This is a genomic window from Paraburkholderia sp. EG287B (assembly GCF_040965595.1).
Classification (GTDB): domain Bacteria; phylum Pseudomonadota; class Gammaproteobacteria; order Burkholderiales; family Burkholderiaceae; genus Paraburkholderia.
This window is the reverse complement of record NZ_JBFRCG010000017.1, coordinates 1-55,365: the sequence shown is the minus strand read 5'-3', so window position 1 is coordinate 55,365 and position 55,365 is coordinate 1. Positions and strand designations below refer to the sequence as shown.

The 55,365-nt window shown below is 64.0% G+C and carries 55 protein-coding genes and 1 tRNA gene (1 of these 56 only partly in view); 37 read left to right on the top strand and 19 right to left on the bottom strand.

The window, feature by feature from the left end:
• The 6 genes from AB4Y40_RS29445 to AB4Y40_RS29420 form a co-directional block, all read right to left on the bottom strand.
• Window positions 1–100, bottom strand: partial view of a glycosyltransferase family 4 protein gene (locus AB4Y40_RS29445; protein ID WP_368690847.1) — the 5' portion only. 932 nt of this gene lie to the left of the window's left edge; 100 of the gene's 1,032 nt are visible here — the first part of the coding sequence; its start codon is at window positions 98–100; its stop codon lies beyond the left edge, outside the window.
• A 70-nt stretch (window positions 101–170) separates the two neighbouring features.
• Window positions 171–1,130: a UDP-2,3-diacylglucosamine diphosphatase gene (locus AB4Y40_RS29440; RefSeq protein ID WP_368690846.1), complete on the bottom strand. Its 960-nt coding sequence runs from the start codon at window positions 1,128–1,130 to the stop codon at window positions 171–173.
• 143 nt (window positions 1,131–1,273) lie between these two features.
• On the bottom strand, window positions 1,274–1,858 hold the full coding sequence (locus AB4Y40_RS29435; protein ID WP_368690845.1) for an RDD family protein: 585 nt from the start codon (window positions 1,856–1,858) through the stop codon (window positions 1,274–1,276).
• A gap of 83 nt (window positions 1,859–1,941) precedes the next feature.
• Window positions 1,942–2,769 (bottom strand): DUF3106 domain-containing protein, encoded by an 828-nt coding sequence (locus tag AB4Y40_RS29430; RefSeq protein ID WP_368690844.1) that lies wholly within the window; start codon window positions 2,767–2,769, stop codon window positions 1,942–1,944.
• 26 nt (window positions 2,770–2,795) lie between these two features.
• Window positions 2,796–3,224, bottom strand: a complete 429-nt coding sequence (locus AB4Y40_RS29425; protein ID WP_028205693.1) for a DUF3619 family protein — start codon at window positions 3,222–3,224, stop codon at window positions 2,796–2,798.
• Complete coding sequence (locus AB4Y40_RS29420; RefSeq protein WP_133182074.1) at window positions 3,221–3,784, bottom strand: RNA polymerase sigma factor; 564 nt, start codon at window positions 3,782–3,784, stop codon at window positions 3,221–3,223. Before AB4Y40_RS29420 ends, AB4Y40_RS29425 begins: the two co-directional genes overlap by 4 nt.
• A gap of 398 nt (window positions 3,785–4,182) precedes the next feature.
• On the opposite strand from AB4Y40_RS29420, the gene AB4Y40_RS29415 reads away from it, so the two are divergent.
• The 6 genes from AB4Y40_RS29415 (at window position 4,183) to AB4Y40_RS29390 (ending at window position 11,295) form a co-directional block, all read left to right on the top strand.
• Window positions 4,183–5,958: an acetolactate synthase 3 catalytic subunit gene (locus AB4Y40_RS29415; RefSeq protein ID WP_368690986.1), complete on the top strand. Its 1,776-nt coding sequence runs from the start codon at window positions 4,183–4,185 to the stop codon at window positions 5,956–5,958.
• 127 nt (window positions 5,959–6,085) lie between these two features.
• Window positions 6,086–6,577, top strand: coding sequence for an acetolactate synthase small subunit (gene ilvN / locus AB4Y40_RS29410; protein WP_027795483.1), 492 nt, complete (start codon window positions 6,086–6,088; stop codon window positions 6,575–6,577).
• Window positions 6,578–6,693: 116 nt separating this feature from the next.
• Window positions 6,694–7,710 carry a ketol-acid reductoisomerase gene (gene ilvC, locus AB4Y40_RS29405; RefSeq protein ID WP_028205689.1) on the top strand — a complete coding sequence of 339 codons (1,017 nt, stop codon included), beginning with the start codon at window positions 6,694–6,696 and terminating at the stop codon, window positions 7,708–7,710.
• 148 nt (window positions 7,711–7,858) lie between these two features.
• Complete coding sequence (locus AB4Y40_RS29400) at window positions 7,859–8,512, top strand: phosphatidylserine decarboxylase (protein WP_028205688.1); 654 nt, start codon at window positions 7,859–7,861, stop codon at window positions 8,510–8,512.
• Between the two features lie 12 nt (window positions 8,513–8,524).
• Complete coding sequence (pssA, locus tag AB4Y40_RS29395; RefSeq protein WP_042271776.1) at window positions 8,525–9,400, top strand: CDP-diacylglycerol--serine O-phosphatidyltransferase; 876 nt, start codon at window positions 8,525–8,527, stop codon at window positions 9,398–9,400.
• Window positions 9,401–9,741: 341 nt separating this feature from the next.
• Entirely contained in the window at window positions 9,742–11,295 is a 1,554-nt protein-coding gene (locus AB4Y40_RS29390) for a 2-isopropylmalate synthase (protein WP_133182076.1), read from the top strand.
• Window positions 11,296–11,410: 115 nt separating this feature from the next.
• On the opposite strand, the gene AB4Y40_RS29385 is transcribed toward AB4Y40_RS29390, so the two are convergent.
• Window positions 11,411–11,926 carry a hypothetical protein gene (locus AB4Y40_RS29385; protein WP_368690985.1) on the bottom strand — a complete coding sequence of 172 codons (516 nt, stop codon included), beginning with the start codon at window positions 11,924–11,926 and terminating at the stop codon, window positions 11,411–11,413.
• Between the two features lie 230 nt (window positions 11,927–12,156).
• Here AB4Y40_RS29385 and AB4Y40_RS29380 point away from each other — a divergent pair, with 230 nt between their 5' ends.
• The 28 genes from AB4Y40_RS29380 to AB4Y40_RS29245 all read left to right on the top strand — a co-directional run bounded on the left by AB4Y40_RS29380 (window position 12,157) and on the right by AB4Y40_RS29245 (window position 39,477).
• On the top strand, window positions 12,157–13,449 hold the full coding sequence (locus tag AB4Y40_RS29380) for a branched-chain amino acid ABC transporter substrate-binding protein (RefSeq protein ID WP_368690843.1): 1,293 nt from the start codon (window positions 12,157–12,159) through the stop codon (window positions 13,447–13,449).
• Between the two features lie 154 nt (window positions 13,450–13,603).
• A complete protein-coding gene (rpsO, locus tag AB4Y40_RS29375) occupies window positions 13,604–13,873 on the top strand; it encodes a 30S ribosomal protein S15 (protein WP_133182080.1) in 270 nt (89 codons plus the stop codon).
• Between the two features lie 365 nt (window positions 13,874–14,238).
• Complete coding sequence (gene pnp, locus AB4Y40_RS29370) at window positions 14,239–16,386, top strand: polyribonucleotide nucleotidyltransferase (RefSeq protein ID WP_201693548.1); 2,148 nt, start codon at window positions 14,239–14,241, stop codon at window positions 16,384–16,386.
• A 145-nt stretch (window positions 16,387–16,531) separates the two neighbouring features.
• A complete protein-coding gene (locus tag AB4Y40_RS29365; protein WP_368690842.1) occupies window positions 16,532–17,548 on the top strand; it encodes an NAD(P)H-quinone oxidoreductase in 1,017 nt (338 codons plus the stop codon).
• A 152-nt stretch (window positions 17,549–17,700) separates the two neighbouring features.
• Window positions 17,701–18,483, top strand: coding sequence for a triose-phosphate isomerase (gene tpiA, locus AB4Y40_RS29360; protein WP_368690841.1), 783 nt, complete (start codon window positions 17,701–17,703; stop codon window positions 18,481–18,483).
• Between the two features lie 101 nt (window positions 18,484–18,584).
• The gene (gene secG / locus AB4Y40_RS29355; RefSeq protein WP_133182086.1) at window positions 18,585–18,989 is read left to right on the top strand and encodes a preprotein translocase subunit SecG; all 405 of its coding nucleotides are present in this window, start codon (window positions 18,585–18,587) and stop codon (window positions 18,987–18,989) included.
• 110 nt (window positions 18,990–19,099) lie between these two features.
• A tRNA-Leu gene (locus AB4Y40_RS29350) sits at window positions 19,100–19,184 on the top strand.
• Between the two features lie 164 nt (window positions 19,185–19,348).
• Complete coding sequence (locus AB4Y40_RS29345) at window positions 19,349–19,708, top strand: NADH-quinone oxidoreductase subunit A (protein ID WP_028205678.1); 360 nt, start codon at window positions 19,349–19,351, stop codon at window positions 19,706–19,708.
• Between the two features lie 72 nt (window positions 19,709–19,780).
• Entirely contained in the window at window positions 19,781–20,260 is a 480-nt protein-coding gene (locus AB4Y40_RS29340; protein ID WP_027819582.1) for an NADH-quinone oxidoreductase subunit B family protein, read from the top strand.
• 22 nt (window positions 20,261–20,282) lie between these two features.
• Window positions 20,283–20,888 (top strand): NADH-quinone oxidoreductase subunit C, encoded by a 606-nt coding sequence (locus tag AB4Y40_RS29335; protein WP_069265281.1) that lies wholly within the window; start codon window positions 20,283–20,285, stop codon window positions 20,886–20,888.
• Window positions 20,889–20,897: 9 nt separating this feature from the next.
• Window positions 20,898–22,151, top strand: a complete 1,254-nt coding sequence (locus tag AB4Y40_RS29330) for an NADH-quinone oxidoreductase subunit D (RefSeq protein WP_133182092.1) — start codon at window positions 20,898–20,900, stop codon at window positions 22,149–22,151.
• 129 nt (window positions 22,152–22,280) lie between these two features.
• On the top strand, window positions 22,281–22,766 hold the full coding sequence (gene nuoE, locus AB4Y40_RS29325; protein WP_368690840.1) for an NADH-quinone oxidoreductase subunit NuoE: 486 nt from the start codon (window positions 22,281–22,283) through the stop codon (window positions 22,764–22,766).
• A complete protein-coding gene (nuoF, locus tag AB4Y40_RS29320) occupies window positions 22,763–24,091 on the top strand; it encodes an NADH-quinone oxidoreductase subunit NuoF (protein ID WP_266230547.1) in 1,329 nt (442 codons plus the stop codon). Before nuoE ends, nuoF begins: the two co-directional genes overlap by 4 nt.
• Window positions 24,092–24,204: 113 nt before the next feature.
• On the top strand, window positions 24,205–26,538 hold the full coding sequence (gene nuoG, locus AB4Y40_RS29315) for an NADH-quinone oxidoreductase subunit NuoG (protein WP_368690839.1): 2,334 nt from the start codon (window positions 24,205–24,207) through the stop codon (window positions 26,536–26,538).
• Window positions 26,539–27,603 carry an NADH-quinone oxidoreductase subunit NuoH gene (gene nuoH, locus AB4Y40_RS29310; protein WP_042271744.1) on the top strand — a complete coding sequence of 355 codons (1,065 nt, stop codon included), beginning with the start codon at window positions 26,539–26,541 and terminating at the stop codon, window positions 27,601–27,603.
• Window positions 27,604–27,618: 15 nt separating this feature from the next.
• Window positions 27,619–28,107: an NADH-quinone oxidoreductase subunit NuoI gene (nuoI, locus tag AB4Y40_RS29305; protein ID WP_254357569.1), complete on the top strand. Its 489-nt coding sequence runs from the start codon at window positions 27,619–27,621 to the stop codon at window positions 28,105–28,107.
• A gap of 175 nt (window positions 28,108–28,282) precedes the next feature.
• A complete protein-coding gene (locus AB4Y40_RS29300; protein ID WP_342921050.1) occupies window positions 28,283–28,978 on the top strand; it encodes an NADH-quinone oxidoreductase subunit J in 696 nt (231 codons plus the stop codon).
• Between the two features lie 17 nt (window positions 28,979–28,995).
• Window positions 28,996–29,301, top strand: a complete 306-nt coding sequence (nuoK, locus tag AB4Y40_RS29295; RefSeq protein WP_006052894.1) for an NADH-quinone oxidoreductase subunit NuoK — start codon at window positions 28,996–28,998, stop codon at window positions 29,299–29,301.
• A gap of 14 nt (window positions 29,302–29,315) precedes the next feature.
• Window positions 29,316–31,379, top strand: coding sequence for an NADH-quinone oxidoreductase subunit L (nuoL, locus tag AB4Y40_RS29290; RefSeq protein WP_368690838.1), 2,064 nt, complete (start codon window positions 29,316–29,318; stop codon window positions 31,377–31,379).
• A gap of 23 nt (window positions 31,380–31,402) precedes the next feature.
• Complete coding sequence (locus AB4Y40_RS29285) at window positions 31,403–32,902, top strand: NADH-quinone oxidoreductase subunit M (RefSeq protein WP_368690837.1); 1,500 nt, start codon at window positions 31,403–31,405, stop codon at window positions 32,900–32,902.
• A gap of 25 nt (window positions 32,903–32,927) precedes the next feature.
• On the top strand, window positions 32,928–34,400 hold the full coding sequence (gene nuoN, locus AB4Y40_RS29280) for an NADH-quinone oxidoreductase subunit NuoN (RefSeq protein WP_368690836.1): 1,473 nt from the start codon (window positions 32,928–32,930) through the stop codon (window positions 34,398–34,400).
• A complete protein-coding gene (locus AB4Y40_RS29275; RefSeq protein WP_368690835.1) occupies window positions 34,400–34,702 on the top strand; it encodes a DUF2818 family protein in 303 nt (100 codons plus the stop codon). The genes nuoN and AB4Y40_RS29275 overlap by 1 nt, the downstream gene beginning before the upstream one ends.
• Before the next feature lie 126 nt (window positions 34,703–34,828).
• Window positions 34,829–35,419, top strand: coding sequence for an NUDIX domain-containing protein (locus tag AB4Y40_RS29270; protein ID WP_028205665.1), 591 nt, complete (start codon window positions 34,829–34,831; stop codon window positions 35,417–35,419).
• Between the two features lie 233 nt (window positions 35,420–35,652).
• Window positions 35,653–36,087 carry a DUF1178 family protein gene (locus AB4Y40_RS29265; protein WP_028205664.1) on the top strand — a complete coding sequence of 145 codons (435 nt, stop codon included), beginning with the start codon at window positions 35,653–35,655 and terminating at the stop codon, window positions 36,085–36,087.
• Between the two features lie 67 nt (window positions 36,088–36,154).
• Complete coding sequence (locus tag AB4Y40_RS29260) at window positions 36,155–37,363, top strand: acyl-CoA dehydrogenase family protein (protein WP_368690834.1); 1,209 nt, start codon at window positions 36,155–36,157, stop codon at window positions 37,361–37,363.
• Between the two features lie 11 nt (window positions 37,364–37,374).
• Window positions 37,375–38,502 carry an acyl-CoA dehydrogenase family protein gene (locus AB4Y40_RS29255; RefSeq protein WP_368690833.1) on the top strand — a complete coding sequence of 376 codons (1,128 nt, stop codon included), beginning with the start codon at window positions 37,375–37,377 and terminating at the stop codon, window positions 38,500–38,502.
• Window positions 38,503–38,551: 49 nt separating this feature from the next.
• Complete coding sequence (locus AB4Y40_RS29250) at window positions 38,552–39,010, top strand: MaoC family dehydratase (RefSeq protein WP_028205661.1); 459 nt, start codon at window positions 38,552–38,554, stop codon at window positions 39,008–39,010.
• Window positions 39,011–39,024: 14 nt separating this feature from the next.
• Window positions 39,025–39,477 (top strand): MaoC family dehydratase, encoded by a 453-nt coding sequence (locus AB4Y40_RS29245; protein WP_368690984.1) that lies wholly within the window; start codon window positions 39,025–39,027, stop codon window positions 39,475–39,477.
• An 83-nt stretch (window positions 39,478–39,560) separates the two neighbouring features.
• On the opposite strand, the gene AB4Y40_RS29240 is transcribed toward AB4Y40_RS29245, so the two are convergent.
• From AB4Y40_RS29240 to AB4Y40_RS29215, 6 genes are all read right to left on the bottom strand, one after another.
• Window positions 39,561–40,262: a glutathione binding-like protein gene (locus AB4Y40_RS29240; RefSeq protein WP_069265265.1), complete on the bottom strand. Its 702-nt coding sequence runs from the start codon at window positions 40,260–40,262 to the stop codon at window positions 39,561–39,563.
• A gap of 156 nt (window positions 40,263–40,418) precedes the next feature.
• A complete protein-coding gene (locus AB4Y40_RS29235) occupies window positions 40,419–41,678 on the bottom strand; it encodes an acyl-CoA dehydrogenase (protein WP_368690832.1) in 1,260 nt (419 codons plus the stop codon).
• A gap of 58 nt (window positions 41,679–41,736) precedes the next feature.
• A complete protein-coding gene (locus AB4Y40_RS29230; protein ID WP_368690831.1) occupies window positions 41,737–42,855 on the bottom strand; it encodes a phosphotransferase in 1,119 nt (372 codons plus the stop codon).
• Between the two features lie 42 nt (window positions 42,856–42,897).
• Window positions 42,898–43,617 carry a histidine phosphatase family protein gene (locus AB4Y40_RS29225; protein WP_368690830.1) on the bottom strand — a complete coding sequence of 240 codons (720 nt, stop codon included), beginning with the start codon at window positions 43,615–43,617 and terminating at the stop codon, window positions 42,898–42,900.
• A 31-nt stretch (window positions 43,618–43,648) separates the two neighbouring features.
• Window positions 43,649–44,437, bottom strand: coding sequence for an oxepin-CoA hydrolase, alternative type (locus AB4Y40_RS29220; protein ID WP_368690829.1), 789 nt, complete (start codon window positions 44,435–44,437; stop codon window positions 43,649–43,651).
• On the bottom strand, window positions 44,434–45,996 hold the full coding sequence (locus AB4Y40_RS29215; protein WP_368690828.1) for a 3-hydroxyacyl-CoA dehydrogenase: 1,563 nt from the start codon (window positions 45,994–45,996) through the stop codon (window positions 44,434–44,436). Before AB4Y40_RS29215 ends, AB4Y40_RS29220 begins: the two co-directional genes overlap by 4 nt.
• A 108-nt stretch (window positions 45,997–46,104) precedes the next feature.
• On the opposite strand from AB4Y40_RS29215, the gene AB4Y40_RS29210 reads away from it, so the two are divergent.
• Window positions 46,105–46,746: a glutathione S-transferase gene (locus AB4Y40_RS29210; RefSeq protein ID WP_368690827.1), complete on the top strand. Its 642-nt coding sequence runs from the start codon at window positions 46,105–46,107 to the stop codon at window positions 46,744–46,746.
• Window positions 46,747–46,827: 81 nt separating this feature from the next.
• On the opposite strand, the gene AB4Y40_RS29205 is transcribed toward AB4Y40_RS29210, so the two are convergent.
• A complete protein-coding gene (locus AB4Y40_RS29205) occupies window positions 46,828–48,018 on the bottom strand; it encodes a pyridoxal phosphate-dependent aminotransferase (protein WP_368690826.1) in 1,191 nt (396 codons plus the stop codon).
• Between the two features lie 115 nt (window positions 48,019–48,133).
• Window positions 48,134–48,649, bottom strand: coding sequence for a putative toxin-antitoxin system toxin component, PIN family (locus AB4Y40_RS29200; RefSeq protein ID WP_368690825.1), 516 nt, complete (start codon window positions 48,647–48,649; stop codon window positions 48,134–48,136).
• Window positions 48,650–48,713: 64 nt separating this feature from the next.
• Between AB4Y40_RS29200 and yaaA the strand changes: the two genes are divergently transcribed.
• Together yaaA and AB4Y40_RS29190 are read left to right on the top strand one after the other, a co-directional pair.
• Window positions 48,714–49,508 (top strand): peroxide stress protein YaaA, encoded by a 795-nt coding sequence (gene yaaA, locus AB4Y40_RS29195; RefSeq protein ID WP_368690824.1) that lies wholly within the window; start codon window positions 48,714–48,716, stop codon window positions 49,506–49,508.
• 29 nt (window positions 49,509–49,537) lie between these two features.
• Window positions 49,538–50,701 (top strand): M14-type cytosolic carboxypeptidase, encoded by a 1,164-nt coding sequence (locus tag AB4Y40_RS29190; RefSeq protein WP_368690823.1) that lies wholly within the window; start codon window positions 49,538–49,540, stop codon window positions 50,699–50,701.
• An 85-nt stretch (window positions 50,702–50,786) separates the two neighbouring features.
• On the opposite strand, the gene AB4Y40_RS29185 is transcribed toward AB4Y40_RS29190, so the two are convergent.
• The 4 genes from AB4Y40_RS29185 to AB4Y40_RS29170 form a co-directional block, all read right to left on the bottom strand.
• Window positions 50,787–51,458 carry a hypothetical protein gene (locus tag AB4Y40_RS29185; RefSeq protein WP_368690822.1) on the bottom strand — a complete coding sequence of 224 codons (672 nt, stop codon included), beginning with the start codon at window positions 51,456–51,458 and terminating at the stop codon, window positions 50,787–50,789.
• Window positions 51,459–51,660: 202 nt separating this feature from the next.
• Entirely contained in the window at window positions 51,661–52,335 is a 675-nt protein-coding gene (locus tag AB4Y40_RS29180) for an energy-coupling factor ABC transporter permease (RefSeq protein WP_342921069.1), read from the bottom strand.
• A gap of 10 nt (window positions 52,336–52,345) precedes the next feature.
• Complete coding sequence (locus AB4Y40_RS29175; protein ID WP_368690821.1) at window positions 52,346–53,281, bottom strand: LuxR C-terminal-related transcriptional regulator; 936 nt, start codon at window positions 53,279–53,281, stop codon at window positions 52,346–52,348.
• A 195-nt stretch (window positions 53,282–53,476) separates the two neighbouring features.
• Window positions 53,477–54,691 carry a DUF2863 family protein gene (locus tag AB4Y40_RS29170; RefSeq protein ID WP_321929780.1) on the bottom strand — a complete coding sequence of 405 codons (1,215 nt, stop codon included), beginning with the start codon at window positions 54,689–54,691 and terminating at the stop codon, window positions 53,477–53,479.
• Window positions 54,692–55,365 lie beyond the last annotated feature (674 nt).

The window sequence follows — 55,365 nt, the reverse complement described above, 5'->3', positions numbered from 1 at the left end:
GATGCCCGAGCGCGATGAGTTCGCGCGTCGTGTTCTTCAGCGTTCGAACTACGCCGTTGACCTGCGGCTCCCATGCATCGGTCACGATCATTACTTTCATCGGTCGTCGGCCCTCTCGTCGTTCGGTAGTGCGGTTATGGCAGTTGCTGCGTAGCGGTATCAGTCGACACTCAGGCGGCGCTCACGCGCGCCTTGCGCGTCGAGACCTGCGCTTCCGGCGCGCGCTTTACGGTCCAGTAGACGATGCGCAACTCGCCCTCGAACGTCTCGACGAGCGCGGACAGGCTCTCCACCCAGTCGCCGTCGTTGCAGTACAGGATGCCGTCGATGTCGCGGATCTCGGCCTTGTGGATGTGGCCGCAGACCACGCCGTCGCAGCCGCGGCGGCGCGCTTCGTCGGTCATCACGCGCTCGAACGAGGAGATGAAGTTCACCGCGTTCTTGACCTGATGCTTGAGGTACTGCGAGAGCGACCAGTACTGGAAGCCGAGCTTCGCGCGCACGCGGTTGAACCAGCGGTTGAGCAGGAGGATCAGCGTGTAGGCCGAGTCGCCGAGATAGGCGAGCCACTTGGCGTGCTGGATCACGCCGTCGAAGAGATCGCCGTGCACGACCCACAGGCGCTTGCCGGTGAGCGTCGTGTGAAAGGCTTCCTCGCGCACGTGGATGTCACCGAACGCGAGATTGCAGAACTGGCGCGCGCTCTCGTCGTGGTTGCCCGGGATGTAGATGACCTGGGTGCCCTTGCGCGCCTTGCGCAGCACCTTTTGCACGACGTCGTTGTGCGCCTGGGGCCAGTACCAGCCCTTCTTCAACTGCCAGCCGTCGATGATGTCGCCCACGAGGTACAGATACTCCGACTCGTTGTGGCGCAGAAAATCGAGCAGATACGACGCCTGGCAGCCGCCCGTGCCGAGATGGATATCGGAGAGCCAGATCGTGCGGTAGCGGGTGGGATCGGGATGGTCGTCGTCGTGGGAGCCGGTGGTGGGGGCGTCGTCGATCGACGAGGGCGGCAGGGGCGGGACGGGAAAGGTGGCTCCGCCGGGAGAGGGGTGGAACGTGGCGGAGTCGGTGCCTCGTCCGGTGGTCTGCCGGAACAGGGGGGTCGCTGACGTCTTTTGGGCCATGGCGCGCGCGGCAGGTTGTAATACGCGCATTGCGCCATGCCGCCGTGACGGCAACATGACAGTCACGAGAAGGTCTCGTTACGCAGTCCCAGGGGGCACCGTGCAGCCGCTTTTCCGGCGCGGCGGGGGATGTCGTGCGGCGGCTACGCCTTCGCGCCCTGTGGCGCGATTGCGACAATGCGCGTGCCCGCTATGCGGTCGTGAAGGAACTGGCGGTCGTGGGAGAAGCGGGCGCTCGCGGCCCAGGTCACGAACCAGCAGGCAACGAGCGCAAGCGTGTGCGGAATCGAAAGTTCGAGCGGCGAATGCAGCACGAGCGGCGGCAGGAACCAGAGCCACGCGGCGAGGTAGCGCAGCGTCGCTCGCGCGAGCGTGGGCGGCCCGCCGTCCGGGCCGACCACACGCAGGCGCCAGGTCTTCATCGGCAGCGTTTGGCCGCCCTTGTGCCAGAAGCCGACGAAGTATGCGCCGACCACAAAGATGATCCAGGCCGCCATCGCGTTGTGATGCGTGTAGCCGTTGCGCTGCTGCAGGACGAGGCTGAACGCGAGCCCGGCGGCGAAGACGACGCCGAACAGCAGCACGCTTTCGTAGACGAATGCGGCGAGGCGGCGGCGAATCGAAACGGGCGCAGGTTCAACCGGGAAGACGGCGGCAGACGGCAGGGCGGCGGCTTGGGCGCTTTCGGACACGATGGCGTCAGTTCGGGGACGGGACGTCCCAAGCATAACCTCGAACACGCGCGCGGCGAAGTGACCGCAACGCCGCGGCGGGGTTAACGAGGGGGGCTGCGAGCGCCTTGGTAGAGGCTTCAGGAGCCCTTGAACGCCGCGGGGGCTTCGGCGGGCGAGACAGGGATGGGCGTGGCCGGCACGAAGCTGCCGGCGGCGGGAATGCCCGCCGCAAACGACGAAGCCACGGCCGGCTCGCTCGGCGCGCCAGGCGAGGCGGGTGCGAGACCCGAGCCCGTGCTGCTCGCGCCAGCCGCGCCCGATGCCCCGGTGACGCCTGCGGGCGCATGTGGCAGGCCGCGGTGATCGCGCTCGTTGACGAGGCGCTGGATATCGCGAATCTCGCTCTTGTTGCCGCTGGGCGGGGCGCTCACGACGGTGGGCCGGCGCTTGTGCTCGCTCTGGGCAAGGCGTTCTTTCTGTTCTTCGGGGAGTTGCTGGTAAGCCTTCCAGGCGCGCTGGCGCGCCTGCGCCGGCAATTCCTTGGATACCTGGTAGTTTTCGCGCGCGACACGCCGTTGCTCCGGCGTCATGCCGACCCATTCCGCCATGCGCTCATGCAGGCGCTTCTGCGCTTCGGGCGACATTTTCGGGTAACGGGCGGCGATCTTCAGCCATTTGCGCTTGCGCTCGTCGCTGAAGCGGTCCCATTCGACGGCGAACGGCGCGAGCGCGGCGTGCTGCGCATCGCTCAGATGCGCCCACGCGAGCGGATTGGACTGGCCGGGCAACGGCGTGAAGGTGGTCGTGACCGAATTATCGACCGTGGGCGCTTTCACCTGCGCGGGCGCGCCGGCGGTGTTTTCGCCGGTGGGCTCGGGATGAAAGCGCGGGTAGGTCGCCACATACGACACGACTGCCGCGACCACACATCCAATGACAACGGCCAGGCCGCGCTTGTAACTCACCCCGTCAGTCTCCTGCTCAGATTTCCTTAGTGCGCGCGCGTCAGATACGCGTTGAACCCGTGATCGAGGTAGGCCGTGAGCGGCAGGTCGTCGCTCAGCATGGCCGCGTCGATATCGGCGAGTTCAGCGGTGCGTTGCTGATCTTCGAAGTACGCGATGGCAAAGAGGCCCGCCACGAGTGCCGCGAGCGGCCAGGCGAGCGCGAAGCGCGCAAGTGCCGAACGGCGCCGCGCGGGCCGGTGCGTGGGGGCGCCGGACAGACTGCCGACGCCGGCCGCGGCGAGCGCCGGGGCGCGCACGAGCACGACCTCGGCCTTTTTCTGGGCGAGTGCGGTCTTGCGTGCGGCGGCGAGTCGCGCGGTGGTAGCAGCGGGCAGGTTGGCGGCGCTCTCGTCGAGCGCACGACGCATTTCCCGCACGAACGCCAGTTCTTTATTTTCGAGGGCGGAGCTCATAGGGTGATTCCTTTGGCCTTGAGCGCTTGAGCCAGCGTGTGGGTGGCCCGAGAGCAGTGCGTTTTCACGCTGCCTTCGGAGCAGCCCATTGCGGCGGCAGTCTCGGCGACATCCATATCCTCCCAGTAACGCATCAGAAACGCCTCCCGTTGACGTGCCGGTAATTTCTGGATTTCGTCGTCGATCATCTGGAGCACCTGGGCGCGCTCGATCTGCTGCTCGCTGCTCTCGGCGCCAGCCGTGCCCTGCTCGGCCTCGAAGGTCTCGAGGGGGTCGAACTCCTCGTCTTCGGAATTGCCGAGCGACGAAAACAGGCTCACCCATGTATTGCGTACTTTCTGCCGACGAAAATAGTCGTGCATCGTATTTTGCAAAATACGCTGAAAGAGCAGGGGGAGTTCTGCGGCCGGGCGGTCTCCGTATTTTTCCGCGAGCTTGATCATCGCGTCCTGCACGATGTCGAGCGAGGCGTCGTCGTCCCTTACGGCGTAGACCGTCTGCTTGAACGCGCGTCTTTCGACGCCCGCCAGAAAGTCGGCGAGTTCCTTGTCTGATGCCATCCGTTGCAGGGCGCCGCCGCCAGCGTACGCGTAATCGTTCGAAAAATGTCGTAAAACTCGCGGATCCTAGCAAATTTTCGCGCCAACAGGGTAGCGGAAAGGCCGTGAGAATGCTTCGCATCATGGAGGCGCCGGCCCTGGTGGCTTGCCTGCCTGCCCTTGGCCGGCGCCGCGAGGCGTGCGCGCTGTCGCAACGTTCGTGCCCGCTTTCCTAATAATTGCTTGACCGAAAGGCATCGAGCCGCTATCTTCGACGGTTCGCAACATAAGTGACTTGTCTCAATTCGGATGTGGCCCAAGAAGCTCATCTGTCAACTGGACGCGCCGCTTGAACCCGAGCCACAAGCCCGGCAGAGAGCACCCGATCAATTTTTTGCCGAAAATTCGAAAGGTCAATGATGAACATGCCCAGCGCGGAATTCTCCACGTCGGTCCCCCCTTCGCAAGAATCTGACCCTCAAGCTCATACCTCCATCGGCGGAACCGTGCTGATGAAGGCGCTCGCAGACGAGCAGGTCGAATTCATCTGGGGCTATCCCGGCGGCTCGGTGCTCTACATTTACGACGAGCTGTACAAGCAGGACAAGATTCAGCACGTTCTCGTGCGCCACGAACAGGCAGCCGTGCACGCGGCCGACGCCTACGCGCGTTCGACCGGCAACGTCGGCGTGTGTCTCGTGACCTCGGGGCCTGGCGTCACCAATGCGGTGACGGGCATCGCGACGGCCTACATGGACTCGATCCCGATGGTGATCATCAGCGGCCAGGTGCCTACCGCCGCGATTGGTCAAGACGCCTTCCAGGAGTGCGATACGGTCGGCATCACGCGTCCCTGCGTGAAGCACAACTTCCTCGTGAAGGACGTGCGCGACCTCGCCGCTACCGTCAAGAAAGCCTTTTACATCGCGCGCACCGGCCGTCCCGGCCCCGTGCTGATCGACATTCCGAAGGATGTGTCGAAGACGCCGTGCACGTATGAACCGATCAAAAACGTCGCGCTGCGTTCGTACAATCCGGTCACCAAGGGCCATTCGGGGCAGATTCGCAAGGCGGTGTCGCTGCTCCTCTCGGCCAGGCGTCCGTATATCTATACCGGCGGCGGCATCATCCTCGCGGATGCGTCGCGCGAACTGAACCAGTTCGCCGACCTGCTCGGCTACCCGGTCACGAACACGCTGATGGGTCTGGGCGGCTACCGCGCGAGCGACCGCAAGTTCCTCGGCATGCTCGGCATGCACGGCACCTACGAAGCCAACATGGCGATGCAGCACTGCGACGTGCTGATCGCGATCGGCGCGCGCTTCGACGACCGTGTGATCGGCGACCCGGCGCACTTCGCCTCGCGTCCGCGCAAGATCATCCACATCGACATCGATCCGTCGTCCATCTCGAAGCGCGTGAAGGTCGATATCCCCATCGTCGGCGACGTGAAGGAAGTGCTCAAGGAGCTCATCGAGCAGCTTCAGCACGCCGAACACGGCCCGGATACGGCCGCGCTCGCCGACTGGTGGAAGGACATCGAAGGCTGGCGCGAGAAGAACTGCCTGAAGTTCGACCGTTCGAGCGAGATCATCAAGCCGCAGTACGTGGTGGAGAAGGCGTGGGAGCTCACGGGCGGCAACGCGTTCGTGTGCTCGGACGTGGGCCAGCACCAGATGTGGGCCGCGCAGTTCTACCGCTTCAACCAGCCGCGCCGCTGGATCAACTCCGGCGGCCTCGGCACCATGGGCTTCGGCCTGCCGGCGGCGATGGGCGTGAAGATGGCGCACCCGGACGACGACGTGCTCTGCATTACGGGCGAAGGCTCGATCCAGATGTGCATCCAGGAGCTGTCGACCTGCAAGCAGTACGACACGCCCGTGAAGATCATTTCGCTGAACAACCGCTATCTCGGCATGGTCCGCCAGTGGCAGCAGATCGAATACAGCAAGCGCTATTCGCATTCCTATATGGATGCGCTGCCTGACTTCGTGAAGCTCGCCGAAGCGTACGGCCACGTCGGCATGCGGATCGAAAAGACGGCGGACGTCGAGCCGGCGCTCAAGGAAGCGCTGCGTTTGAAGGACCGCACGGTGTTCCTCGATTTCCAGACCGACCCTTCCGAAAACGTCTGGCCGATGGTACAGGCCGGCAAGGGCATCACCGAGATGCTGCTCGGCTCGGAAGACCTGTAACGGTATTTGCACGGCGCCGTTCCGACCTCGCGCGGCGCGCGTCCACACAAGGGGCGCGCGGGTTCGCGGGGAAGGGCGGCAGCCGCATCTGCCAAATGCGAAAACTGGATAAATCGCGGATCACATCATGAGACACATTATTTCCGTTCTGCTGGAAAACGAGCCGGGCGCGCTCTCGCGCGTGGTCGGCCTCTTCTCGGCACGCGGCTACAACATTGAAACCTTGACGGTGGCGCCGACCGAAGACCGTTCGCTGTCGCGCATGACCATCGTTTCCATTGGCTCGGACGACGTGATCGAACAGATCACGAAGCATCTGAACCGCCTGATCGAGGTGGTGAAAGTGGTCGACCTTACCGAGGGCGCCCACATCGAGCGCGAGCTGATGCTGATCAAGGTAAGGGCGGTCGGCAAGGAACGTGAGGAGATGAAGCGGATGGCGGATATTTTCCGCGGCCGTATCATCGACGTCACCGAAAAGACCTACACGATCGAACTGACGGGCGCGAGCGACAAGCTCGACGCGTTCATCGAAGCGATCGATGCGACCGCGATTCTCGAAACCGTCCGTACGGGCGGCTCGGGCATTGGGCGCGGAGAGCGCATTCTGAAGGTGTGACCCGACCACAGTCGATCTTGCACCGGAACCTGACCGGATGCGTCCTCAATCGCATCCGGTGCAGCAAAAGCTAATAGCAGTACCGAAATTCACCAGACTCTCGCCAAGGAACCAACATGAAAGTTTTCTACGACAAGGACGCCGATCTCTCCCTCATCAAGGGCAAGCAGGTCACGATCATCGGTTACGGCTCGCAAGGCCACGCACACGCGCTGAACCTGAAGGACAGCGGCGTGAACGTCACGGTCGGTCTGCGCAAGAACGGCGCATCGTGGAGCAAGGCTGAGAACGCCGGCCTGCAGGTCAAGGAAGTGGCCGAAGCGGTGAAGAACGCCGACGTCGTCATGATGCTCCTGCCCGACGAGCAGATCGCCGATGTCTACGCGAAGGAAGTCCACGCGAACATCAAGAACGGCGCAGCGCTCGCGTTCGCCCACGGCTTCAACGTGCACTACGGCCAGGTGATCCCGCGCGCGGATCTGGACGTCATCATGATCGCCCCGAAGGCGCCGGGCCACACGGTTCGCGGCACGTACTCGCAAGGCGGCGGCGTGCCCCACCTGATCGCTGTCCACCAGGACAAGTCGGGCGCAGCGCGTGACATCGCTCTGTCGTATGCAGCAGCGAACGGCGGCGGCCGTGCCGGCATCATCGAAACGAACTTCCGCGAAGAAACCGAAACCGACCTGTTCGGCGAACAAGCCGTGCTGTGCGGCGGTACGGTCGACCTGATCAAGGCCGGCTTCGAAACGCTGGTGGAAGCCGGCTACGCGCCGGAAATGGCTTACTTCGAGTGCCTGCACGAACTGAAGCTGATCGTCGACCTGATCTATGAAGGCGGCATCGCCAACATGAACTACTCGATCTCGAACAACGCCGAGTACGGCGAGTACGTGACGGGCCCGCGCGTCATCACGGCCGAGACGAAGAAGGTCATGAAGGAAGTCTTGAAGGACATCCAGACCGGCGAATACGCCAAGAGCTTCATCCTGGAAAACAAGGCCGGCGCACCGACGCTGCAATCGCGCCGCCGTCTCGGCGCCGAGCACCAGATCGAAGTGGTCGGTGCGAAGCTGCGCGCGATGATGCCGTGGATCGCCGCGAACAAGCTCGTCGACCAGTCGAAGAACTAATCTGACGGTATCAATCTGATCGCGTGCACGGTTTTATGCCAGCACTGATCAGTTTGACCTGAGTCAGACCCGAAAAAGCCGCCCAGGTGGGATGAACCCTGGGCGGCTTTTGCTATCCTACGGTTTTTAAAATAACAGCGAAGCCACCATGAATTACCCTCATCCGATCATCGCGCGCGAAGGCTGGCCGTTCATCGCCATTGCGGCCGTCGTGGCGCTCTTGATCCATGCGGTCGCAGGCTTCGGACTCGCATGGCCCTTCTGGCTGATCCTGATCTTCGTCGTCCAGTTTTTCCGCGATCCGCCGCGCCCGATTCCGAGCCAGGCCAACGCCGTGCTGTGCCCGGCGGACGGCCGCATCGTTGCCGTGGAAACCGCGCACGACCCGTATGCAAACCGTGAAGCGCTCAAGATCAGCGTGTTCATGAACGTCTTCAACGTGCACTCGCAACGCTCGCCCGTGGACGGCGCCGTCGCCAAGGTCGAGTACTTCCCGGGCGCGTACCTGAACGCCGCCATCGACAAGGCTTCGACCGAGAACGAGCGCAACGCCGTGGTCCTGACGATGGCCGACGGCACGACCGTCACCTCGGTGCAGATCGCGGGCCTGATCGCGCGCCGCATTCTCTGCTACGTGCGTGCCGGCGAGCCGCTCTCGCGTGGCCAGCGCTATGGCTTCATCCGCTTCGGCTCGCGCGTCGACGTCTACCTGCCCGTGGGCAGCCGCCCGCGCGTGTCGATCGGCGAGAAGGTGTCCGCCTCGTCGACGATCCTCGCCGAACTGCCGACCCAATCGGCATAAAGGAGGGCTGCGATGGCCGGATTCAAACAGCGTCGACCCCGTAACCCCGCCGGCGCGCCGCTGCCGCGGCCGTTCCGGCGCAACAAGGCCGTGCAGGAGCCGATGGGCGTCGCCGCGAACCGGCGCGCGGCGCGCCAGGAGTTCCTGAAGAAGCGCGGCATCTACCTGCTGCCCAACGCGTTCACCACGGCGGCGCTCTTCTGCGGCTTCTTCGCGGTCGTGCAGGCCATGAACGTGCGCTTCGAGGTGGCGGCCATCGCCATTTTCGTGGCGATGGTGCTCGACGGCATGGACGGGCGCGTGGCGCGCATGACGCACTCGCAAAGTGCGTTCGGCGAGCAGTTCGACAGCCTCTCGGACATGGTGTCGTTCGGTGTGGCGCCCGCGCTCGTGATGTACGAGTGGGTGCTCAAGGATCTCGGGCGCTGGGGCTGGCTCGCGGCTTTCGTCTACTGTTCGGGCGCGGCGCTGCGTCTTGCGCGCTTCAACACGAACATCGGCGTGGTGGACAAGCGCTTCTTCCAGGGCCTGCCGAGCCCGGCTGCGGCCGCGCTCATCGCCGGCTTCGTCTGGCTCGCCACCGACAACCGCGTGCCCGTGAAGCTCTCGTGGCTGCCGTGGGTGGCCTTCGTGCTGACGATCTACGCGGGCGTGACGATGGTGTCCAACGCGCCGTTCTACAGCGGCAAGGCGCTCGACGTGCGCCATCGCGTGCCGTTCGCGGCCACGCTGCTCGTGGTGGTGGCGTTCGTGCTGGTGTCGTCCGATCCGCCGTTGATGCTGTTCGGCCTGTTCGTGCTCTACGGCCTCTCGGGCTATGTGTTCTGGGCGTACCAGGCCGTGCGCGGACGCTCGAACCCGGCGCGTTCGTCGCCGCGCGAGCGGTAGGGCGCGGGTGGGGGAGTGCTGCAAAAAAGGGGCTGCGCGCGAGCGCGGCCCTTTTTCTTTTGGCGGGCGCCAACGCTCGTCTGCCTATACCGGCCGTCCACGCCAGTTGCCTCCAATTGCGCTATCGGCGGATTCCGGCTATAGTCGGCGGCATGGACACCATCCAGTTCCCCCTCTTCTCCCTTCAAGCCGGCGCGCGACTAAGCACGCTAGCGCTAGCGCGCCTGCCGCGCTGATCTCGCTCGCCCTCCGTAAGCCTCGTTCATTGTCAGCGTCGCCATCGGTGGCGCGAACACCCAAAATCCGTTTAGACACTGAACAAGTCCCCCTGGAGACCCGAAATGGCAGCAGACAAGCTCATCATCTTCGATACGACGTTGCGTGACGGCGAGCAGTCGCCCGGTGCGTCGATGACGAAGGAAGAGAAAATCCGCATCGCGAAGCAGCTCGAGCGCATGAAGGTCGACATCATCGAAGCCGGCTTCGCAGCCAGCTCGAACGGCGACTTCGACGCGATCCACACGATCGCCGGCATGGTGAAGGACAGCACGATCTGCTCGCTCGCCCGCGCGAACGACAAGGACATCCAGCGCGCCGCCGACGCGCTCAAGCCCGCCGACCACTTCCGCATCCACACGTTCATCGCCACCTCGGCGCTGCACATGGAGAAGAAGCTGCGCATGTCGCCCGAGCAGGTGCTCGAGCAGGCGAAGCTGGCCGTGCGCTTCGCGCGCAAGTTCACGAACGACGTGGAGTTCTCGCCGGAAGACGGCAGCCGCTCGGACATGGACTTCCTGTGCCGCGTGCTCGAAGCCGTGATCAACGAAGGCGCGACCACGATCAACATCGCCGATACGGTCGGCTATGGCATTCCCGAGCTGTACGGCAACCTCGTGAAGACGCTGCGCGAGCGCATTCCGAACTCGGACAAGGCCGTGTTCTCGGTGCACTGCCACAACGACCTCGGCATGGCCGTGGCGAACTCGCTGGCCGGCGTCCAGATCGGCGGCGCGCGTCAGGTGGAGTGCACGATCAACGGTCTCGGCGAGCGCGCGGGCAACACCTCGCTCGAAGAAATCGTGATGGCGGTCAAGACCCGCAAGGACTACTTCGGTCTCGATCTCGGCATCGACACCACGCAGATCGTGCCGGCTTCGAAGCTCGTTTCGCAGATCACCGGTTTCGTCGTGCAGCCGAACAAGGCCGTGGTCGGCGCCAACGCGTTTGCGCACGCTTCGGGCATCCACCAGGACGGCGTGCTCAAGGCGCGCGACACCTACGAGATCATGCGCGCGGAAGACGTGGGCTGGAGCGCGAACAAGATCGTGCTCGGCAAGCTCTCGGGCCGCAACGCGTTCAAGCAGCGCCTGCAGGAACTGGGCATCCAGCTCGACAGCGAAGGCGAACTGAACAACGCGTTCGCGCGCTTCAAGGAACTGGCCGACCGCAAGTCGGAAATTTTCGACGAAGACATCATCGCGATCGTCACGGAAGAGTCGGCGCAGGCGCAGGACCAGGAGCACTTCAAGTTCATCTCGCTCGCGCAGCATTCTGAGACGGGTGAGCGTCCGCACGCGCGCGTCGTGTTCTCGGCCGACGGCAAGGAAGTGACCGGCGAAGCCGCGGGCAACGGCCCGGTGGACGCCACGCTCAACGCGATCGAAACCGAAGTGGGCAGCGGCTCGGAGCTGTTGCTGTACTCGGTGAACGCGATCACGACGGGCACCCAGGCGCAGGGCGAAGTGACGGTGCGTCTCTCGAAGGCCGGCCGCATCGTCAACGGCGTGGGCACCGATCCGGATATCGTCGCCGCTTCGGCGAAGGCGTATATCTCGGCGCTCAACAAGCTCTACTCGGGCGACAAGGTCAATCCGCAGCGCTCCGAAGCGGTGTAAGCGGTGGCGAGGCGTTTGGCCTCGCTCGCATCGCCTGGCAATCAAAAACCCCCGGGCTCGCGAGAGCGCGGGGGTTTTGTTTTTTTGCCGCGCCCGGGGGCGCGATCAGAAACGATCAGAACAGGCTGCGGCGATCCGGATCGTGCAGCGGATCGGGCGTCTTCTGCGTGAGCCGCAGAATGCCCTGGTCGTCGAAGTAGAAGCTGTAGAGCATGTACCAGACGTTGTCTTCGAGGTAGCGGTAGGTCCACGCTTCCTTCTTCATCAGCGGGAAGTAGGAGGTTTCGACCGGGCGGCCGAAGTTCACCAGCACGTCGGCGCGCGTCCATTTGCCGATTTCCGCGCGATAGAACTCGTTGGGCTGCAGCACCTGGCGCACGTTCACGACCTTGCCACTCGCGTCGATGTCGGCGGCCGTGGTGACTTCGCCCATCGGCTGGGTCGGCCACATCAGGCGCTTGCCGCCGTCGGGCAAGTCGTAGGTTTCGGCCGGCGGGCCGAAGCGGGCGATCACGGACTGCGCGTCGTCGCCTGCATGGAATTGTTGCCACGGCTGGGCGCAGCCGGCGAGCGCGAGTGCGCCCACGCCCGCGAGGAGCCCGAGACGCAGGCGGCGCGAGGCGAGGCGCATGGGCGTTGCGAGCGAGGTTGAGAGGCGCGTGAACATGATGTCCCCCGATGGCAAGGTTTCAATGACCGCCGTGAATGTGGAACCCTTATTTTGACACGGCGCGAGGCGCTCGCGGGCGGGCCTGTCCGGGCACGCGGTGGATCGCGGCCTTGCCGTCGCCCCGTCTCGCGGCCTATGATCCGCGCTTCGAATGACAATCGGGCTGGCATCAAACAATGAGAGATAAGCGCATGACGGCACGCATGGCGCGTGCGGCGGCGATCATGGTCGCCATGACGGCGCTGGCGGCAGGCCTTGCGGCCGCAACCGGCGCACAGGCGGATGAGGTGCCGACCGGCAAGCCGATCCAGCTCGCGCTCATCGAAGGCATGTCCGGCCCGTTCGCGGACGCGGGCGCGGCCGTCGAGCGCAATCTGCGCTTCGGCGTGGAGCGCGTCAATGCGCGCGGCGGCGTCGTGCTGCGTGACGGGGCGCATCCGCTCGAACTGGTGACGCTCGACAGCAAGGGCAGCCCCGAGGCGGCACTCGTGCAACTGCGCATGGCGCAGGACCGCCACATCGGCTATGTCATGCAGGGCAACAGCTCGGCGGTGGCGGCTGCGCTCGAGTCGGCGGTCGATCGCCAGGCCACGCGCGATCCGCAGAACCGCGAGCTCTTCCTCAACTATTCCGCCGACGACCCCGCGCTCACCAACGCGAATTGCAGCTTCTGGCATTTCCGCTTCGACGCGCACGCGGGCATGCGCATGGACGCGCTCGCGGACGTGATCGCCGCGGACAAGTCGGTGAAGAAGGTCTATCTGCTCAACCAGGACTACAGCTTCGGCCACGATGTGAGCACGCTCGCCCGCGCCGCGCTGGCGAAGGACCGTCCGGACATCGCCATCGTCGGCGACGAGTTCCACCCCATTGGCCGCGTGAAGGACTTCGCGCCGTATATCGCCAAGATTCGCGCCGCGGGCGCCGACGCCGTCATCACGGGAAACTGGGGCAATGACCTCACGCTGCTCGTGAAGGCTGCACGCGAGCAGGGCCTCGACGCGAAGTTCTACACCTTCTACGGCAACAGCCTCGGCGCGCCGGCGGCGCTGGGCGACGCGGGCGTGAAGCGCGTGATCGCCGTGGCCGACTGGCATCCGAACGCGGGCGGTGCGGCTTCCGACGCGTGGTACAAGTCCTTCCGGGCACGCTATCCGGCAGCGAAGGACGACTACCCGGTGCTGCGCATGTCGATGATGGTGGAGATGCTCGCTCAGGCCATGACGAAGGCGGGCACGGCCGACCCCGCGGCGGTCGCGAACGCGCTGGAGGGCATGCGCTTCGACAATGGCTTCCACCCCATGTGGATGCGCGCCGACGACCACCAGGTGATCCAGCCCCTTTACGTCATGGAGATGGACAGGCAGGGCACGCCCGGCGTGCGCAACGACAACGAGGGTTCCGGCTACGGCTTTCGCACGGTGCTGGCGCTGCCCGCGCAGCAGACCGTGCCCGCCACGGTCTGCCAGATGAAGCGGCCTTGACAGCGTCCCTTACAAGCGGTTTCGCGGCAAATCGGGGCTGTGCTACAATACGCCCCTTGTCGCGAACCTGCGGCAAGACAATCACGCAGTCAGAACCAAGCCACGGCACGGCCTTTCTTCCGTGACCGCTCGTTTGTTTTAAAGGAAAAGCAAAATGTCCGTAGCAGATATCAAGAAGTCCGACGTCGTCGCGCAATTCGCGCGCGGCACCAACGACACGGGATCGCCCGAAGTTCAGGTTGCACTCCTGACGTCGCGTATCAACGAACTGACTGGCCACTTCAAGTCGCACGCGAAGGACCACCACAGCCGCCGCGGTCTGCTGCGCATGGTGAGCCGCCGCCGTAAGCTGCTCGACTACCTGAAGGGCAAGGATGCTGATCGTTACCGCGCGCTGATCGAGAAGCTGGGTCTGCGTAAGTAATCGGAAGGTCTTCCGCAAAGATGCCTGTGTCAGTTCCACTGATGCAGGCATTTTGTTTTTTGAACGGTGCGCTTCATGCGGCTTTTCAGGCCGCTTCGATGCAAAAAACACCGGTCGGAAACACAAGGCATCACCACGTAGCACCAGCAGTACAAGCAGCAGGGCCGGGCCTCGGGGCAGAGCTTTGTGTCATTCCAGCAGATCGTACGCGGCGATGCGTCACAGCCGCACTGCAACCGTTTTGCAACCTCGCGATCCGCTGGAATGGCATAACACTCCTCTTCCTGCGCGGTGCCGGAGCCTGTCTTGCCGCATCGTCCGCGTGTGCGGGCGGCGCATAACAAATGAGTAAGGAGTGAGTGACCATGACCATGTTCAATAAAGTCGTGAAGGAATTCAAATGGGGCCAGCACAACGTGCGCCTCGAAACGGGTGAGATCGCCCGTCAGGCCAGCGGTGCTGTCATCGTCGACGTCGAAGACACCGTCGTGCTCGCGACCGTCGTCGGCGCGAAGACCGCCAAACCGGGTCAGGACTTCTTCCCGCTCACCGTCGACTACATCGAAAAGACCTATTCGGCCGGCAAGATCCCGGGCGGCTTCTTCCGCCGCGAAGGCCGTCCGTCGGAAGGCGAGACGCTGATCTCGCGCCTGATTGACCGTCCGCTGCGCCCGCTTTTCCCGGAAGGCTATTACAACGAAGTCCAGGTCGTGATCCACGTCCTGTCGATCAACCCGGAAGTCCCGGCTGACATCCCCGCGCTGATCGGCGCGTCGGCGGCTCTCGCGATCTCGGGTCTGCCGTTCAACGGCCCGGTGGGCGCCGCACGCGTCGCCTACATCAACAACGAGTACGTGCTCAACCCGACGCGCGCGCAGATCAAGGAATCGCGCCTCGACCTCGTCGTGGCCGGTACCGAGCGCGCCGTGCTGATGGTGGAATCGGAAGCCGACCAGCTGCCGGAAGACGTGATGCTCGGCGCCGTCGTATTCGGCCACGAGCAGATGCAAACGGCCATCGACGCGATCCACGAACTGGTGCGCGACGGCGGCAAGCCGGAGTGGGACTGGACGCCGGCGCCGAAGGACGAAGCGCTCATCGCACGCGTCACGGCCATCGCCAACGACAACCTGCTCGCCGCGTATCAACTGCGCGACAAGCAGCAGCGTTCGACCAAGCTGAAGGAAGTCTACGCAGCGACGTCGGCCAAGCTCGAAGAAGAAGCGGCTGCGGCCGGCACAACGGCGGCCGACAAGGCCACGGTCGGCAACATCGTGTTCGACCTCGAAGCGAAGATCGTCCGTTCGCAGATCCTGAACGGCGAGCCGCGTATCGACGGCCGCGACACGCGCACGGTGCGCCCGATCGAGATCCGCACGGGCGTGCTGCCGCGCACCCACGGTTCGGCGCTCTTCACGCGCGGCGAAACGCAGGCACTGGTCGTCGCGACGCTCGGCACCAAGGGCGACGAGCAGATCATCGACGCGCTCGAAGGCGAGTACCGCGACCGCTTCATGCTCCACTACAACATGCCCCCGTTCGCGACCGGCGAAACGGGCCGTGTTGGCTCGCCCAAGCGCCGTGAAATCGGCCACGGCCGTCTCGCCAAGCGCGCGCTGGTCGCATGCCTGCCGAGCGCCGAAGAGTTCGGCTACTCGATCCGCGTCGTTTCGGAAATCACCGAGTCGAACGGTTCGTCGTCGATGGCTTCGGTGTGCGGCGGCTGCCTCGCGCTGATGGACGCCGGCGTACCGATGAAGGCGCACGTCGCCGGCATCGCGATGGGCCTGATCCTCGAAGGCAACAAGTTCGCCGTGCTGACCGACATCCTCGGCGACGAAGATCACCTCGGCGACATGGACTTCAAGGTTGCGGGTACGGAAGCCGGCGTGACCGCGCTGCAGATGGACATCAAGATCCAGGGTATCACCAAGGAAATCATGCAGGTCGCGCTCGCGCAAGCGAAGGAAGGCCGTATGCACATCCTCGGCAAGATGACCTCGGCGGTGTCGGGCGTGAACACCGAACTGTCGGCGTACGCTCCGCGCATGATCACCATCAAGATCAACCCGGAAAAGATCCGTGACGTGATCGGCAAGGGCGGTTCGGTGATCCGCGCGCTGACGGAAGAAACCGGCACGACGATCGACATCTCCGACGACGGCGTCGTGACCATCGCTTCGACGTCGAGCGAAGGCATGGCCGAAGCGAAGAAGCGCATCGAAAACATCACGGCCGAAATCGAAGTGGGCCAGGTGTACGAAGGCGCGGTCCTCAAGCTGCTGGACTTCGGCGCGATCGTGAACCTGCTGCCGGGCAAGGATGGTCTGCTGCACATCTCCGAGATCGCCAACGAGCGCATCAAGGACATCAACGACTATCTGAAGGAAGGCCAGGTCGTGAAGGTCAAGGTCATCCAGACGGACGAGAAGGGCCGCGTGCGCCTGTCCGCCAAGGCGCTGCTCAACGAGCAGGCCAATGGCGGCGCACCGCAAGGCGAGCCGCAGCAGTAAAGCGGTAAGCTCCAACGGCCGGCAGCGTGCAAAACGCGCCGGCCGTTTTTTATGACAATGAGGGTGAATGGCAGTGCGCATGCGTCAATCCTGTCGCGTGCGCAGCGCCATCCAGACGGGGCGCGAAGCGCTGAGGAGACGCGAGATGAAGGCAGTCGAGATTACGGAATTCGGTGCGCCGGACGTGCTCAAGCTGGCCGAACGGCCAACTCCCGAGCCGAAGGCCGGCGAAGTGCTGATCAAGGTGAGCGCCTCGGGCGTGAACCGTCCCGACGTATTCCAGCGCAAGGGCTCGTATGCGCCGCCGCCGGGTATTTCCGATCTGCCGGGGCTCGAGGTGGCGGGCGAGATCGTCGGCGGCTCGATCGAAGAGAAGAACAATCCGTTTGGGCTGAAGATCGGCGATCGCGTGTGCGCGCTGATCGCGGGCGGCGGTTACGCCGAGTACGCGGTCGCGCCGCTCGGGCAATGCCTGCCGGTGCCGCAGGGGCTCACCGATGTCGAGGCGGCCTCGCTGCCCGAAACGTTCTTCACGGTCTGGAGCAACGTGTTCCAGCGCGCCTACCTCGGCCAGGGCGAGGGCGGCGAGAACGAGACGCTGCTCGTGCAGGGTGGCTCGAGCGGCATCGGCGTGACGGCGATCCAGATCGCGCATGCCCTCGGTTTCCGCGTGTTCGCCACCGCGGGCTCGGACGACAAGTGCCGCGCCTGTGAAGCGCTCGGCGCCGACCGCGCCATCAACTACCGCAGCAGCGATTTCGTCGAGGTCGTGAAGGCGCTCACGAACGACCGCGGCGTGGACGTGATCCTCGACATGGTGGCCGGCGGCTATGTGGCGCGCGAGCTTTCCGCGCTGGCGACCGGTGGCCGCATCGTGCTCATCGCGACGCTCGGCGGCTCCAAGGCCGAACTCAACATGGGCGAGATCCTGCGCCGCCGCCTCACGGTGACCGGTTCGACGCTGCGCGCGCGTTCCGTCGAGTTCAAGGCCCAGATCGCTCAGGAACTCAAGGCGAAGGTCTGGCCCCTCATCGAAGAGGGCCGCATCAAACCCGTCGTGTTCCGCGTATTTCCCGCCGCGCAGGCCGCCGAGGCGCATGCTTTGATGGAAAGCAGCGAGCACATCGGCAAGATCATGCTCGACTGGAGCGGCGCGGCCTGACGGCGCATCGGCACGAGCGATCCGCTCGTGCTTGATTTTTCGGGATTTTTTTCGCATGTTTTTTGTGCATCCCGGGCGGGGCGGTTTGACCCGCCTGGATTTCACGCAGTAAAATTATGTGTTTGCGTCCGCTTTTAACAGCAACCGGAACAATGACGAAACAACGATCGAAGCTCGTAGTCGGTAACTGGAAGATGCATGGTCGCCTCGCGGCCAATGCGGCACTGCTAGAGGGCGTTGCGCGTGGCGCGCAGACGCTCCCCGCGGATGTGCACGTGGGTGTGTGCGTGCCGTTCGCGTATCTCGCGCAGGCGCAGGCGCTGCTCGGCGGCAGCCGGGTTCAGTGGGGCGCGCAAGACATTTCGGCGCACGAGCAGGGCGCCTATACGGGCGAAGTCGCGGCAGGCATGGTCGCCGACTTCGAAGCCACGTTTGCGATCGTTGGTCACTCGGAGCGCCGCGCTTACCACGGCGAAAGCTCCGAATGCGTCGCTGTGAAGGCACAGCGCGCGCTTGCGGCTGGCCTCACGCCGATCGTCTGCGTGGGTGAAACGCTCGAAGAACGCGAGTCGGGCGCGACCGAGCGCGTGGTCGGCTCTCAGATCGATGCCGTGCTGGCCGCGCTGTCGGCCGAAGAGGCGGCGCGTATCGTCGTCGCTTACGAGCCGGTCTGGGCGATCGGCACCGGCAAGAGCGCAAGCTCGGAGCAGGCTCAGCAGGTGCATGCGTTCCTGCGCGCGCGCCTCGCAGCCAAGGGCGCGCAAGTGGCGGACGTGCCGCTGCTCTACGGCGGCAGCGTGAAGCCGGAAAATGCGGCGGAGCTCTTCCGTCAGGCCGACATCGACGGCGGCCTGATCGGCGGTGCGTCGCTGAAAGAGGGTGATTTCCTCGCGATCTGCGTGGCCGCTGCTGCGGGCGCCAGCGTCGCGAGCTAAAGGCTTGCGCACGAAGCATTCGAACTAAAACGCGTCGTGCGGGCTGCTTATGCGTCTGCTCCGGGAGGGGCGGGCGTTCAACCAGGACTCAGGTGAGTGTGATGCTGTATTTGAAAACGTTGATTATCGTCGTCCAGCTTCTGTCGGCGCTCGGGGTGATCGGCCTCGTCTTGCTGCAGCACGGCAAAGGCGCGGACATGGGCGCCGCATTCGGCAGCGGCGCGTCGGGCAGCCTGTTCGGCGCGAGTGGTTCCGCGAACTTCCTTTCGCGCACTACCGCAGTTCTCGCAACGGTGTTTTTCTGCTCCACCCTTGCGTTAACTTACCTGGGGTCGTATCATGCGAAGCCTTCGGCGGGCGTGCTTGGCGCTTCGGTTCCAGCCCCGGTCGTAGCCTCGGCGCCGGCAGCTTCGGCACCGGTTGCATCTGCTCCTGGCGCATCCGCTCCGGCGGCGGCTTCGCCGGCTGCAGCAGCCTCGCAACCTGGCAACGACGTGCCGAAATAAGATTGAAAAACTTGTTTTGTGCGTTGAACAACGAACGGAAACAAGTTAGAATCTAAGTCTTGAAGCGATTCGCGGGTTGCAAGATTTTGTTGTCCCGGATTGCATGTAGTGCCGACGTGGTGAAATTGGTAGACACGCTATCTTGAGGGGGTAGTGGCGAAAGCTGTGCGAGTTCGAGTCTCGCCGTCGGCACCAATGTTATCTAAAAAATGCCAGCCGCTTGCTTCAGCTTCGGCTGGCATTTTTGCTTCTTACGTCGTGTTCGTCTTCTGTTCGCAGCGCGAAGTACGTGAAGTGATTCCCGCGGAGCGATGCAAGTTCCAGCGGAACCTCAGAACCAACCGATATAGAGGATAGCCTTGAACCTCGCTGCCTATTTCCCCGTCCTTCTGTTCCTCCTCGTGGGTGTTGGTCTGGGCATAGCGCTAGTGACAATCGGCAAGGTCCTCGGTCCCAACCGGCCAGACAGCGAAAAGAATTCGCCGTACGAGTGCGGCTTCGAAGCCTTCGAAGACGCCCGAATGAAGTTCGACGTACGCTACTACCTGGTCGCCATCCTTTTCATCATCTTCGACCTCGAAACGGCGTTCCTGTTTCCGTGGGGCGTGGCCCTGCGCGATATCGGCTGGCCGGGCTTCCTGTCGATGATGCTGTTTCTGCTCGAATTCCTGCTGGGCTTTGCCTACATCTGGAAGAAGGGTGGTCTCGACTGGGAATAATGGGTTAATCGCCGGATTGTATGGGCGGCACTGCGGGGAAACTGTGGGCTGTCCGTCTGGAGTGGAAAGCACATGAGTATCGAAGGGGTCTTGAAGGAAGGGTTTGTCACCACCACGGCTGACAAGCTGATCAACTGGACGCGCACTGGCTCGCTGTGGCCGATGACGTTCGGTCTGGCGTGTTGCGCGGTCGAGATGATGCACGCGGGCGCGGCCCGTTATGACCTTGACCGTTTCGGCGTGGTGTTCCGTCCGAGCCCGCGTCAGTCGGACGTCATGATCGTCGCCGGCACGCTCTGCAACAAGATGGCGCCGGCGCTGCGCAAGGTCTACGACCAGATGGCCGAGCCGCGCTGGGTCATTTCGATGGGGTCGTGCGCCAACGGCGGCGGCTACTACCACTATTCGTATTCGGTCGTGCGCGGTTGTGATCGCATCGTGCCGGTCGACGTCTATGTGCCGGGATGCCCGCCGACAGCGGAAGCCCTGGTCTACGGGGTGATCCAGTTGCAGGCGAAGATTCGCCGCACCAGCACCATCGCCCGTCAATAAAGGCCGCGAGCCTCCCCACAATATGGCAAGCAAACTCGAGACCCTGAAAGCGAACCTCGAAGCGGCCCTTGGCGCGCGCATCGTCAGCCTCACCGAGGCGCTCGGCGAGCTGACGCTGGTCGTCAAGGCGGGCGAGTCCCTCGCGGTGGCCAAGGAGCTGCGCGACAATCCCTCGCTGCGCTTCGAGCAACTGGTCGACCTGTGCGGCGTCGACTATCAGACCTTCGGTGACGGCGCCTGGGAAGGCCCGCGCTTCGCCGCGGTGTCGCATCTGCTGTCGCTCGCGAACAACTGGCGCGTGCGTCTGCGCGTGTTCGCGCCGGACGACGAAGTGCCGATCGTGCCCTCGCTCGTCGAGATCTGGAATTCGGCCAACTGGTACGAGCGCGAAGCGTTCGACCTGTTCGGCATCGTCTTCGAAGGCCACCCCGACCTGCGCCGCATCCTGACCGACTACGGTTTCATCGGCCATCCGTTCCGCAAGGACTTCCCGGTTTCGGGCTATGTCGAAATGCGTTACGACCCGGAGCAGAAGCGCGTGGTCTACCAGCCCGTCACGATCGAGCCGCGCGAGATCACGCCGCGTGTGATCCGCGAAGATCGCTACGGCGGTCTGAAGAAACACTAAGAGGGTCGCATGTCAGAGATCAAGAACTACACGCTCAACTTCGGCCCGCAGCACCCGGCAGCGCACGGTGTGCTGCGCCTCGTGCTCGAGCTCGACGGCGAAGTGATCCAGCGCGCCGATCCGCACATCGGCCTGCTGCATCGCGCGACCGAAAAGCTCGCCGAGAGCAAGACGTTCATTCAGTCGGTGCCGTACATGGACCGTCTCGACTACGTGTCGATGATGGTCAACGAGCACGGCTATGTGCTCGCCATCGAAAAGCTGCTCGGCATTGAAGTGCCGATCCGCGCGAAGTACATCCGCGTGCTGTTCGACGAAGTCACGCGCGTGCTGAACCACCTCATGTGGATCGGCTCGCACGCGCTCGACGTCGGCGCGATGGCGGTGTTCCTCTACGCGTTCCGCGAGCGCGAAGACCTGATGGACGTCTACGAGGCGGTCTCGGGTGCGCGCATGCACGCGGCTTACTACCGTCCGGGCGGCGTGTACCGCGATCTGCCTGACGCCATGCCGCAATACAAGGCGTCGAAGATTCACAACGAGAAGGCGCTCGCCCGCATGAACGAGGCGCGCCAGGGCTCGGTGCTGGACTTCATCGACGACTTCTTCACGCGCTTCCCAGGTTGCGTCGACGAGTACGAAACGTTGCTCACCGACAACCGTATCTGGAAGCAGCGTCTGGTCGGCATCGGCGTGGTGAGCCCCGAGCGCGCCATGCAGCTCGGCCTGACGGGCGCGATGCTGCGCGGTTCGGGCATCGAGTGGGACCTGCGCAAGAAGCAGCCGTACGAAGTCTACGACCAGATGGACTTCGACATTCCGGTGGGCGTGAACGGCGACTGCTACGACCGTTATCTCGTGCGCGTCGAAGAAATGCGCCAGTCCACTCGCATCGCGAAACAGTGCATTGAGTGGCTGCGCAAGAATCCCGGCCCCGTGATGATCGACAATCACAAGGTTGCGCCGCCTTCGCGCGTGAACATGAAGTCGAACATGGAAGAGCTGATTCACCACTTCAAGCTCTTCACGGAAGGCTTCCATGTGCCCGAAGGCGAGGCGTACGCTGCCGTCGAACATCCGAAGGGTGAATTCGGCATCTACCTGGTGTCAGATGGCGCGAACAAGCCGTATCGTCTGAAGATCCGTGCGCCGGGTTACGCCCACCTGTCCGCGCTCGATGAAATGGCGCGCGGCCACATGATTGCCGACGCGGTCACGATCATCGGCACGCAGGACATCGTGTTCGGTGAAATTGACCGCTAGGGCGGCGCGCAGCAAGGTGCGCCCGGTCCCGGGCGCACGCAGCATGGAACGCCACGTCTGTCGCAGCGAATGTATGAGAACGCGCGGCAGGTTTTCGTTCGGTAGGAATTGAAAGAGTCGTGTCTGAAAATGATCTCAGCTGAAGGCCTGAAAGAAATCGATCGCGCGTTGACGAAGTACCCCGCCGATCAGCGACAGTCCGCCGTGATGGCGGCTTTGGCCGTTGCTCAGGAAGAGCATGGCTGGCTGTCTCCCGAAATCATGCAGTACGTGGCCGACTACATCGGCATGCCGCCTGTCGCGGTCCAGGAAGTGGCCACGTTCTACACGATGTTCGAGACCACGCCGGTCGGCAAGCACAAGATCACGCTCTGCACGAATCTGCCGTGCCAGCTCGGCCCGGATGGCGGCTCGGAGAGCGCCGCCGAATACCTGAAGCAGAAGCTCGGAATCGACTTCGGCGAAACCACGCCCGACGGCAAGTTCACCTTGAAAGAAGGTGAGTGCATGGGCGCGTGCGGCGATGCACCGGTGATGCTCGTGAACAATCACCGCATGTGCAGCTTCATGAGCCGCGAGAAGATCGACCAGCTGCTCGAGGAGCTTTCGAAATGACTTCGTTGCACGACCGTCACATCAAACCGCTGATTCTCGCGGGCCTCAACGGCGAGAACTGGCATCTCGAAGACTACGTCGCGCGCGGCGGCTACAAGCAGCTGCGCCGTATTCTCGAAGAAAAGATTCCGCCCGAGCAGGTGATCGCCGACGTGAAGGCGAGCGGTCTGCGCGGCCGCGGCGGCGCGGGCTTCCCGACCGGCCTGAAGTGGAGCTTCATGCCGCGTCAGTTTCCGGGGCAGAAGTATCTCGTCTGCAACTCGGACGAGGGCGAGCCCGGCACGTTCAAGGACCGCGACATCCTGCGCTGGAATCCGCATAGCGTGATCGAAGGCATGGCCATCGGCGCGTACGCGATGGGCATCACCGTGGGCTACAACTACATCCACGGCGAGATTTTCGAGGTGTACCGCCGCTTCGAGGCTGCGCTGGAAGAGGCGCGCCAGGCGGGCTACCTCGGCGACAACATTCTCGGCACGGACTTCTCGTTCCAGCTGCACGCGCACCATGGCTATGGCGCGTACATCTGCGGCGAGGAAACCGCGCTGCTCGAGTCGCTCGAAGGCAAGAAGGGTCAGCCGCGTTTCAAGCCGCCTTTCCCGGCGAGCTTCGGCGTGTACGGCAAGCCCACCACGATCAACAACACCGAGACGTTCGCAGCCGTCCCGTTCCTGCTGAGCGTCGGTCCGCAGACGTACATGGAACTCGGCAAGCCGAACAACGGCGGCACGAAGATCTTCTCGATCTCGGGCGACGTGGAGCGTCCGGGCAACTACGAGATCCCGCTCGGCACTCCGTTCGCGAAGCTCATGGAGCTGGCCGGCGGCGTGCGCGGCGGCAAGAAGCTGAAGGCTGTGATTCCGGGCGGTTCGTCGGCGCCGGTCATTCCGGGCGACCTGATGATGCAGACCGACATGGACTATGACTCCATCGCCAAGCAGGGCTCGATGCTCGGCTCGGGCGCCGTCATCGTCATGGACGAAACGCGCTGCATGGTGCGCTCGCTGCTGCGTCTCTCGTACTTCTATTACGAAGAGTCGTGCGGCCAGTGCACGCCGTGCCGCGAAGGCACGGGCTGGCTGTATCGCGTGGTGAACCGCATCGAGCACGGCGAAGGCCGCCAGGAAGACCTGGACCTGCTGAACTCGGTGGCGGGCAACATCATGGGCCGTACGATCTGCGCGCTCGGCGACGCGGCGGCCATGCCGGTGCGCGGCATGCTCAAGCATTACTGGGACGAATTCGAATATCACGTGCACAACAAGCGTTGTCTCGTCGGCGGTCATGCCGGCTCGCACGCGGCCTCGGAAACGGTGGCCGCCTGACAGGCGAAGAGACAGCATGTTGTGCGCGAACCGCGTAGCACGACGCAACGGCGCAGTGACGGGGAATGCCGCTGTGAAATTGAGCGGTAACAGGTTAGGGACGATTAACCATCATGGTTGAACTTGAAATAGACGGCAAGAAGGTGCAGGTGCCCGAGGGCAGCATGGTGATCCAGGCTGCTCAGCGCGTGGACACGTACATCCCGCACTTCTGCTATCACAAGAAGCTCTCCATCGCGGCCAACTGCCGGATGTGTCTCGTCGATGTCGAGAAGATGCCGAAGGCCGTGCCCGCGTGCGCGACGCCGGTGTCGCAAGGCATGATCGTGCGCACCATGTCGGACAAGGCCGTGCAGGGTCAGCAAGCCGTGATGGAATTCCTGCTGATCAACCACCCGCTCGACTGCCCGATCTGCGATCAGGGCGGCGAATGCCAGCTTCAGGATCTGGCCGTCGGTTACGGCAAGTCCGCCTCGCGCTACAGCGAAGAAAAGCGCGTGGTGTTCCACAAGAACGTCGGTCCGCTCATCTCGATGGAAGAGATGTCGCGCTGCATCCACTGCACGCGCTGCGTGCGCTTCGGCGACGAAATCGCCGGCGTGATGGAGCTCGGCATGCTCGGCCGCGGCGAGCACTCGGAAATCACCTCGTTCGTCGGCAAGACGGTCGATTCGGAACTCTCGGGCAACATGATCGACCTGTGCCCGGTCGGCGCGCTCACGAGCAAGCCGTTCCGCTTCTCGGCGCGGACGTGGGAACTGTCGCGCCGCAAGTCGGTGAGCCCGCACGACGCAACGGGTGCGAACCTCGTCGTGCAGGTGAAGAACAACCGCGTGATGCGCGTGCTGCCGTTCGAGAACGAAGCCATCAACGAATGCTGGATCTCGGACAAGGACCGCTTCTCGTACGAAGGCCTGAACAGCGAAGACCGTCTCACGCGCCCGATGATCAAGCAGGGCGGCGAGTGGATCGAGACCGACTGGCAGACCGCGCTCGAATACGTCGTGAAGGGCATCAAGGGCATTTGCGACGAGCATGGCGAGAACCAGCTCGCGCTGCTCGCGAGCCCGCACAGCACGCTCGAAGAACTCTATCTCGCGAAGCAGTTCGCGGACGCGATCGGCACGCCGAACGTCGACTTCCGTCTGCGCCAGAGCGACTTCTCGGCGCCGCTCGAAGGCGCGCCGTGGCTCGGCACGAAGATCGCCGAACTCTCGTATGCCGATTCGGCATTCGTGATCGGCTCGTTCCTGCGCCGCGACCACGCGCTGTTCGCCGCGCGTCTGCGCCAGGCCGCGAAGGGCGGGGCACAGGTCAGCTTCCTGCAGGCGACCGCTGACGGCTCGCTGATCCCGAACGCACAGCGCATCGTTGCCGCGCCTTCGGCATGGCTCGACGAACTCGCTTCGATCGCGGCGGCTGTCGCGGAAGCGAAGGGTGTCGCGGTGCCGGAAGGCTTCGCAGGCGCACAGGCCACGGAAGCCGCGAAGCAGGTCGCCGCGTCGCTGGCGAACGGCGAACGCCGCTACGTGCTGCTCGGCAACGCCGCGGTCCAGCATCCGGAGTTCTCGCGCCTGCACGCCGCCGCGCAGTTCATCGCCGAAACGACGGGCGCGACGCTTGGCTTCCTCACGGAAGCGGCCAACACGGTCGGCGCGCATATCGCCGGCGCACTGCCGGGCCGCGACGGCCTGAACGCACGCGAAGCGTTCGAGCAGCCGCGCAAGGGCTATCTGCTCTTCAACGTCGAGCCGGAATTCGATACGGCCAACCCGGCCGCCGCGCGCGCCGCGCTCGCGCAGGCCGAAATGGTCGCCGTGTTTTCGCCGTACAAGACGGGACTCGACTACGCGGACGTGCTGCTGCCCATCGCGCCGTACACGGAAACGTCGGGCACCTTCATCAACGCCGAAGGGACGTCCCAGACCTTCAACGGCGTCGTGCGCCCGCTCGGCGACACGCGTCCGGCGTGGAAGGTCTTGCGCGTGCTCGGCACGCTGCTGGGCGCCAAGGGTTTCGAATACGACACCGCCGAAGAAGTGCGCCGCAAGGCGATGGGCGACGGCAGCTTCGAAGGCCGTCTGTCGAACAAGGCCGGCGCTGCGGTTGCGCGCGGCAGCCTCGCGAAGGCCGCGGAAGGCCGCTTCGAACGTATCGCCGACGTGCCGATCTACCACGCCGATCAAATCGTGCGCCGCGGCGAGGCGCTGCAGCTCACCATGGCTGCCCGCGTGGCGAACGCGATCGGTCTGCCGGCGGCATACTTCGACCAGCTCGGCCTGAAGGAAGGCGACGCCGTGCGCGTGCGCCAGGGCGATCTGTCGGTGACGGCGCCTGCGACGCGCGATGCGAATCTTGCGCCGACGGTGGTGCGCGTGTCGGCGGCGACGCCGGCCGGTGCGCAACTCGGCAGCCTGTTCGGTGAACTGCTGGTGGAGAAGGCGTAAATGAGCTTGTTCGATACGATCAATGCAGGCGGCAGCCAGTTGCTCGGCGTGGCATGGCCCACCGTCTGGGCGCTGGTGCGCATTCTCGTCGTCGCGGTGGTGATCCTGCTGTGCGTGGCGTACCTGATCCTCTGGGAGCGCAAGCTGATCGGCTGGATGCACGTGCGTCTCGGCCCGAACCGCGTGGGCCCCGCAGGTCTGTTGCAGCCGATCGCCGACGTGCTGAAGCTGCTGCTCAAGGAAGTGATTCAGCCCGCGCAGGCGAGCCGCTGGATCTACATGGTCGCGCCGATCATGGTGGTGGTGCCGGCCTTCGCGGTCTGGGCGGTGATTCCGTTCCAGGCGGGCGCGGTGCTCGGCGACATCAACGCGGGCCTGCTCTACGCGATGGCGATCTCGTCGATCGGCGTGTACGGCGTGATCCTGGCGGGCTGGGCGTCGAACTCGAAGTACGCGTTCCTCGGCGCCATGCGCGCCGCGGCGCAGATGGTTTCGTACGAAATTTCGATGGGCTTCGCGCTCGTCGTCGTGCTGATGGTGTCGGGCAGCCTGAACCTCTCGGTGATCGTCGAAGGCCAGATGCGCGGCATGTTCGCGAACTGGGGCATCACGTTCCTCTCGTGGAACTGGCTGCCGCTGCTGCCGATGTTCGTCGTCTACTTCATCTCGGGCATTGCCGAAACGAACCGTCACCCGTTCGACGTGGTGGAAGGGGAGTCGGAAATCGTCGCGGGTCACATGATCGATTACTCGGGTATGGCGTTCGCGCTGTTCTTCCTCGCCGAGTACATCAACATGATCGTGATCTCGGCACTCGCCTCGGTGCTGTTCCTCGGCGGCTGGAGCGCCCCGTTCGCGTTCCTCGACTTCATTCCGGGCGTGTTCTGGCTGGTGCTGAAGGTCTTCTGCCTGTTGTCGGTCTTCATCTGGGCCCGCGCGACGTTCCCGCGCTATCGCTATGACCAGATCATGCGTCTCGGCTGGAAGGTGTTCATTCCGGTGTGCATCGTGTGGCTGATCGTGGTCGGCTTCTGGTACATGTCGCCGTTGAGCATCTGGAAATAAGGGGCGAACACAACCATGAACGCTATCCAAAACTTCTTCAAGACGTTTTTCCTGACCGAGCTGCTCAAGGGGCTCGCGCTGACGGGGCGTTACGCCTTCAAGCGCAAGTTCACCGTGCAGTTCCCGGAAGAAAAGACGCCTATGTCCCCGCGTTTTCGAGGCTTGCATGCGCTGCGCCGCTATGAAAATGGCGAAGAGCGCTGCATCGCGTGCAAGCTGTGCGAGGCCGTGTGCCCCGCGCTCGCGATCACGATCGAATCGGAAGTGCGCGAGGACAACACGCGCCGCACGACGCGTTACGACATCGACCTGACCAAGTGCATCTTCTGCGGTTTCTGCGAAGAAAGCTGCCCGGTCGACTCGATCGTCGAAACGCACATTCTCGAGTATCACGGCGAGAAGCGCGGCGATCTGTATTTCACGAAGGATATGCTGCTGGCCGTTGGCGATCGCTATGAAGCGCAGATCGCGGCGAACAAGGCAGCGGATGCACCGTACCGTTGATCTTTCAGTTTGACGCTGCATCGGCCCGCGGTTCGGGCCGGCTGTGGGGAACGCGTGTGCCGAACGCCCGCGCGATACCGCAGCCTGACCGCCGCGGCGCGACGCCCCCTGGTCTGGCCGCCAGTCTGCGCCGCGCAATCCGCCTCACGAAGGCCTCAACGATGAACCAGTAATCATGGAATTCACGACCGTCCTGTTCTACATCTTCGCGCTGCTGCTCACGCTGTCAGGGCTGAAGGTGATCACTTCGCGCAATCCTGTCGCGTCTGCGCTCTTCCTCGTGCTCGCGTTCTTCAACGCGGCCGCGATCTGGATGCTGCTCGAGGCCGAATTCCTCGCGATCCTGCTGGTGCTCGTCTACGTGGGCGCGGTGATGGTGCTGTTCCTGTTCGTGGTGATGATGCTGGACATCAACATCGACGTGCTGAGCCGCGACTTCAAGCGCTTCATCCCGGTGGCGACCATCGTGGGCGCGATCATCGTGGTCGAAACCGCGCTGATCCTGTGGCACGGCTTCGGCGCGACGAGCACGCCGGTGCCCGACACCACGCCGGCTGCCGCCGCCGCGATCTCGAACGCACACCTGATCGGCAAGATCATCTACACCGACTACATCTTCGCCTTCGAAGTCGCCGGCCTCGTGCTGCTGGTGGCGATCGTCGCGGCCATCGCGCTCACGGTGCGCGAGCCGAAGGACTCGAAGCGCCAGGACGTGTCGAAGCAGGTCAACGTGCGTCGCCAGGACCGCGTGCGCCTCGTGAAGATGCAGGCCGTCGTGGAAGTGCCGGAGCCGGCGGAACCGGCGCAAGCCGAAGCCGGGGCTGCGCCTGCGGCGGGTGCCGCGCCGGCCGCACCGGCAACGAAGAGCTAAGCGCGAAGGAGCGAACCATGCTGACACTGGCCCATTACCTCGTCCTCGGCGCGATCCTTTTTGCGATCTCGATCGTCGGAATCTTTTTGAATCGGCGCAACGTCATCATCATCCTGATGGCGATTGAGCTGATGCTGTTAGCGGTGAACACGAACTTCGTCGCGTTCTCGCATTACCTCGGTGACGTTCACGGACAGATTTTCGTGTTCTTCGTGCTTACAGTTGCGGCGGCGGAAGCTGCAATTGGTCTGGCTATTCTTGTGACCCTGTTCCGCAGCCTCGACACGATCAATGTCGAGGATCTCGATCAGCTCAAAGGCTAAGGCAGGCTGACTTTATGGCAACGACTCTCAACGAAACTCTTCTGCTGGCGATCCCGCTGGCTCCTCTCGCCGGTTCTCTGATTGCCGGTCTCTTTTGCAGAACGATCGGGCGCGCGGGCGCGCATACGGTGACCATTCTTGGCGTCGCGATTGCGTTCGTGCTTTCGCTCATCACGTTCTTTGACGTGATGGGCGGCGCGAGCTTCAACGCGACGGTCTACGAATGGATGTCGGTTGGCAGCCTGAAGTTCGAAGTCGGCTTCCTCATCGACTCGCTGACTGCGCTCATGATGGTCGTCGTGACCTTCGTGTCCCTGATGGTGCACATCTACACGATCGGTTACATGGCGGAAGAAGAGGGCTACGAGCGCTTCTTCTCGTACATCGCGCTCTTCACGTTCTCGATGCTGATGCTCGTGATGAGCAACAACTTCCTGCAGCTGTTCTTCGGCTGGGAAGCGGTGGGTCTCGTCTCGTACCTGCTGATCGGCTTCTACTTCAAGCGTGAAAGCGCCATCTACGCGAACATGAAGGCGTTCCTCGTGAACCGCGTGGGCGACTTCGGCTTCCTGCTCGGTATTGGCCTGTTGCTCGCGTTCGGCGGCTCGCTGAACTACAACGACATCTTCGCGAAGGGTCATGAAATCGCCGCGCTGACGTTCCCGGGCACCTCGTGGAACCTGCTCACCGTTGCGTGTATCTGCCTGTTCATCGGCGCAATGGGCAAGTCGGCCCAGTTCCCGCTGCACGTCTGGCTTCCGGACTCGATGGAAGGCCCGACGCCGATCTCCGCGCTGATTCACGCGGCAACCATGGTGACGGCCGGTATCTTCATGGTCGCGCGCATGTCGCCGCTGTTCGAACTGTCGGAAGCCGCGCTGTCGTTCATCGTCGTGATCGGCGCCATTACCGCGCTCTTCATGGGCTTCCTCGGGGTGGTCCAGAACGACATCAAGCGTGTGGTGGCTTACTCCACGCTCTCGCAGCTCGGCTACATGACGGTGGCGCTCGGCGTCTCGGCTTACCCGGTCGCGATCTTCCACCTGATGACGCACGCGTTCTTCAAGGCGCTGCTGTTCCTCGGCGCGGGCTCGGTCATCATCGGCATGCACCACGATCAGGACATGCGCAACATGGGCGGCCTGCGCAAGTACATGCCCATCACGTGGATCACCTCGCTCGTCGGTTCGCTCGCGCTGATCGGTACGCCGTTCTTCTCGGGCTTCTACTCGAAGGATTCGATCATCGACGCCGTGAAGCTCTCGCACCTGCCGGGTTCGGGCTTCGCGTACTTCGCGGTCGTGGCAAGCGTGTTCGTCACGGCGCTGTACTCGTTCCGTATGTACTTCCTCGTGTTCCACGGTGAAGAGCGCTTCCGCGGTCCGAAGCATCCGGAATCGCCGATGGCGATCGAAGCTGCCAATGCTGCCCACAGCGGTCACGGCGATCATGGCCACGGTCACGACGAACACCACGTGCACGTGCCGCACGAGTCGCCGTGGGTCATCTGGGTGCCGCTCGTTCTGCTCGCGATCCCCTCGGTGATCGCCGGTGCGTTCGCGATCCAGCCGCTGCTCTTCGGTGACTTCTTCTCGCATGGCGTGGCGTTCCAGAACGTCATCTTCGTCGGCGAGAACCACGAAGCGCTCGCGGAGATGGGCAAGGAATTCCAGGGCTGGGCCGCGATGGGCGCGCATGCGTTCTCGGGTCTGCCGGTGTGGCTCGCACTCGCGGGTGTGGTGGTGGCGTGGTTCTTCTACATGAAGCGCCCGGAACTGCCGGCCGTCGTGTCGCGCACTTTCTCGCCGGTCTACAAGCTGCTGGCAAACGCGTATTACCTCGACAAGATCAACGAAATTGTCTTCGCTCGCGGAGCAGTCGCGATCGGTCGCGGTCTGTGGAAGGAGGGCGATGTCGTCGTGATCGACGGCGTCGTAAACGGGAGCGCCAAGTTTATCGGCTGGTTTGCAACTGTCATTCGTTTCCTGCAATCCGGCTATATCTACCACTACGCATTTGCCATGATCATCGGCATGCTTGGCCTCCTTACCCTGTTTGTAACGCTCGGCGGCAAATAAGGCAAAATAAGGCGAGGAAACGCATGCACGCAACTCCGATTCTCAGTATTGCGATATGGATGCCGATCGTATTCGGCGTCATCGTTCTTGTAGTGGGTTCCCGTCGGAACCCGAGTGCGGACCGCTGGCTCGCACTCATCGGTTCGGTGCTTAGTTTCCTCGTCACCCTTCCGCTCGTTGCGGGCTTCGATACGAGCACGGCTTCCCTGCAGTTCGAGGAAAAGTCGGTCTGGATCGAGCGGTTCAATATTGCGTATCACCTGGGCGTCGACGGTATCGCGCTGTGGTTCGTCGTGCTGACGGCGCTCATCACCGTGATCGTCGTGATCGCCGGCTGGCAGGTCATCACGAAGAACGTCGCGCAGTATTACGCGTCGTTCCTCATCCTGTCGGGCATCATGATCGGCGTTTTCTGCGCCGCCGACGGTCTGCTGTTCTACGTGTTCTTCGAAGCCACGCTCATTCCGATGTACATCATCATCGGCGTGTGGGGCGGCCCGAACCGCGTGTACGCAGCGTTCAAGTTCTTTCTCTATACGCTGGCCGGCTCGCTGCTCATGCTGGTCGCGTTGCTGTACCTGTACCGCATTACCGGGACCTTCGACCTCGCCACCTGGCAGGCCGCGAAGATCGCCATGACGCCGCAGATCCTGCTGTTCATCGCGTTCTTCTTCGCGTTTGCCGTCAAGGTGCCGATGTGGCCGGTCCACACGTGGTTGCCGGACGCGCACGTCGAAGCGCCCACGGGCGGCTCGGTCGTGCTGGCCGCGATCATGCTCAAGCTCGGCGCGTACGGTTTCCTGCGTTTCTCGCTGCCGGTCACGCCGGACGCGAGCCACTACCTGGCGCCGGTCATCATCACGCTGTCGCTGATCGCCGTGATCTACATCGGCCTCGTGGCGATGGTGCAGGCGGACATGAAGAAGCTGGTCGCGTACTCGTCGATTGCCCACATGGGCTTCGTCACGCTCGGCTTCTTTATGTTCGGCGAATCGAGCCAGCTCGCGATGGAAGGCGGGATCATCCAGATGATCTCGCACGGTTTCGTCTCGGGCGCCATGTTCCTGTGCATCGGCGTGCTGTATGACCGCATGCACACACGCGATATCGCGGATTACGGCGGTGTGGTCAACACCATGCCGAAGTTCGCGGCGCTGGCCATGCTGTTCGCGATGGCCAACTGCGGCCTGCCGGGCACCTCGGGATTCGTCGGCGAATTCATGGTGATTCTGGCGGCAGTGAAGTTCAACTTCTGGATCGCATTCGGGGCGGCGTTCACGCTGATCCTGGGCGCGGCCTATACGTTGTGGATGTACAAGCGGGTGTACTTCGGCGCCGTTGCGAACGACCATGTTCGCGAGCTGAAGGACATCAACGGTCGCGAATACTTCATCCTTGGGGTGCTCGCACTGTTTACGCTTTTCATGGGCGTCTACCCGAAGCCCTTTACCGATGTGATGCACGTTTCCGTGGAAAACCTCCTCTCCCACGTCGCAGTGTCGAAACTGCCGCTGTCACAGTAATACCCGAGCGGAGGAACAAAAGATCATGCCAAACGCCCCTATGTACGCTCTGCTGCCCGACGGCCTGGTGATGACCGGCCTTGTCGTCGCGTGGCTCAACGACACGTTCACCGGTCCTGAAGGCCGGCGCACGACCTACTTCATCGCGCTGCTGACCACGGTCATAGCCGGTATCTGGTTCGCGGTGGACGCGTTCGATCCGCACGTGTACTACTACTTCACGCGCATGTACGTGGTCGATCCGTTCGCGAGCGCCATGAAGGCAGTGGTCACGCTCGGCTACGCCGTGTCGATCGTGTACTCGCGCAAGTACCTCGAAGACCGCGACATGTTCCGGGGCGAGTTCTTCCTGCTTGGCCTGTTCTCGCTGCTCGGCCAGCTCACGATGATCTCGGGCAACAACTTCCTCACGCTGTACCTCGGCCTCGAGCTGATGTCGCTCTCGCTCTACGCGGTCATCGCACTGCGTCGTAACGCGGCGCAGTCGAACGAAGCGGCCATGAAGTACTACGTGCTGGGTGCGCTCGCTTCGGGCTTCCTGCTCTACGGCATCTCGATGCTGTATGGCGCGACCGGCTCGCTCGAGCTGAACGAAGTGTTCAAGGCCGTGGCTTCGGGCCATATCAACGATATCGTCCTGCTGTTCGGCGTGGTGTTCATCGTCGCCGGCGTGGCGTTCAAGATGGGCGCGGTGCCGTTCCATATGTGGGTGCCCGACGTCTATCAAGGCGCGCCTACGGCCATGACGCTGCTTACCGGCGGCGGCCCGAAGGTCGCGGCATTCGCCTGGGCCGTGCGCTTCCTCGTGATGGGCCTGCTGCCGCTGGCCGTCGACTGGCAGGAGATGTTGATCATCCTCGCGGCACTCTCGATGATCGTCGGCAACATCACGGGTATCGTCCAGCGCAACATCAAGCGCATGCTCGCGTACTCGGCCATTTCGAACATGGGCTTCGTGCTGCTCGGCCTGCTCGCCGGCATCGTCGACAACAAGGCGACGGGCGCGGCCAGCGCATACAGCTCGGCCATGTTCTACAGCATCGTCTATCTGATCACGACGCTCGGCGCGTTCGGCATCGTCATGCTGCTGTCCCGCCGCGATTTCGAAGCGGAGACGATCGACGACTTCAAGGGCCTGAACCAGCGGAACCCGGTGTTCGCGTTCGTCATGATGCTCATGATGTTCTCGCTCGCCGGCATTCCGCCGACCGTCGGCTTCTACGCGAAGCTCGCCGTGCTCGAAGCGACCATGAACGCGGGCCTCACGTGGCTTGCCGTGCTCGCCGTGGTCACGTCGCTGTTCGGCGCGTTCTACTACCTGCGTATCGTCAAGCTGATGTACTTCGACGCACCGCAGGACGAAGCACCGATCGAGAGCCACGCATGCAACCGCGCGCTGCTCACGCTCAACGGCGTGGCAGTGCTCGTGCTGGGCATCATTCCTGGCCCGCTGATGTCGATCTGCCTGCAGGCTGTCACGCATACGCTGCCGCTCTGATGTCGGCAGCGGGCTGGTTCATCGTGCTGTTGGCGCTCGCGGGCGCCAACCTGCCGTTTCTCAACCAGCGATTGTTCGGCGTTGTGCCGCTTCGCGCACCGAAGAAGAGTGCGTGGATTCGCATCGCTGAAATGATCGTGCTGTATTTTGTGGTCGGTACGTTCGGCTTCCTGCTGGAGGCGCGCGCCGGCAATCGTTTTTACCAGGGCTGGCAGTTTTACGCGATCACCTTCAGTCTGTTTGTCGTGTTCGCGTTCCCCGGCTTCACCTGGCAATATCTCGTCAAACGCCGCCCGGCGTGACGCGCGTCGCCGGCCTGTGGCCGGCATGCGCTGTGCGACCCGCAGTCTGGCCCGCAGTTCGGCCGATTCCACTTCAAGCGGCGCGCCCGCGGCTTCCCGATTTTTTGAGCACCCACGAGGCTGACTATGGCTGAACATCATCAACACGACCCGGCACTCGCCGAGACGTGCGTGGAAAGCACGACGCTCTACGCAGGCAATTTTCTTACCCTGAAGCGCGACACCGTTGCGCTGCCGGACGGCAAGCACGCCACGCGCGAGTTCGTTCAGCATCCCGGCGCGGTGATGGTCATCCCGCTGTTCGACGACGGCCGCGTGCTGATGGAGCGCCAGTACCGCTATCCGCTCTCGCGCGTGATGACCGAGTTCCCGGCTGGCAAGCTCGATCCGCAGGAGGGCGCGCTAGCGTGCGCGATCCGCGAACTGAAGGAGGAGACGGGCTATACGGCGCGCGAGTATGTCTATCTGGCGCAGATCCATCCCGTGATCTCGTACTCGACCGAGTTCATCGACATTTACCTCGCACGCGGGCTGACCGCAGGCGCGGCGCAGCTCGACGACGGCGAGTTTCTCGAAACCTTCACGGCGACGGTTCCCGAACTGCTCGAATGGGTGCGCACAGGCAAGATCACCGACGTGAAGACGATCGTCGGCACGTTCTGGCTCGAAAAGGCGCTGTCGGGCGCGTGGCCGCTCGCGAAGGCAGAGCAGGGCTGAGACGCGCTACGCGGCGCGGCGAATTCCCGATCGACGGCGGCCCTTGTGGCCGCCGTTTCGCTTTTACGCACCCGCAGCAGGATACGCCTCGAAGCAGCTTCAGCGCGCCCGCCCGAGCGGCGCTACAATCGAACCCCCGGGAAAGTCCCCGGTGGCTGGCCGCAGGAATTTTTTCGAACGGTCGTTCACAAATTTACGATTTGCGCTAAACTCATCGCAAGCCTCGATTCCCCATGAAGGTCCTCGATTTACAGTGTCCAGACGGCCATCGGTTTGAAGGCTGGTTCGCATCGGTTGACGACTTCGAGTCGCAACTGTCCCGCAAGCTGGTCGAATGTCCGATGTGCGGCGCCACCCATGTGACCCGTTTGCCGTCCGCGCCCCGGCTGAACCTGTCCGGCGCGAGCGAAACGCCGAAAGCGTCGCCGCACGAGCAGGCGGCGCAATGGCAGGCGCATGCGATGCGTGTCATTCGCGAGGTCCTCGAGAAGACGGAGAACGTAGGCGACCGTTTCGCCGAGGAGGCGCGGCGCATTCACTACAACGAAGCGCCGTCGCGCAACATCCGTGGAGTCGCTTCTGCGGACGATGCGCAAGCTCTCGTCGAAGAAGGCATCGATGTGATGCCGCTGCCGGTTCCGGCCGCGTTGAAGGGTCCGCTGCAATAACGCCTTGCGGGTCTTCGCCGCGGCGCGGGCAACGCCCCGCACCGGCCGCGGCCAGGAGACATTGCGCATGGATCTGGACTACACCCCCGCTGATGACGCTTTTCGCGCCGAAATCCGCGCCTGGCTCGAGGCCAATCTGCCTCAAGCGATGCGTGACAAGGTTCTCAACCACAAACGCCTCTCGCGCGACGACATTGCCACCTGGCACCAACTGCTAGGCAAAAAGGGCTGGTCCGCGCCCGCGTGGCCCGCGGAGTGGGGCGGCCCGGGCTGGACCGAAACGCAGCGCCATATCTGGGACGCCGAATGCGGCCGCATCGGCGCGCCGCCGGTACTGCCGTTCGGCGTGTCGATGGTCGCGCCCGTGCTCATGAAGTACGGCAACGAGGCCCAGAAGCGCCGCTATCTCCCGCGCATCCTCTCCGGTGAGGACTGGTGGTGCCAGGGCTACTCCGAACCGGGCTCAGGCTCCGATCTCGCGTCGTTGCGCACGCGCGCCGTACTTGTGAAAAGCGGTGAAGGCGATCACTACGTCGTGAACGGCCAGAAGACCTGGACCACGCTCGGCCAGTACGCCGACATGATGTTCTGCCTCGTGCGTACCGATCCTGCAGCCAAGAAGCAGGAAGGCATCTCGTTCCTCCTCATCGACATGAAAACGCCCGGCATCACCGTGCGTCCGATCATCACGCTCGATGAAGACCATGAGGTCAACGAAGTATTTTTTGAAGACGTGAAGGTGCCGGTCGACAATCTCGTAGGCGACGAGAACCGCGGCTGGACCTACGCGAAGTATCTGCTCGGCCACGAGCGCACCGGCATCGCGCGCGTGGGCGCGTCGAACCGCGAACTCGCGTTCCTCAAGGGCGTCGCGCTCAAGCAGAAGAAGCATGGCAAGCCGCTGCTCGAAGATCCTGTGTTCGCGGCGCGCGTGGCCGCCGTCGAAATCGAGCTGATGGCGCTCGAAGTGACTGCCGAGCGTGTGATCGCGAGCGCGTCCAACGGCCGCGGCCCCGGTCCTGAAGCGTCGATGCTCAAGATCAAGGGCACGGAGATCCAGCAGGCGCTGACCGAGCTGATGGTCGACGCGGTCGGCCCGCTTGCGGCGCCGTTCGATCCGGCCTTCCTCGAGGGCGAGCACGAACACGCGGCCGGCGGCGACGACGACGCGGCTCCGCTCGCGGCGTACTACTTCAACTATCGCAAGACGTCGATCTACGGCGGGTCGAACGAAATTCAGAAGAACATCATCTCGCAGATGATTCTGGGGATTTGAGGAGCGGCGCCATGAACTTCAATTTCACCGAAGAGCAACAGCAACTCGCCGACGCGCTGCGTCGCTATCTCGACAAGAACTACGGCTTCGAAGCACGCCAGGCGATCGTGAAGACCCCCGCAGGCGTTTCGGACCAGCACTGGAACGCCTTCGTCGAACTGGGGCTGACCGCGCTGCCGGTGCCGGCGGAGCAGGGCGGCTTCGACGGCGCGCCGTTCGACATGCTCGTCGTCATGCAGGAGCTGGGCCGCGCGCTCGTGGTCGAGCCGTACTGGGCAACCGGGGTGGGCGTCGAGGCGCTCAAGCTCGCGGGCGGTGCGGCCAATGCAGAAAATGCGGCGCTGCTCGAACGCGTCGCCTCGGGCGAGATCAAGCTTGCAGCGGCTTTCCACGAGCCGCAGTCGCGCTACGACCTGTTCTCGCTGGAAACGCAGGCGAAGGAAACGGGCGATGGCTTTGCGCTAACCGGCACGAAATCGGTCGTGCAGCACGGCGCCCAGGCTGACTACTGGATCGTGCCGGCGCGCTTCGCGGGCGAGGTTGCGCTTTTTGTCGTCGCGCGCGATGCGAAGGGTGTCGACGTGAGCGATTACCGCACGATCGACGGCCAGCGCGCCGCGACGCTGACCTTCAAGGAAGCGCACGCGCGCCGTCTTGGCGATGCGCACGCCGGCGCGGCGACGTGGGAGAAAATTGCCGATTACGCCACGTTCCTGCTCTGTGCGGAAGCCGTGGGTGCCATGGACGCGCTCAACCACGCCACGGTCGACTACACGAAGACGCGTCAGCAGTTCGGTGTGCCGATCGCGCGCTTCCAGGCACTGCAGCATCGCATGGCGGAGATGCTGATCCACGCCGAGCAGGCCCGCTCGCTGACTTACCTCGCCGCCGCGCGTTACAGTAGCGAGTCGGCGGAAGAGCGGCGCCGCGCGATCTCCGCAGCGAAGGTGCGCGTGGGGCAGGCGGCGCGTTTCATCGGCCAGCAGGCCGTGCAGCTGCACGGCGGCATGGGCGTTACCAACGAAGTGGCGGCCGCGCATCTGTTCAAGCGTCTCGCGATCGTCGAAACGACGCTCGGCGACGTCGATCATCATCTCGAACGCTTCGCATCGTTGCCCGGTTTCGCGCAGGCAGCGTAAGGCGTGGCGGCAGCAGGCAACAACAGGGCAACATCGGCGGAGAATACGGATGGGCGTGAGTTACGAAGATCTCGAAGTGGGCAAGCGCTATGTGATCGGTTCGCACACGTTTAAGCGCGACGAGGTGGTGCATTTTGCGGAGCAGTTCGATCCGCAGCCGTTCCACATGAGCGAGGCGGGCGGCGAGGCGTCGATGTTCGGCGGGCTCGTTGCGAGCGGCTGGCATACCTGCTCGGTCATGATGGGCATGCTGGTGCGCAACTTTCTCAAGGACTCGACCTCGATGGGCTCGCCCGGCGTCGACGAGATCCGCTGGCTCAAGCCCACGCGCGTGGGCGACACGCTGACGATGACGAACGCGATCCTGAGCAAGCGCGTGTCGGCGAGCAAGCCCGATCGCGGCATCGTCGAAACGCAGTGGGAAGGGCACAACCAGCACGGCGAACTGATCGTGACCGTGCGTTCGAAGGCGCTGTTCGGCCTTCGCCATCCGGGGAGCGCAACGTGAGCGAAAGCGATGTCATGCAGATTGCCGATGCGGCAGCGTTGCGCGCGCTGATCGGCGCGGGGCCGCTCATGAGCGGCTGGCGCGAAGTGAGCGAGGCGGACGTGCACGGTTTTGCCGACGCCACGGGCGACCATCAGTGGATCCACATCGACTCCGAACGCGCGCGCCGCGAGTCGCCGTTTGGCGGCCCGATTGCGCACGGCTTTCTCACGCTTTCGCTGATTCCCGTGCTGCTCGGAGGCACGCTGCATATGCGCCAGCGCATGGGCGTGAACTACGGCCTCAACCGCGTGCGCTTCACGCAGCCGGTGCCCGTGGGCGCGAAGGTGCGCGCACGTATTGCGGTGAAAGAAGTGAGCGACGTGGAGGGCGGCGGCGTGCAGGTCGTGTGGGATGTGAGCATCGAGCGCGAAGGCGGTGAGCGGCCCGCATGCGTGGCCGAGTTCATCACGCGGCACTACTTCTAGTCTGGTTGCGTGCTCAACGAAAAGGGGCGCTCCGCTGCGAGGCGGGCGCCCCTTTGGTTTTGCGCGGGTATCCGCGTAATGAGTTAGTGCCTGGCGTACTGCGTCGCGCCGAACAGCATCTCCTTCGCCTTCTCATCCATGAGCGGCTTGCGCGCATTGGCGAGCACTTCCACGCCGCGCTTGACCGCCGGCCGCGCCGCGATCGTTTCGTGCCAGCGCTTCACGTTGGGCAGCGAATCGAGATCGATACCCTGGTTTTGCCAGGAGCGCGTCCACGGGAATGCGGCGATATCCGCGATGGTGTACTCGTCGCCGGCCAGATACTCGGTCTTTTCCAGCTGCGTTTCCATCACGTTGTAGAGCCGCTTCGCTTCGTTCGTGTAGCGATTGACCGCATACTCGATCTTCTCGGGCGCGTAGATGCGGAAGTGGTGCGCCTGGCCGAGCATGGGGCCGAGGCCGCCCATCTGGAACATCACCCACTGCAGCACGTCGTAGCGCGCCGCGAGGTCTTCAGGCATGAAGCGGCCGGTTTTCGCGGCGAGATAGATCAGGATCGCGCCCGACTCGAACAGCGAGAACGGCTGGCCGTCGGCGCGGCGCGGGCCTTCGGAGTCGGTAATGGCGGGAATCTTGTTGTTCGGGCTGATGGCGAGGAATTCGGGCTTGAACTGGTCGCCCGCGCCGATATCGACCGGATGCACCCGGTATTCGAGGCCGGTTTCCTCGAGCATGATATGGACTTTGTGACCGTTCGGCGTGGCCCAGCTGTAGACGTCGATCATCGTGGCTCCTTGGCACCATGAAAGAAGGCGCCGCGAAAGTCTGGATAGTCTTGCGCGACGCCCGATCTGGCGCAAATTAGCATAGATCGGCGTCGCTCGCAGAGGGCGCACGAGCGCCCCTGCTGCGCTTGTGGACTTACGTGGACTCGCGCGGACCTACGAGCGCGTGACCGGCATTTCCACGCGCGATGACGCGCCCGCGTCCATATGGCGAGCGAGTTCGAGCTTGGCGATGGCGTTGCGGTGCACCTCGTCGGGGCCGTCGGCGAAGCGCAGCGTGCGTGCCGAGGCGTACGAGTACGCCAGCGGGAAGTCGCCGCTCACGCCGGCGGCACCGTGCACCTGCATGGCCCAGTCGATCACCTGGCAGGCCATGTTCGGCGCCACCACCTTGATCATGGCGATCTCGCCGCGCGCGCCCTTGTTGCCGACGGTGTCCATCATGTACGCGGTCTTGAGCGTGAGCAGGCGGGCCTGTTCGATCATGCAGCGCGCTTCGGCAATGCGCTCCTGGGTGACGGTCTGCTGGGCGACCGCCTTGCCGAACGCCACGCGCGAGAGGGCGCGTTTCGCCATGAACTCGAGCGCACGTTCCGCGAGGCCGATGAGACGCATGCAGTGATGGATGCGGCCCGGCCCGAGCCGCCCTTGCGCGATCTCGAACCCGCGGCCTTCGCCGAGCAAAATGTTCGACGCGGGCACGCGCACGTTTTCGAGCGTGATCTCCATATGGCCATGCGGTGCGTCGTCGTAGCCGAACACGGTGAGCGGGCGGCGCACGGTGATGCCGGCCGTATCCGAGGGCACGAGGATCATCGACTGTTGAGCATGGCGCGGCGCATCGGGGTCGGTCTTGCCCATCAGGATGTAGATTGCGCAGCGCGGGTCGCCCGCGCCCGACGACCACCACTTCGTGCCGTTGATCACGTAGTCGTCGCCGTCGCGCTCGATGCGCGTCTGGATGTTCGTCGCGTCCGACGAGGCCACGTCGGGCTCGGTCATCAGGAAGGCGGAGCGGATCTGGCCTGCCAGCAGCGGCGCGAGCCATTGCTGCTTGTGCGCCTCGCTGCCGTAGCGCTCGATGGTTTCCATGTTGCCGGTGTCGGGCGCGCTGCAGTTGAACACCTCAGGCGCCCAGTGCACGCGGCCCATGATTTCGCACAGCGGCGCGTATTCGAGGTTCGTGAGACCCGCGCCGCGTTCGGAGGCGGGCAGGAACAGGTTCCACAGGCCCGCTTCGCGCGCCTTCTCTTTCAACTGTTCGACGATTTGCGTCGGCACCCACGAGTTGCCGTTCGCACGATTGCGCTCGACTTCCTCATGAAAGACGGCTTCGTTCGGATAGATGTGTTCGTCGAAAAACGCGAGCAGTTTCTCGCGCAGCGTCTGCACTTTCGGGGAGTAATCGAAATTCATCGGTGACCTCGCAATGCGATGCAGTAACAGGGAAAAGTGAGTCGTTCCCGAACGGGTTTCAGCGAACCTTCTGGGCGTAGCGCCAGGCGAGCTCCGCCATGGGCCTCGCGCGGCGGCCTGCGTCGACGGCCTGCGCGCTCGCGGCCGTGCCGTCCACCACGCGTTTCATGATGCCCTGCAGGATCGCCGCGATCCGGAACATGTTGTACGCAAGATAGAAGTTCCAGTCGCCGCGAATCTCAAGGCCGGTGCGCTCGCAATAGCGCGCGACGTACTGAGCCTCGTCGGGAATGCCGAGCGCCTGCCAGTCGAGCCCGGCAATGCCGCGGAACTGCGCGGGATCGACGTGCCAGGCCATGCAGTGATACGAGAAGTCGGCGAGCGGGTCGCCGAGCGTGGAGAGCTCCCAGTCGAGCACGGCCAGCACGCGCGGCTCGCTCGGGTGAAAGATCAGGTTGTCGAGGCGATAGTCGCCATGCACGACCGACACGCGCGAGCCCGCATCGTCGGGCATGTGCTGCGGCAGCCATTCGATCAGGTGATGCATGGCGTCGATGCGCTCCGTTTCCGAGGCCTGATACTGGCGGCTCCAGCGATCGATCTGGCGTGCGAAATAATTGCCTGGCTTGCCGTAGTCGGCGAGACCCACGGCGTCGGGCTTCACGTTGTGGAGCGCGGCGATCACACGGTTCATCTCGTCGTAGATCGCGCCGCGTTGCTCGCGCGTCATGCCGGGCAGCGACTGGTCCCAGAGCACGCGCCCCTCGACGAATTCCATCACGTAGAACGCGCGGCCGATCACCGCTTCGTCGTCGCAGAGCGCGAGCATCTTTGCGACCGGGACCTCGGTTGCGGCGAGCGCGTCCATCACGCGGTATTCGCGTTCGATCGCGTGCGCAGACGGCAGCAGCTTCGCCTTGGGTCCCGGCTTTGCGCGCATCACGTAGGTGCGGCCGGGCGTGACGAGCTTGAACGTCGGGTTCGACTGGCCGCCCGCGAACTGCTCGATCGTGAGGGGGCCCTGGAAGCCTTCCACGTGAGCGGTGAGCCAGGCGCTCAGCGCCTGGGTGTCGAAGCGCTGGCGCTCGGCAACCGGGCGCGTGCCTTCGAACGCCGAGTAGTCGGGGCGCGTTTGCGCGTTGTTGTGCGTGTCTCCATCCGGGGTGGCTTGCGCCATATGCGTCTCCCTTCTCCTGATTCTCCTGTGGGTCGCCGCGCGTCAGCCGCGCGGTCTATAGCGCAGGTACTGCGCGTACAGCATCTCCATCGTCGTGTTGCGGGTGTCGCGGTGCAGCGGCGAGGGCGGCGCGTAGTTGAGCATGCGCACGACCCAGTCCCGCGGTTCGGCGCCGACATCGAGTGCGTTGATGCAGCCCGTGGCCTGCGCGAGATGGCCGAAGAATGCGCGTCCGCCCGCCGTGATCGCATGCGAGAGAATCGCGCGGTTCACGCCGCCGTGCAGGACGAGCAGCGCCGAGTCCCACGAGCGGTCGGCGCGCAGCGCATCGAGCGGCGGCAGCACGCGGTCGAGCAGCTCGCCGATGGTCTCGCCGCCGAGAAAGCGCGTGTCTTCCGGCACGATGCCGTCGAACACGCGCAGGAAGGCATCTTCGACTTCGGCGGGGGGAATGGCTGCGAGACGCCCGCCGCGAATCTCTTCCCACGCGCTCTGCACCTCGAGTCCGATCGACTGACCGGTTGCCGCGAGCACGCGCTGTGCGGTCTCGACCGTGCGGCGCAGTCCGCTCACGATCACGCGATCGAAACGCACTCCCTGCGACGCGAACGCTTCGCCGGCGGCGGTGGCCTGGGCGCGGCCGTTCTCGTTGAGCGGCACGGTGTCCGGGTCGATTGCGCGACCCGTCTCGTCGAAGTAGGTGACGTCGCCGTGACGCATCACATAGAGGCGCCGGCGCGCGGGCAACTGATATTCGGTCATGGGTGTGTCGCTCGTGCGGATTGCAGCCGGTTTACTTGTAGACGGGGGCGCGCTTTTCGAGGAACGCGGTAATGCCTTCGAGGCCGTCGCGGTGATGCAGCGACGCGACGAAACTTTCGCGCTCCGCAGTGAGCTGCGCTTCGAGCGGTTGCGCGTCCGCGACGTTCGTCAAACCCTTGATGCGCGCGACCGAATTCGGCGAGATATTCGCGAGTTCGTCGGCCCAGGCAAGCGCCGTATCGAGCGCCGTATGCGGCTTCGCGAGCCGGTTCACGACGCCCAGTTCCGCGAGACGCGCCGCGCCGACCGGCTTGCCTTCCACCATCAGCTCGAACGCGAGCGAGCGCGGCAGCGAGCGCGCGAGGAACCACGAGCCGCCGCCGTCAGGTGTCAGACCTACGCGCGAATAGGCCATGACGAACTTCGCGTCGTCGGCGGCGACGAGCAGGTCGGCGGCGAGCGCGAGCGAGAAGCCCGCGCCAGCGGCCGCGCCTTCCACGGCCGCGATGATCGGTTTGCTCGACTGGCGCATCGCGGTGACCCAGGCGGCGAGCATGTCGATGCTGGCGGCCTGCACCGAAGGGTCTTTCGCGCGGTTTTCGAGCAGCCGGTTGAGGTTGCCGCCCGCGCAGAAGAAGTTGTCGGCGCCCGTGAGGACGATCGCGCGCAGCGACGAGTCGCGCTCGGCGGCGTCGAAGGCTTCGACGGCGGCGGCGTACATGTCGGGATGCAGCGCGTTGCGCGCGCCGGGGTTCGACAGCGTGAGGACGAGTGTCGATTCGTGGCCTTGCGGGCGGGTGCTGCGGAGTTCGGCGCTCATTGCGGTGCCTCGTTCGATGCGTTGATGTCTGCTGTGTCTGTTTGTGTCAGCGAAAGGCCGAGCTGCGCGCGGCGCGCGAGCCACGGCGACGGGCGATAGCGCGGATCGCCGAGCACGGTGTGGATGTTGCGCAGGATCGCGAGGATCGTGCGCGCGCCCAGCGCGTCGCCGAGCGCGAGCGGGCCGCGCGGGTAGCCCAGGCCCAGCGTGACCGCGAGGTCGATGTCGCGGGGCGTGGCGATTTGTTTTTGCGCGATGTCGCAACCGATGTTGACGATCGTCGCGACGATACGCTGCGCGACGAAGCCCGTCGAATCGCGGATCACGGTAACGGGCACAGCGTCGGCGGCGAAGAGCGCGTGGCCCGCGTCGCGGGCTTCGCGCGTGGTCGCGGGCGTCGTCATCAGCGTGCGGCGCTTCGCCGTGTCGAGCGGGAACAGCGAGTCGATGGCGACGACGCGGCTCGCGTCGAGCTGCTCGTCGAGCGCGGCGGTCGTGGCGTCGAGGCCGAGCGGCGCGACGACGATCAGCGCGTCGGCTGCCGGCGTATTGCCTTCGTCGACGGGCACCCCCGCTTTCGCCGCGAGCGCGAGCACGGCGTCACGCGCGGCGGCGTTGCGGCGGCTCATCCAGATGCGCACGGGCAGCGCAGTGGGTGCTGCGGGCTCGTCGGGCACCTGCTGCTTGCCGTCGACATAGCGATAGAAGCCTTCACCGGCCTTGCGGCCAACGAGCCCGCCCGCGAGCCGCACGCCCGTAATGGGCGAGGGCGTGAAGCGCGGCTCTTCATAGAACTGGTGGTAGATCGACTCCATCACCGGATGTGAGACGTCGAGCGCGGTGAGGTCGAGCAGCTCGAACGGTCCGAGGCGAAAGCCCGCTTGTTCGCGCATGATGCGATCGATCTCGACGAAGCTCGCTACGCCTTCGCCCGCCACGCGCAGGCCTTCGGTATTCATGCCGCGTCCTGCGTGATTGACGATGAAGCCGGGCATGTCCTTGGCGCGCACCGGCGTGTGGCCCATGCGGCGCGCGAGCGCCATGAGCGCGTCGCCGGCGGCGGGATCGCTGCGCAGGCCGTCGATCACTTCGACCACCTTCATGAGCGGCACGGGGTTGAAGAAGTGATAGCCCGCGACGCGCGAGGGATCGCTGCACGCGGCGGCGATGGCGGTAATGGAAAGCGAAGACGTGTTCGAAACGAGCAGGCAACGCTCGCCTACCACGGTTTCGAGTTCGCGAAAGAGCGTACGCTTGGCCTCGAGATTCTCGACGATCGCCTCGATCACGAGATCGCAGACCGCGAGTTCATCGAGCGTGTGCGCACCGCTCACGCGCTCGAGCGCGGCGTTGGCGGCGGGCTCGTCGAGCTTGCCTTTTGCCGCGAGTTTCGCGAAGGTGTCGGCGAGATAATCGCGCGCGGCGGCGACCGCCTGCGGGTTCGTGTCGTAGAGGCGCACTGCGAGGCCTGCCTGCGCGGCGATCTGGGCGATGCCGCGGCCCATCGCGCCGGTGCCGACGATGCCGATTGTCTCAATGTTGAAATGATGTGAAGTCATTGGAAGCCTGGCTCCATGATTGGCCTAGAATAGCACGGTCGTACAATTTTATGAAAACGGTTCGGCAGTTCCGAAAAGGAAGCTGCCCCTCTCAAGGAGGCAACGAGGATGATCAAGCTGCACGGTTTCGCGCTGTCGAATTACTACAACAAGGTCAAGCTTCTGCTGCTCGAGCACGGCATCGCATTCGAGGAGGTGCCGAACAAGCTGCCGCTCGACGAGGCGCTGCTCGCGCAGTCGCCGGGCGGCAAGGTGCCATTTATCGAAACGGAGCAGGGCTTCTTGTGCGAGTCGGAAGTGATCGTCGAGTATCTGGCGGCGCGCTTTCCAGAGAAGCACATTTTCGCGGCGGATCCGTGGCAGGCAGCGAAGGAGCGCGAACTGATCGTCTTCATCGAGACGCATCTGGAGTTGAATGCGCGTGAGCTTTACGGCGAGGCGTTCTTCGGCGGCAAGGCGACCGACGAGGTCAAGGCGACCATGGAAAAGCGGCTGCGCCGCTACGTGGCGGCCTTCAAGCGGATCGCGAAGTTCGCGCCTTACGTGGCGGGCGAGCAGTTCGGTGTGGCCGATGCGGCGGCGTTCGTGAGCCTGCCGCTCGTGGGCCGCGCGACGCAGGCGGTGTACGGCAGCGATTTCCTCGTCGACGTGGGCGTCGACTGGAAGTCGTATCTCAAGCTGATCGGTGAACGTCCGACGGCGCAGCGCGTCAACGCGGACCGCAAGGCGTATATCGAGGCGAACTCGTAAGCGTTGCGGGTTTTTGCACGTGGTGGCGCGCGATGATCGGGAACGCACTGCCGTTCGCGGATTCATCGCGCGCGCACGACGTCAGAGCCGCGCGAGCCGCTCGAGCGCGGTCGCGAGCGTGCTTTCCTGCTTGGCGAAGCAAAAGCGCACGACGCCCGATTCGTGCGCCTCGTGATAGAACGCCGACACCGGAATGGCGGCCACGCCGATCTCCGCTGTGAGCCACTTCGAGAATTCCGCTTCGGGCAGATCGCTGATCGCCGAATAGTCCACGCACTGGAAATAGGTGCCTTCGCACGGCAGCAGCTTGAAGCGCGTGTTGGCGAGGCCGGCGCGGAAGAAGTCGCGCTTCTTCTGGTAGAACGCGGGCAGTTCCAGATACGGCTTCGGATCGCGCAGATACTGCGCCAGGCCGAACTGCATCGGCGTGTTCACGGTGAATACGTTGAACTGGTGCACCTTGCGGAACTCGGCGGTGAGCGGCGCGGGCGCGGCGACATAGCCGACCTTCCAGCCCGTCACGTGATAGGTCTTGCCGAAGCTCGACACGATGAAGCTGCGCGCGGCCAGCTCCGGATAGCGCGCCACGCTTTCGTGCGGCTGGCCGTCGTAGACCATGTGCTCGTAGACCTCGTCGGAGAGGATCAGCACGTTGGTGCCGCGCACGATCTCCTCGAGCTTTTGCATGTCCTCGGCGCGCCACACCGTGCCCGTCGGGTTGTGCGGCGTGTTGATGAGGATGAGGCGCGTTTTCGGCGTGATGGCCGCGGCGAGGCGGTCGAACGGAATCGCGTAGTCGGGCGCTTCGAGCGTCACGAACACGGGCTTGCCGCCCGCCAGTTCGATCGACGGCAAATAGCTGTCGTAGGTCGGCTCGACCACGATCACTTCGTCGCCCGCGTGCACGGTCGCGAGAATCGCCGTGAGGAGGGCTTGCGTGGCGCCGGCCGTCACCGTGATCTCGCTATTGGTGTCGTAGCGGCGGCCGTACACGTGCTCGATCTTGTCCGCGATCGCTTCGCGCAGCGCGGCGCTGCCTGCCATCGGCGGGTACTGGTTGTGGCCCTCGCGCATGGCTTGCGCGACGGCGTCGACGATGCGCGAATCGCAATCGAAGTCGGGAAAGCCCTGGCCCAGGTTGACCGCGCCCTTTTCGGCGGCGAGCGCGCTCATCACGGTGAAGATCGTCGTGCCGACGTTCGGCAGACGCGACGGAAAAGAGGGCGTGAGCAGGGTGTCCTGCGAATTCTGCGTGGGATGCGGTGCGTTCATGTCGCGGGCGGGAGTCGGACGTTGGGACGGGAAAAGTTGGGTCAAAATCCGATTGTAGGCAAATCGGCGCCGCTGCGGTGCTCAGGCCGGGCGCGAGCGCCGTGACGCAAGGGCATCAGGCCTGGGCGGCTTGGGCCGCGTTCTGCACATATTCGGCGACGAAGGCGTCGGGCGTCGCGATGCGAAAGCCAAAGTCGCGCGCCACGCGCTTCGCGAGCTTGAGCACCGCGCGATCCTTCGAGACGAGCCACTGTGCGCCGCTTGCGCGCGCCAGTTCCAGAAACTTCTGGTCGTCGCGATCGCGGCATTGGGGCAGGGGCCGCGCGTCGGCGGCAAGCTCGGGCAGTTCGATCAGTTCGACGAGCCCGACCAGCGCTGCGAGCGCGTCCGCTTTCGCGACGCCGCGATCCGCGAACTGCGGATAGTCGAGCACGTGAGCCAACTCAGCCTGGCAGCGCGCGTCGATCAGCGCCTGGATCGCGCCGCGCTCGAGCGCCGCGCGAATGGGGCGCGTGTGCAGGTCGTCGAACACGAGGATATCGAGCCAGACGTTCGAGTCGAGAACCACAGGGAGCGCGCGAGCGGCGGTGGGCGAGAGGGGGGCTGCGGTTGGGGGCGTGAGGCCGGTCATTCGTGAATTCGCTACAATCGGGCTTTCGCCTTTGAACATCGGCACATCGTGCCTGCAAGCCTCTATGATAATCGTTCTGTCGCCGGCCAAATCGCTCGACTATGACACGCCGGCGCACATCGAAGCCCACACCATCCCCGATTTCGTCGACGACGCAGCCGAGCTGATCGCCGGCCTGCGCCGCCTCTCGCCGCAGCAGATCGGTTCGCTCATGAGCATTTCCGACCCGCTCGCGCGTCTGAATTTCCAGCGCTATGCCGACTGGTCGAAGCGGTTCAGCCAGACCAACGCGAAGCAGGCCGTGCTCGCGTTCAACGGCGACGTCTACGAAGGCTTCGACGCGAAGTCGCTCTCGTCGGCGGATCTCGACTTCGCGCAACAGCATGTGCGCGTGCTCTCCGGGCTCTATGGCCTGCTGCGTCCGCTCGACCTGCTGCAGCCTTATCGCCTGGAAATGGGCACGCGTTTCGAAAATGCGCGCGGCAAGGATCTGTACGCGTTTTGGGGCGAGCGCATCACGCACGCGATCAATGCGCAGATCGAGCGCAACCACGCGAAAGCGGCGCAGGGCGCGCGCGTGGTGGTGAACTGCGCATCGAACGAGTACTTCAAGGCCGTGAAGCCGAAGAAGCTCGCCGCGCCTGTGATCACGCCGGTATTCGAAGACTGGAAGGGCGGGCGCTACAAGATCATCAGCTTCCACGCGAAGCGCGCGCGCGGGTTGATGGCGCGTTATGCCGTCGAGAACCGCGTGGCCGAGCCCGCGGCGCTCAAGGCGTTCGACGTGGAAGGCTACGCGTTCGATGCGGATGCATCGAACGATTCGACCTATGTATTTCGTCGGCGCATCGCCGAGTAAGTGAACAAGCAAGCGGGAAGGAAAACATCATGACGATTGCCATCACCAGCCAGTTCGATGCGGGCGCGATCGAGGTTCTGTCGTGCGAGCGCGCCGACGACATCCGTCTGCGCGTGCGGCCGGACAACCAGTCCGAGTTCGCGCAATGGTTCTACTTCCGCCTCACGGGCGTGCGCGGCGAGCGTTGCGTGATGACGTTCGAGAACGCGTCGGCCTGCGCATTTCCCGAGGGCTGGCGCGACTACCAGGCCGCGGCGAGCTACGACCGCGTGAACTGGTTCCGCGTGCCGACCTCGTATGACGGGAAGGAACTCGTCATCGATCACACGCCCGACTTCGACAGCATCTACTACGCGTACTTCGAGCCGTATAGCGAAGAGCGTCACTCGGAGTTCCTGGGCGCGCTTCAGCAGCTGCCGCACGCCACGCTCACGGAACTCGGCCAAAGCGTGGAAGGCCGGCCCATGTCGCTGCTCTCGCTCGGCATGCCGGGCGACACCGCGCCTGACGGCAAGCCCAGGAAGACGGTGTGGATCATCGCGCGCCAGCATCCGGGCGAGAGCATGGCCGAGTGGTTCGTCGAAGGGTTGGTCAAGCGGCTTGCCGGTTGGGGCGACTGGGCGGGCGATCCGGTTGCGCGCAAGCTGTACGACCGCGCCGTGTTCCATATCGTGCCGAACATGAATCCGGACGGCAGCGTGCACGGGAATCTGCGCACCAACGCAGTGGGCGCGAACCTGAACCGCGAGTGGATGGGGCCGGACGCGCAGCGCAGCCCCGAAGTGCTGGCCGTGCGCAATGCGATCGAAGCCACGGGCGTCGATCTGTTCTTCGACATCCACGGCGACGAGACGCTGCCCTATGTGTTCGTGGCGGGCTCGGAAATGCTGCCGGGCTTTACCGATCAGCAACGCACGGAGCAGAAGGCGTTCATCGAGGCGTTCAAGGTGGCGAGCCCCGACTTCCAGGATCAGCACGGCTACGAGGCGAGCCGCTACCGCGAAGATGCGCTCAAGCTCGCGTCGAAGTACATCGGTCATCGCTATGGCTGCCTGTCGCTCACGCTCGAGATGCCGTTCAAGGACAACGCCAATCTGCCCGACGAACGCGTAGGCTGGAACGGCGAGCGCAGCGCCGCGCTCGGCGCTGCGATGCTGCAGGCTATCCTGCATCACGTGGAGACGTTCGCGTAACACGCGCCTTCGTCACACAGACATCAAGAAAAAGGGGGAAACGGCCTGCCGTTTCCCCCTTTTTGCATCGAGCGTACTGACGAGTTCAGTGAGCCGTCGTCTTCTTCTTTGAAGTCGTTTTCTTCGCAGTGGATTTCGTCGTCGTCGATTTGCTGGACGACTTCGTGCTGCTCGTCGACGACTTGTGGCTCGACTTGCTCGCGGGCGCTTTCTTCGAGCCGTTGCCCGTGGCCTTCCTGGTCGAATGCTTGCCCTTTCCATGGGCGCCGCTCGACGCCGTGCCGCGCTCGCTGCGTGCGCGCGCCGGCGGGACCGGATCGTTCCAGCTGAACGCGAGCATCTGCTGCCCGACATAGCCGCAGCGAAACTTCAGGTCGTAGGGCGAGTTGCCGCTTGCTTTGGGAATGCCGATGCCGTCGACCGTCACGATCGTATCGACTTTCACGCGCTGCTTGCCTTCGTCGAACGAGTCGTTCCATGGCGTCACGCTCGCGTGCGCGCTGTCAAACGAGCTGGGTGGAAACTCGACGTGATCGAGCGCCGTCGACGTGCTTGCGACGAAGTCACCATGCGCCGCGCAGTCCGCGACTAGCGGGTCCGCGTGCATCTGGGTGACAAACTGATTGACGAGATCGTTGTGTTGATCGAGTTGATCGGCCTGCGCGGCTGGCGCGGCGATGAGCATGAGGCTCGCGGCGCACGCCGCCAGTTGACCGGCTACGAACAACAGCCGGCGGGATGCATGGTTGCAGTCCATCTGCTTGCTTGGGATCAGGGGTGAAACGTCAGGCACCGTAAGATGCTGCACAGCCGGGTCGAGTTCAATCCGGAAACAATTATTTTCTTCTGCCTGAGCGATGGAATCGGCGCAAGCGCTGCTGCGTGTGTGCCGAAGGCCGATCGCGACGTGTCGTCGCGCCCGTCGTCACGTTGCTGGCGGTGCGGCGTTGAGGTAGCGCTCAGGTTCGCGGACCGCCCAGGCGATAGCGACGCACGTCGTAGGTGGTGACCCAGGTCGGACGGTAAACGGCGATCAGCGCCGTTGCCATGCCCGTGAACCAGGCCTCGCCCGATGCGAGCAGAAATACGCTGAATGCATAACCTGCGGGCACGGTGATCGCCGATCCGCCGTTGAGCGCGACATGGGTGCCGAGCGCGAGATAGGCCGCCGCCGAAACGGCGATGGCTGGCGACACGAAACCCTGGCCGACGATGAACATGAAGAGGTTGCGTGGCAGCCACGCGGTGCAGGCGCGCTGCAGCAGCGCCGAAATCGCGACAGGGAAGGCGCCGAATATCAGGAAGGTGAGGGCGACGCCTTCCCACGGGGCGTCGAAGACAAGCGCGGCGAGCCCGACGACGACGCCCATGGCGACGAGCGCGAGTCCCCAGTCGAATAGCGTGACCACGAGCGTGGCGCCGAGCAGGTGCAGCACGGTGCCGTCTTCGAGCCACGCATTGCTTGCCCACAGCACGGAGATTGCGACGACGATCGCAAGCCACACGTGCTGGAGCGTCGCGTCCTGCAGGCGCTTGAAGGGGTTCTTCCATAACGCGAGCGCGAGCAGCCCCGCGGTGACAACCCAGGCACCGATAGCAACCCAGAGCGGAAGCGGCGTAAATAGGAACCCCATGTGCTTCATATTACTCGTTGGAAGGCAAGCCGTGTGCGCGGGCGAGCACCAGGGCTTCCTCGTCCGCACCCTCGCTGGCCTCGCCGACCTCGACGGGGCGCATCTGTTGCGCTGCGGCGGGGTCGCCATAAGGCGTCACCGGCTCCGCGGCGAAGGGCAGCGGCTCCGCACTGTCGCCTGACAGCAACGGATAGCGATGCGCCAGACCGTCGCGTGCGCGTAATGGCACCGGGCCGTGCTCGCCGTGCCTGGGCTTTGCCGCCCGCTCGCATCGCGCGCGCAGCACCTGCAGCTGGTTCGCGAGCAAGCCGTTGTAGATCGCGACGGCCGCCGCGCGATTGGGCGCGCCGAGCTGCTGAAAGATGCTTGTCAGATGGACTTTCACCGTGCCCTCGCTGATGCCGAGCGCTCGCGCGATCATCTTGTTGGTATTGCCCATATGGACGCATCGCAGGATCTGCTCCTGTCGCGGTGACAGGTCGACCTTCGGCCGCACCTTGCGGGCCTGTGCGGCGGCCTTGGCGTTGAGCCGGGGCGGCAGGGGCCATGGCGTACATGGACCGAGCACGTCGGCCGGCAGATGATCGCCGCCGAGCATGATGAGCTCCAGAAACTTCACGATCAGGAGGGAGTCCGTTGTGCGCCGGATGATGCCGCGGGCACCTTCGTTGATGAGCGCGCGCACGGTCGTAGGCGTCTCGCCGCTGTCGACCAGTACGGCGACGGGCAGGCTGCGGTGCCGCATGACAAAGTGGCGCAGTTCGCCGGCGCGGATGCCGTCGTGCCAGTCGATCACGATGAGGTTGGGGGTGAACCGTTGCAACGCGCGCTCGGCGCTGCGCCAGTCCGGCGCGTCATTGAAGCGTGCGCGACGGTCGATTTGTCTTAACAGCGCCTTGAGCCCTTCGCGCCTTTCGGCGTCCGGATTGAGTACAACGAACCGCATGGATTTGCCCTCCTCTCGTTGACGGCCTCTCGCAATGTTGTGAAACGCGCACCGCTTCTAAGCGGCGGTGAACCAGACCAACAGCACCATGATGACAAAAAGGTTGCGCGCTGGCGGCCTGTCCAAAAGGCATAAGACATAGGGCAAAAAAAGTCCCGCACACAGGCGGGACCGGGTAGGAATTTGGGCGTTGTCCTAGTGGAAGTGTGGCTGTACGGGCTCAGCATCTTCTGGCATCTCGGCGTGGACGATCTCGCCGAGCGGATCCGCATAGAGCGGCACGCCGCAGTCATCGCAATATTCCGGCTCGAAGCGGCCGGCGTGACGACGGATGTCGGTGATGCCCGATTCCTTCAGCAGCGCAACGATCTCTTCGAGCGGACCGCTGCTGACACTCTCTTCGGTCGGTTCTTCGTCGATGTCGGCGTCGCCGTTCTCGCGGCCGTAGAGCGGCCAGACCACGCCATACAGCACGTCATTGCTGCCGCGCTTCGTGAAGCCGATGCGGTATTCGTCGATACGGCGCTCGCCGAAGCCGGCGACGACGGCACGCAGGTCCTGCGCGCCCGCGCCGATCGTGTCGAGCAGATAGCGCACGGCGGTGCGGATGGTGTGCGGGCGCACGCGCTCGTCAGCGTCGCGGCAGGCGGAGTAGTAGGCGTCCGGCAGCAGGCACTCGAACTCGCAGCCCGGCATGACGACGGCAAGGTTGGCGCCGCCCTGGGTGGCCCATTGTTCGAGGCACTGGCCGCGCTCGATACGCGAGCCGTGCTCCTCTTCCTGCCAGCGGAAGAGCGGGGCGCCAACGGGTGCGGCGACGACGGCGAGCAGGAAACGCGGATCGGCGAGGATCGGCGACGTTTCCGGCAGTTCGCCCGAGCTGATTTTCGCCGGCGTGCCGCTTAGCGCCGCCTGCGTAAGCTGTTGTGCGAGGCGCCAGGTTTCGACATGGTGGCGCGGCAACTGGTCGATGCTATAGAGATAGGGGGCCATCGCGACGCGCGTGCCGTTCGCCAGCACGTGGGCCTGAAGATGGGTGCGCAGGGCGTCGGCGCCATCGGCCTTCAGCGGGCCCGAAGGGATGACATAGCGTGTCCAGGCCAGCACCGGCGCGGCGACGAGCAGCGCTTCGTATTGCGCGCCGTCGTGTTCGACGATGAACGACTCGCTGTGCGTCTCTGCCATGTCGGCGAGCGCGCCATAGGCGTCCGGATGATTCTGCTGCAGATGATCGAGCGCGGCGTCGAGCGTAGTCTGATTGCCGTTGCGCACGACCTTCGCTAGCAGCGTGTCGAGCTTTGCCTCCCAGAAGCGGTCTTCGGTGCGGCTGCCCGAGGCGAACAGGGCGAGCGAGAGGCCGACGAGTTTGTCGGCGTCAGGAGGAAGGCGTTTGGCGATTCGCGAGCGCATAAATCTGTGAGTTGGGGTGCAGAGAACCCCATATTCTAGTCGGTTCCGTGCGCGCCATCGGATTGGGCAGCAGGAGCACGCCGGATGGGCCCGTGCGCGATGCGGGATCGTCGTTGCTGCGCGGCCGGAAGGCATCGGCCGGAAGCACTATGGCGACTGCTATATGGAGCAGGGGTGCCGTGTTCAGTCCGACTTTGCTAGCCCGTCAAAAAACCGCTTGCAAGATGTCATCTGCGTGACTAGAATTCCGGTCTTTCGCGCTTTCGATGAAGGCGCGGGGAGACGGGAAGCCTGGGGCGAAAGCCTTGTGGCGACTGGGTCTGCGGGTGATTGGAAGTTGAGCGGCAGGTTGAACGAAGTAAAAAAACCTGTTGACAGATCGCCGGGCAGTCTTCATAATCTCGTTTCTCTGCTGCTGACGCAGCAACGCAGAAAACGCCGGGTAGTTCGATGGTTTAACGGCGCTTTCGCGATCGATCTTTAAAAATTTACAGCCGATAAGTGTGGGCGCTTGATGCGGTGGCGACCTGACGTCGTTCTTCGGAATGAAATCAGGAGCAGCAAAAGTATCAAGAGTCTCACACTAAAGTAAGTCAGGTTTTTGAAGCAATTCAAATTCCTGTCAGCTTTGAGTGAGCGACCGGTCTCGAGAGAGACCGAAAACAGTAACAGGT

Excerpts from the sequence above, each read along its gene's own strand:
- AB4Y40_RS29440 (WP_368690846.1), bottom strand. The coding sequence starts at position 1,130 with ATGGCCCAAAAGACGTCAGCGACCCCCCTGTTCCGGCAGACCACCGGA.
- AB4Y40_RS29435 (WP_368690845.1), bottom strand. The coding sequence starts at position 1,858 with ATGCTTGGGACGTCCCGTCCCCGAACTGACGCCATCGTGTCCGAAAGC.
- AB4Y40_RS29425 (WP_028205693.1), bottom strand. The coding sequence starts at position 3,224 with ATGAGCTCCGCCCTCGAAAATAAAGAACTGGCGTTCGTGCGGGAAATG.
- AB4Y40_RS29420 (WP_133182074.1), bottom strand. The coding sequence starts at position 3,784 with ATGGCATCAGACAAGGAACTCGCCGACTTTCTGGCGGGCGTCGAAAGA.
- AB4Y40_RS29415 (WP_368690986.1), top strand. The coding sequence starts at position 4,183 with ATGAACATGCCCAGCGCGGAATTCTCCACGTCGGTCCCCCCTTCGCAA.
- ilvN (WP_027795483.1), top strand. The coding sequence starts at position 6,086 with ATGAGACACATTATTTCCGTTCTGCTGGAAAACGAGCCGGGCGCGCTC.
- ilvC (WP_028205689.1), top strand. The coding sequence starts at position 6,694 with ATGAAAGTTTTCTACGACAAGGACGCCGATCTCTCCCTCATCAAGGGC.
- AB4Y40_RS29400 (WP_028205688.1), top strand. The coding sequence starts at position 7,859 with ATGAATTACCCTCATCCGATCATCGCGCGCGAAGGCTGGCCGTTCATC.
- pssA (WP_042271776.1), top strand. The coding sequence starts at position 8,525 with ATGGCCGGATTCAAACAGCGTCGACCCCGTAACCCCGCCGGCGCGCCG.
- AB4Y40_RS29390 (WP_133182076.1), top strand. The coding sequence starts at position 9,742 with ATGGCAGCAGACAAGCTCATCATCTTCGATACGACGTTGCGTGACGGC.
- AB4Y40_RS29385 (WP_368690985.1), bottom strand. The coding sequence starts at position 11,926 with ATGCGCCTCGCCTCGCGCCGCCTGCGTCTCGGGCTCCTCGCGGGCGTG.
- AB4Y40_RS29380 (WP_368690843.1), top strand. The coding sequence starts at position 12,157 with ATGACGGCACGCATGGCGCGTGCGGCGGCGATCATGGTCGCCATGACG.
- rpsO (WP_133182080.1), top strand. The coding sequence starts at position 13,604 with ATGTCCGTAGCAGATATCAAGAAGTCCGACGTCGTCGCGCAATTCGCG.
- pnp (WP_201693548.1), top strand. The coding sequence starts at position 14,239 with ATGACCATGTTCAATAAAGTCGTGAAGGAATTCAAATGGGGCCAGCAC.
- AB4Y40_RS29365 (WP_368690842.1), top strand. The coding sequence starts at position 16,532 with ATGAAGGCAGTCGAGATTACGGAATTCGGTGCGCCGGACGTGCTCAAG.
- tpiA (WP_368690841.1), top strand. The coding sequence starts at position 17,701 with ATGACGAAACAACGATCGAAGCTCGTAGTCGGTAACTGGAAGATGCAT.
- secG (WP_133182086.1), top strand. The coding sequence starts at position 18,585 with ATGCTGTATTTGAAAACGTTGATTATCGTCGTCCAGCTTCTGTCGGCG.
- AB4Y40_RS29340 (WP_027819582.1), top strand. The coding sequence starts at position 19,781 with ATGAGTATCGAAGGGGTCTTGAAGGAAGGGTTTGTCACCACCACGGCT.
- AB4Y40_RS29335 (WP_069265281.1), top strand. The coding sequence starts at position 20,283 with ATGGCAAGCAAACTCGAGACCCTGAAAGCGAACCTCGAAGCGGCCCTT.
- AB4Y40_RS29330 (WP_133182092.1), top strand. The coding sequence starts at position 20,898 with ATGTCAGAGATCAAGAACTACACGCTCAACTTCGGCCCGCAGCACCCG.
- nuoE (WP_368690840.1), top strand. The coding sequence starts at position 22,281 with ATGATCTCAGCTGAAGGCCTGAAAGAAATCGATCGCGCGTTGACGAAG.
- nuoF (WP_266230547.1), top strand. The coding sequence starts at position 22,763 with ATGACTTCGTTGCACGACCGTCACATCAAACCGCTGATTCTCGCGGGC.
- nuoG (WP_368690839.1), top strand. The coding sequence starts at position 24,205 with ATGGTTGAACTTGAAATAGACGGCAAGAAGGTGCAGGTGCCCGAGGGC.
- nuoH (WP_042271744.1), top strand. The coding sequence starts at position 26,539 with ATGAGCTTGTTCGATACGATCAATGCAGGCGGCAGCCAGTTGCTCGGC.
- nuoI (WP_254357569.1), top strand. The coding sequence starts at position 27,619 with ATGAACGCTATCCAAAACTTCTTCAAGACGTTTTTCCTGACCGAGCTG.
- AB4Y40_RS29300 (WP_342921050.1), top strand. The coding sequence starts at position 28,283 with ATGGAATTCACGACCGTCCTGTTCTACATCTTCGCGCTGCTGCTCACG.
- nuoK (WP_006052894.1), top strand. The coding sequence starts at position 28,996 with ATGCTGACACTGGCCCATTACCTCGTCCTCGGCGCGATCCTTTTTGCG.
- nuoL (WP_368690838.1), top strand. The coding sequence starts at position 29,316 with ATGGCAACGACTCTCAACGAAACTCTTCTGCTGGCGATCCCGCTGGCT.
- AB4Y40_RS29285 (WP_368690837.1), top strand. The coding sequence starts at position 31,403 with ATGCACGCAACTCCGATTCTCAGTATTGCGATATGGATGCCGATCGTA.
- nuoN (WP_368690836.1), top strand. The coding sequence starts at position 32,928 with ATGCCAAACGCCCCTATGTACGCTCTGCTGCCCGACGGCCTGGTGATG.
- AB4Y40_RS29275 (WP_368690835.1), top strand. The coding sequence starts at position 34,400 with ATGTCGGCAGCGGGCTGGTTCATCGTGCTGTTGGCGCTCGCGGGCGCC.
- AB4Y40_RS29270 (WP_028205665.1), top strand. The coding sequence starts at position 34,829 with ATGGCTGAACATCATCAACACGACCCGGCACTCGCCGAGACGTGCGTG.
- AB4Y40_RS29265 (WP_028205664.1), top strand. The coding sequence starts at position 35,653 with ATGAAGGTCCTCGATTTACAGTGTCCAGACGGCCATCGGTTTGAAGGC.
- AB4Y40_RS29260 (WP_368690834.1), top strand. The coding sequence starts at position 36,155 with ATGGATCTGGACTACACCCCCGCTGATGACGCTTTTCGCGCCGAAATC.
- AB4Y40_RS29255 (WP_368690833.1), top strand. The coding sequence starts at position 37,375 with ATGAACTTCAATTTCACCGAAGAGCAACAGCAACTCGCCGACGCGCTG.
- AB4Y40_RS29250 (WP_028205661.1), top strand. The coding sequence starts at position 38,552 with ATGGGCGTGAGTTACGAAGATCTCGAAGTGGGCAAGCGCTATGTGATC.
- AB4Y40_RS29245 (WP_368690984.1), top strand. The coding sequence starts at position 39,025 with ATGCAGATTGCCGATGCGGCAGCGTTGCGCGCGCTGATCGGCGCGGGG.
- AB4Y40_RS29240 (WP_069265265.1), bottom strand. The coding sequence starts at position 40,262 with ATGATCGACGTCTACAGCTGGGCCACGCCGAACGGTCACAAAGTCCAT.
- AB4Y40_RS29235 (WP_368690832.1), bottom strand. The coding sequence starts at position 41,678 with ATGAATTTCGATTACTCCCCGAAAGTGCAGACGCTGCGCGAGAAACTG.
- AB4Y40_RS29230 (WP_368690831.1), bottom strand. The coding sequence starts at position 42,855 with ATGGCGCAAGCCACCCCGGATGGAGACACGCACAACAACGCGCAAACG.
- AB4Y40_RS29225 (WP_368690830.1), bottom strand. The coding sequence starts at position 43,617 with ATGACCGAATATCAGTTGCCCGCGCGCCGGCGCCTCTATGTGATGCGT.
- AB4Y40_RS29220 (WP_368690829.1), bottom strand. The coding sequence starts at position 44,437 with ATGAGCGCCGAACTCCGCAGCACCCGCCCGCAAGGCCACGAATCGACA.
- AB4Y40_RS29215 (WP_368690828.1), bottom strand. The coding sequence starts at position 45,996 with ATGACTTCACATCATTTCAACATTGAGACAATCGGCATCGTCGGCACC.
- AB4Y40_RS29210 (WP_368690827.1), top strand. The coding sequence starts at position 46,105 with ATGATCAAGCTGCACGGTTTCGCGCTGTCGAATTACTACAACAAGGTC.
- AB4Y40_RS29205 (WP_368690826.1), bottom strand. The coding sequence starts at position 48,018 with ATGAACGCACCGCATCCCACGCAGAATTCGCAGGACACCCTGCTCACG.
- AB4Y40_RS29200 (WP_368690825.1), bottom strand. The coding sequence starts at position 48,649 with ATGACCGGCCTCACGCCCCCAACCGCAGCCCCCCTCTCGCCCACCGCC.
- yaaA (WP_368690824.1), top strand. The coding sequence starts at position 48,714 with ATGATAATCGTTCTGTCGCCGGCCAAATCGCTCGACTATGACACGCCG.
- AB4Y40_RS29190 (WP_368690823.1), top strand. The coding sequence starts at position 49,538 with ATGACGATTGCCATCACCAGCCAGTTCGATGCGGGCGCGATCGAGGTT.
- AB4Y40_RS29185 (WP_368690822.1), bottom strand. The coding sequence starts at position 51,458 with ATGGACTGCAACCATGCATCCCGCCGGCTGTTGTTCGTAGCCGGTCAA.
- AB4Y40_RS29180 (WP_342921069.1), bottom strand. The coding sequence starts at position 52,335 with ATGGGGTTCCTATTTACGCCGCTTCCGCTCTGGGTTGCTATCGGTGCC.
- AB4Y40_RS29175 (WP_368690821.1), bottom strand. The coding sequence starts at position 53,281 with ATGCGGTTCGTTGTACTCAATCCGGACGCCGAAAGGCGCGAAGGGCTC.
- AB4Y40_RS29170 (WP_321929780.1), bottom strand. The coding sequence starts at position 54,691 with ATGCGCTCGCGAATCGCCAAACGCCTTCCTCCTGACGCCGACAAACTC.